The 45313-nt window shown below is 35.5% G+C and carries 38 protein-coding genes and 1 tRNA gene (1 of these 39 cut by a window edge); 17 read left to right on the top strand and 22 right to left on the bottom strand.

From position 1 onward, the window contains the following. Nucleotides 1–3108: the 3' portion of a hypothetical protein gene (locus tag B0I10_RS04415; protein WP_112085280.1), read on the top strand. It extends 300 nt beyond the left edge of the window; only the last 3108 of its 3408 coding nucleotides appear in the window; the start codon falls outside the window, past its left edge; the stop codon is at nucleotides 3106–3108. 70 nt (nucleotides 3109–3178) lie between these two features. After that, nucleotides 3179–3763, top strand: a complete 585-nt coding sequence (locus tag B0I10_RS04420) for a hypothetical protein (RefSeq protein WP_112085281.1) — start codon at nucleotides 3179–3181, stop codon at nucleotides 3761–3763. 139 nt (nucleotides 3764–3902) lie between these two features. On the opposite strand, the gene B0I10_RS04425 is transcribed toward B0I10_RS04420, so the two are convergent. Together B0I10_RS04425 and B0I10_RS04430 are read right to left on the bottom strand one after the other, a co-directional pair. Further along, the gene (locus B0I10_RS04425) at nucleotides 3903–4364 is read right to left on the bottom strand and encodes a hypothetical protein (protein ID WP_112085282.1); all 462 of its coding nucleotides are present in this window, start codon (nucleotides 4362–4364) and stop codon (nucleotides 3903–3905) included. A gap of 214 nt (nucleotides 4365–4578) precedes the next feature. After that, nucleotides 4579–4652 (bottom strand) — tRNA-Ala (locus B0I10_RS04430). A 117-nt stretch (nucleotides 4653–4769) separates the two neighbouring features. On the opposite strand from B0I10_RS04430, the gene B0I10_RS15620 reads away from it, so the two are divergent. Further along, entirely contained in the window at nucleotides 4770–4946 is a 177-nt protein-coding gene (locus B0I10_RS15620) for a hypothetical protein (RefSeq protein ID WP_181456888.1), read from the top strand. A 33-nt stretch (nucleotides 4947–4979) separates the two neighbouring features. Further along, nucleotides 4980–5432, top strand: coding sequence for a 6-pyruvoyl trahydropterin synthase family protein (locus B0I10_RS04435; RefSeq protein ID WP_112085283.1), 453 nt, complete (start codon nucleotides 4980–4982; stop codon nucleotides 5430–5432). A gap of 72 nt (nucleotides 5433–5504) precedes the next feature. On the opposite strand, the gene dinB is transcribed toward B0I10_RS04435, so the two are convergent. Further along, nucleotides 5505–6584 carry a DNA polymerase IV gene (dinB, locus tag B0I10_RS04440; RefSeq protein ID WP_112085284.1) on the bottom strand — a complete coding sequence of 360 codons (1080 nt, stop codon included), beginning with the start codon at nucleotides 6582–6584 and terminating at the stop codon, nucleotides 5505–5507. Then, nucleotides 6547–8628 carry a recombinase gene (locus B0I10_RS04445; protein ID WP_112085285.1) on the bottom strand — a complete coding sequence of 694 codons (2082 nt, stop codon included), beginning with the start codon at nucleotides 8626–8628 and terminating at the stop codon, nucleotides 6547–6549. Before B0I10_RS04445 ends, dinB begins: the two co-directional genes overlap by 38 nt. Before the next feature lie 70 nt (nucleotides 8629–8698). Between B0I10_RS04445 and B0I10_RS04450 the strand changes: the two genes are divergently transcribed. Both B0I10_RS04450 and B0I10_RS04455 read left to right on the top strand, forming a co-directional pair. Further along, nucleotides 8699–9172 carry a CYTH domain-containing protein gene (locus tag B0I10_RS04450; RefSeq protein ID WP_112085286.1) on the top strand — a complete coding sequence of 158 codons (474 nt, stop codon included), beginning with the start codon at nucleotides 8699–8701 and terminating at the stop codon, nucleotides 9170–9172. Next, nucleotides 9169–9624 (top strand): YciI family protein, encoded by a 456-nt coding sequence (locus B0I10_RS04455; RefSeq protein WP_112085287.1) that lies wholly within the window; start codon nucleotides 9169–9171, stop codon nucleotides 9622–9624. The genes B0I10_RS04450 and B0I10_RS04455 overlap by 4 nt, the downstream gene beginning before the upstream one ends. A 3-nt stretch (nucleotides 9625–9627) precedes the next feature. On the opposite strand, the gene B0I10_RS04460 is transcribed toward B0I10_RS04455, so the two are convergent. The 10 genes from B0I10_RS04460 to uvrC all read right to left on the bottom strand — a co-directional run bounded on the left by B0I10_RS04460 (nucleotide 9628) and on the right by uvrC (nucleotide 23005). Continuing rightward, entirely contained in the window at nucleotides 9628–10134 is a 507-nt protein-coding gene (locus B0I10_RS04460; protein WP_112085332.1) for a septal ring lytic transglycosylase RlpA family protein, read from the bottom strand. Between the two features lie 83 nt (nucleotides 10135–10217). Beyond that, nucleotides 10218–10649 carry a hypothetical protein gene (locus B0I10_RS04465; protein ID WP_112085288.1) on the bottom strand — a complete coding sequence of 144 codons (432 nt, stop codon included), beginning with the start codon at nucleotides 10647–10649 and terminating at the stop codon, nucleotides 10218–10220. Nucleotides 10650–10751: 102 nt separating this feature from the next. Continuing rightward, complete coding sequence (gene pgi / locus B0I10_RS04470; RefSeq protein WP_112085289.1) at nucleotides 10752–12395, bottom strand: glucose-6-phosphate isomerase; 1644 nt, start codon at nucleotides 12393–12395, stop codon at nucleotides 10752–10754. Between the two features lies 1 nt (nucleotide 12396). Then, nucleotides 12397–13635, bottom strand: a complete 1239-nt coding sequence (locus tag B0I10_RS04475; protein ID WP_112085290.1) for a M23 family metallopeptidase — start codon at nucleotides 13633–13635, stop codon at nucleotides 12397–12399. Between the two features lie 19 nt (nucleotides 13636–13654). Next, nucleotides 13655–14590, bottom strand: coding sequence for a tryptophan 2,3-dioxygenase family protein (locus B0I10_RS04480; protein WP_112085291.1), 936 nt, complete (start codon nucleotides 14588–14590; stop codon nucleotides 13655–13657). Next, nucleotides 14590–15381, bottom strand: a complete 792-nt coding sequence (locus B0I10_RS04485; protein WP_112085292.1) for a DUF3108 domain-containing protein — start codon at nucleotides 15379–15381, stop codon at nucleotides 14590–14592. The genes B0I10_RS04480 and B0I10_RS04485 overlap by 1 nt, the downstream gene beginning before the upstream one ends. Before the next feature lie 759 nt (nucleotides 15382–16140). Continuing rightward, nucleotides 16141–17301 (bottom strand): 4-hydroxyphenylpyruvate dioxygenase, encoded by a 1161-nt coding sequence (gene hppD, locus B0I10_RS04495; RefSeq protein WP_112085294.1) that lies wholly within the window; start codon nucleotides 17299–17301, stop codon nucleotides 16141–16143. Nucleotides 17302–17436: 135 nt separating this feature from the next. Next, entirely contained in the window at nucleotides 17437–18591 is a 1155-nt protein-coding gene (locus B0I10_RS04500) for a homogentisate 1,2-dioxygenase (RefSeq protein WP_112085295.1), read from the bottom strand. Between the two features lie 292 nt (nucleotides 18592–18883). Beyond that, nucleotides 18884–21058, bottom strand: coding sequence for a patatin-like phospholipase family protein (locus B0I10_RS04505; protein ID WP_245942949.1), 2175 nt, complete (start codon nucleotides 21056–21058; stop codon nucleotides 18884–18886). Between the two features lie 147 nt (nucleotides 21059–21205). Next, on the bottom strand, nucleotides 21206–23005 hold the full coding sequence (uvrC, locus tag B0I10_RS04510) for an excinuclease ABC subunit UvrC (RefSeq protein WP_112085296.1): 1800 nt from the start codon (nucleotides 23003–23005) through the stop codon (nucleotides 21206–21208). Between the two features lie 105 nt (nucleotides 23006–23110). Between uvrC and B0I10_RS04515 the strand changes: the two genes are divergently transcribed. Together B0I10_RS04515 and B0I10_RS04520 are read left to right on the top strand one after the other, a co-directional pair. Beyond that, nucleotides 23111–24349: a pyridoxal phosphate-dependent decarboxylase family protein gene (locus tag B0I10_RS04515; RefSeq protein ID WP_112085297.1), complete on the top strand. Its 1239-nt coding sequence runs from the start codon at nucleotides 23111–23113 to the stop codon at nucleotides 24347–24349. Next, nucleotides 24342–24908: a 5-formyltetrahydrofolate cyclo-ligase gene (locus B0I10_RS04520; protein WP_112085298.1), complete on the top strand. Its 567-nt coding sequence runs from the start codon at nucleotides 24342–24344 to the stop codon at nucleotides 24906–24908. Before B0I10_RS04515 ends, B0I10_RS04520 begins: the two co-directional genes overlap by 8 nt. On the opposite strand, the gene B0I10_RS04525 is transcribed toward B0I10_RS04520, so the two are convergent. Continuing rightward, a complete protein-coding gene (locus B0I10_RS04525; RefSeq protein ID WP_112085299.1) occupies nucleotides 24905–25540 on the bottom strand; it encodes a lipoprotein signal peptidase in 636 nt (211 codons plus the stop codon). The genes B0I10_RS04520 and B0I10_RS04525 overlap by 4 nt on opposite strands. Nucleotides 25541–25711: 171 nt before the next feature. Between B0I10_RS04525 and B0I10_RS04530 the strand changes: the two genes are divergently transcribed. Next, entirely contained in the window at nucleotides 25712–26959 is a 1248-nt protein-coding gene (locus B0I10_RS04530; RefSeq protein WP_181456889.1) for an LVIVD repeat-containing protein, read from the top strand. A 115-nt stretch (nucleotides 26960–27074) separates the two neighbouring features. Here the strand turns inward: B0I10_RS04530 and B0I10_RS04535 are convergent, their stop codons facing one another. Continuing rightward, the gene (locus B0I10_RS04535) at nucleotides 27075–27455 is read right to left on the bottom strand and encodes a TraR/DksA family transcriptional regulator (protein ID WP_112085301.1); all 381 of its coding nucleotides are present in this window, start codon (nucleotides 27453–27455) and stop codon (nucleotides 27075–27077) included. Nucleotides 27456–27462: 7 nt separating this feature from the next. Beyond that, the gene (gene ileS, locus B0I10_RS04540; RefSeq protein WP_112085334.1) at nucleotides 27463–30864 is read right to left on the bottom strand and encodes an isoleucine--tRNA ligase; all 3402 of its coding nucleotides are present in this window, start codon (nucleotides 30862–30864) and stop codon (nucleotides 27463–27465) included. Nucleotides 30865–31241: 377 nt separating this feature from the next. Here ileS and B0I10_RS04545 point away from each other — a divergent pair, with 377 nt between their 5' ends. The 5 genes from B0I10_RS04545 (at nucleotide 31242) to B0I10_RS04565 (ending at nucleotide 36637) form a co-directional block, all read left to right on the top strand. Beyond that, nucleotides 31242–31601, top strand: a complete 360-nt coding sequence (locus B0I10_RS04545; RefSeq protein ID WP_112085302.1) for a cupin domain-containing protein — start codon at nucleotides 31242–31244, stop codon at nucleotides 31599–31601. A gap of 48 nt (nucleotides 31602–31649) precedes the next feature. Continuing rightward, nucleotides 31650–32210, top strand: a complete 561-nt coding sequence (locus B0I10_RS04550) for a helix-turn-helix domain-containing protein (RefSeq protein ID WP_112085303.1) — start codon at nucleotides 31650–31652, stop codon at nucleotides 32208–32210. A gap of 400 nt (nucleotides 32211–32610) precedes the next feature. After that, nucleotides 32611–33648, top strand: a complete 1038-nt coding sequence (locus B0I10_RS04555) for a glycoside hydrolase family 130 protein (RefSeq protein WP_112085304.1) — start codon at nucleotides 32611–32613, stop codon at nucleotides 33646–33648. Next, nucleotides 33635–36031: a glycosyltransferase family 4 protein gene (locus tag B0I10_RS04560; RefSeq protein WP_112085305.1), complete on the top strand. Its 2397-nt coding sequence runs from the start codon at nucleotides 33635–33637 to the stop codon at nucleotides 36029–36031. The genes B0I10_RS04555 and B0I10_RS04560 overlap by 14 nt, the downstream gene beginning before the upstream one ends. Nucleotides 36032–36208: 177 nt before the next feature. Further along, the gene (locus tag B0I10_RS04565) at nucleotides 36209–36637 is read left to right on the top strand and encodes a hypothetical protein (protein ID WP_112085335.1); all 429 of its coding nucleotides are present in this window, start codon (nucleotides 36209–36211) and stop codon (nucleotides 36635–36637) included. 296 nt (nucleotides 36638–36933) lie between these two features. Here B0I10_RS04565 and recO read toward each other — a convergent pair whose 3' ends face one another. After that, nucleotides 36934–37647, bottom strand: coding sequence for a DNA repair protein RecO (gene recO / locus B0I10_RS04570; RefSeq protein WP_112085306.1), 714 nt, complete (start codon nucleotides 37645–37647; stop codon nucleotides 36934–36936). A gap of 411 nt (nucleotides 37648–38058) precedes the next feature. Beyond that, a complete protein-coding gene (locus B0I10_RS04575; protein WP_112085307.1) occupies nucleotides 38059–39510 on the bottom strand; it encodes a carboxypeptidase-like regulatory domain-containing protein in 1452 nt (483 codons plus the stop codon). Nucleotides 39511–39862: 352 nt separating this feature from the next. On the opposite strand from B0I10_RS04575, the gene B0I10_RS04580 reads away from it, so the two are divergent. Both B0I10_RS04580 and B0I10_RS04585 read left to right on the top strand, forming a co-directional pair. Next, entirely contained in the window at nucleotides 39863–40108 is a 246-nt protein-coding gene (locus B0I10_RS04580) for a hypothetical protein (RefSeq protein ID WP_112085308.1), read from the top strand. Nucleotides 40109–40130: 22 nt separating this feature from the next. After that, a complete protein-coding gene (locus B0I10_RS04585) occupies nucleotides 40131–40367 on the top strand; it encodes a hypothetical protein (RefSeq protein WP_112085309.1) in 237 nt (78 codons plus the stop codon). A gap of 4 nt (nucleotides 40368–40371) precedes the next feature. Here B0I10_RS04585 and B0I10_RS04590 read toward each other — a convergent pair whose 3' ends face one another. Together B0I10_RS04590 and B0I10_RS15785 are read right to left on the bottom strand one after the other, a co-directional pair. Then, nucleotides 40372–43512, bottom strand: a complete 3141-nt coding sequence (locus B0I10_RS04590; protein WP_112085310.1) for a DUF3427 domain-containing protein — start codon at nucleotides 43510–43512, stop codon at nucleotides 40372–40374. After that, a complete protein-coding gene (locus B0I10_RS15785) occupies nucleotides 43509–44105 on the bottom strand; it encodes a (deoxy)nucleoside triphosphate pyrophosphohydrolase (protein ID WP_245942950.1) in 597 nt (198 codons plus the stop codon). The genes B0I10_RS04590 and B0I10_RS15785 overlap by 4 nt, the downstream gene beginning before the upstream one ends. Before the next feature lie 93 nt (nucleotides 44106–44198). Between B0I10_RS15785 and B0I10_RS04600 the strand changes: the two genes are divergently transcribed. Further along, nucleotides 44199–44465, top strand: a complete 267-nt coding sequence (locus B0I10_RS04600; protein ID WP_112085312.1) for a hypothetical protein — start codon at nucleotides 44199–44201, stop codon at nucleotides 44463–44465. Between the two features lie 29 nt (nucleotides 44466–44494). Here the strand turns inward: B0I10_RS04600 and B0I10_RS04605 are convergent, their stop codons facing one another. Then, on the bottom strand, nucleotides 44495–44911 hold the full coding sequence (locus tag B0I10_RS04605; protein ID WP_112085313.1) for a helix-turn-helix domain-containing protein: 417 nt from the start codon (nucleotides 44909–44911) through the stop codon (nucleotides 44495–44497). Nucleotides 44912–45313: the final 402 nt, after the last annotated feature.

The following is a 45313-nucleotide window of genomic DNA, read 5'->3' on the forward strand; positions in this document are numbered from 1 at the left end:
TATAGCATTTATGACGAAAGTAAAGTCGTTCCAAATGCCAGGGGAAACGGGCAATTGTACTCACTTTCCAAAGACCGTGTCAACAATTTTAAACCGTTTGACGGACTCACCACATCGGGAAGTATCACACGAGGTGTAACCATTGGAAACAACCAAAATGCAGTAGTTAATTCAAATCTAGATTTGCAAATTGCTGGAAAATTGTCGGATAAAGTGAGTTTGCGAGCTTCCATTCAAGATAGCAATATTCCCTTGCAGGAAGGTGGATATTCTCAAAAATTAGATGAATTTGATCAGATTTTTATCGAATTATATTCCGACAAATGGAACATTCGAGCCGGTGATTTATTTTTGGAAAACCGACAATCTCGCTTTTTAAATTTCAACAAAAAAGTGCAAGGTTTATCCACCCAATTTCGTTTGGGCGAAGAAGGAAACAAAACCACCCTTTTCGCCTCCGCAGCTCTTGTTCGAGGGCAATATGCCAAAAGCACTTTTGTGGGCCAAGAAGGAAACCAGGGGCCGTATAAACTGCGGGGCAACAACGGCGAATTATATGTACTTGTGATTTCGGGTTCTGAGCGAGTTTTTGTGAATGGTATTTTGCTACAACGCGGTGAAAATAATCACTACACCATCGATTATAATGCTGGAGAAGTTACGTTTACTTCCCTTTTTCCCATCAATTCCGAAATGCGAATTAACATTGAATATCAATATTCCGACCGAAGTTTCACCCGTTTTGTCACTTATGGCGGTGCAACGCATGAACGCGAAAAATGGAGTATCGGCGGATTTATTTATTCTGAAAACGACGTCAAAAATCAACCTTTGCAACAAGATTTATCCGAGGAACAAGTTGAAATTTTAAAAAATGCGGGAGACAATATCAATTTGATGAATGCTCCCTCTGCCTATATTGATACCTATTCTGAAAATAAGATTTTATATCGAAAAATACTGATTTCCGGTGTGGAAGTATTTGAGTTTTCCAACAATCCGGAAGAAGTTTTATACAACGTTCGTTTTTCATTGGTGGGCAATAACCAAGGAAATTACATCTTAGCCAACAACCAAGCTGTTGGTAGAATTTACAACTATGTAGAGCCTATCGGCGGCATTCCGCAAGGAAATTATGAACCTATTATTCGCCTGATTGCACCTACCAAAATCCAGATTGCTACGTTGATGGGAAAATACAATCCGACTGACAAAACAACTATTGATTTTGAAGTTGGAATCAGCAATAATGATTTGAATTTATATTCCAATTTAGATAATGATGATAACCAAGGAATTGCAGGAAGATTGAACGCTAACCAACGACTGTTCACCAAAAACTGGACGTTAGATGCGTTTGCGAATGTGCAATTTGTACAAAAAGATTTTAGAACCATTGAACGTTTATTTACGATTGAGTTTGACCGCGATTGGAACCTAACTTCTCCAACCGGAAATCAAAGTTTGGTTGTTTCCGGACTTCGATGGAATCATCCTGAAAAAGGGTTTGCTAATTATCAACTGGAAAAATTGGATTTTTCAGATAATTTCTCTGGTACTCGTCATGTCTTAAATGGTCGTTTGCGTCACAAAAACTGGACAATTACAAACAACAGCAGTTTGATGAAAAGTGATGGTTCATTCGCCAATTCCACTTTTGCCCGAAGCGAAACACAAGTAAAATATGATTGGAAAAAAAATTGGGTCGGTGGCAGTCTACGCTTGGAAGACAACAGCGAAAAAATTGTAGCCACCAATACTTTTTCCCCACTCAGTCAACGCTTTTTAGAATACGGCGGATTTGTTGGACGAGGCGATTCTACCAAAGTATATATGGAAGTAGGCTATTTACATCGTGTGAACGACAGTTTACAAAACGGTTTTGTGCAACGGGTGAATCGTTCACATTCTTATTATTTAAAATCGAGATTATTACAAACCGAAAAAAGCGATTTAAGTGTTTTTATCAATTACAGAAACCTTCAATTTGAAGATGCTTCCCGACCAAACGAACCATCATTGAATTCCCGAATTTTGTATAACGATCGTTTTTTTAAACAATTATTGTTGCTCACCACAGCCTATGAAACGGCTTCCGGAACCTTACCACAACAAGAATTTACGTATTTGGAAGTGGAGCCTGGTCAAGGTGTTTTTATGTGGAATGATTACAACGGTAATGGCATTCAAGAATTGCAAGAATTTGAAATTGCTCCTTTTCCAGACCAAGCCAAATATGTTCGCGTGTTTTTGCCTAATCAAGTATTTATCAAAACCCATCAAAACAAATTTTCGCTTTCGCTTACGCTGAATCCGTCCGTTTGGCAGAATGATAAGGGATTTAAGAAATTATTATCCTATTTCTATAATCAAACTTCGTTTTTAATTGATCGGAAGATTGAACGTAATTCGGATAATTTCAACCTTAACCCGTTTGAACGCGATGAATCGGAGTTATTGGGATTGAACTCGAGTTTTATGAATAGTTTCTTTTATAACCGAGGGAAACAAAATCATTCGGTTACTTATTCCATTTTAAACAGTAGAACCAAAAATTTGCTTTCCATCGGTTCACAAGAAAATAAAAATTTGGCTCATCAAGTGCAATATGCTCATTTGTTAAAAAAGAGTTGGTTGTTTGCCTTATCGGGAAAAACGTTTACCACCGAAAGTAGTTCTGATAATTTTCCGGCTAGAAATTTTGATATTTTAGGCTATCAAATTGCACCCAAAGTGAGTTATTTATTTTCTAAAAACACCAGTTTGGATGTGTTTTATGAAATTCAAAACAAAGAAAATCAGTTGGGTAATAGCGAAACGTTGAATCAGAGTAGGTTAGGCACTTCATTCACGTATGCGGGTGAAAAAAAAATTACGATGAACGGAGAATTTTCGCTTTATAACAATGAGTTTACAGGCGATGCCTTATCGGCAGTAGGTTTTCAAATGTTGGAAGGACTTCAGCCCGGAAGAAACCAAACGTGGCGATTGTTAGTCCAAAAAAACCTGACACAATATTTAGATGTGAATGTGAATTACCAAGGGAGAAAAAGTGAAACGAGTGATACAATTCACACCGGAAGTGTTCAGTTACGGGCTTATTTTTAAACCAATTTGTTAAAATAAAAGCCAATCCTAATTTAAATTATTATATTTGATATTGAAAAAAATCAATGTTATGCAATCAAAATCACTATTACTTTTCCTTTTGGGGAGTTCACTTTTCTTTACATCATGTAAAAATACAGAGGAAGCATCCGCTCCAACGGAACAAAAAACAGAAACAACTGCTGCCGAAACGCCTGCAACAAATGATGTTTCGAATATTACCACAACTCCGGCCCCGGCAGCTACACAAACAGCAACTCAGGCAGGACAGCCTCCTAAATTAAATCCGCCACACGGACAACCTTTTCACAAATGCGAAATTGCGGTGGGTGCACCTTTGGATGGTTCAGCTCCAGCACAAGGAACAACGCCTGCAACGGTAGAGCAAAATGCACCGAAATCATTTTTCAAAACGGTTCAAAGCGAGCAACAAGCGAATCCGGCTCCGGCTGTCGCATCTACTCCTGCACCTAGCCCCCAAGCAACTCAAATCACCTCTAAAGATAAAGAAGGTGTTGTTCGAGATGCAAACTCAAAAACCACGATTACTACGACAACTAATTCCAATACACCCAAGCCAAAGAATAATCCGGCTCATGGTCAACCGCATCACCGTTGTGATGTAAAAGTAGGAGATCCGTTGCCGGATGCGTAATTAGGTATTGTTTACTTATTAATGATAAACAATGTTTTGCTTTAAAATAGAAATTCAATTTGTTCAAAAAAAAACTCCGCAAGTGCTAACTTAGCGGAGTTTTTCTGTTAATATTTGTGAAGTAGTAGTGAATTCAGAATTAAAAACTTTCTGAAATTTTAAATAAGCCTTTAAGATTCTCCTCTTTTTCTTTATAAACTACTGGAACACTGTGGTTGCCCAAACTAAATTCTTTAATTTCAGTTTGCGACAATCTTAGGTACAATTCCTCACTTAAAATAACGTTTCCATTCAAAAAAAAATTCTTCATGTTTGAAGTAGAGCAATTAACTTCAAGATTATCAAAACGCAATACTTCCCCATCCGAAAGAGTTAAATAAATACCTTTTGTGTCGGGACACTTTTTTGCTTCTGTTTTTAAAATCAAACTAATTTCATTCACCGTAGAAGATTTGTATTTAGAAATTACAATAGAACTGTTTTCATGCATTAATTCAGCTTCATAATCGTTTTGATACAAAGGGTCTCTCTGCTCTTTTGCAGATTGGCTGAAACATGCAAAATTCATAAAAAGAAAAAGAAGGATAAAATTAAATTTCATTTTTTACTATTTTAAATGTTAATTAACAAACAAATCTTGAATAATTTATTGAAAATTAAAACGAATGTAAGGTGTTTTTATTGTAGAAGAATCACGTTGTTTAAAATACTTAATTTTAATGTGGTATATTTTCTTAAATTCATAAGAAATAAAAATCCTTAGAAAGTAAAAAACCGTAACTATCATATTTACTGATACTTACGGTTTTGATAAGTGGAGAAGATGGGGCTCGAACCCACGACCTCTTGGCTGCCAGCCAAACGCTCTAGCCAACTGAGCTACATCCCCTAGGCGGTGGCAAATTTAATTAAATTTATTATAAATCACATGATTTACTTTTTAATTTTTTAAAAGGTTGATTTTACCTATTAATTCTTAATTTTGTGTTGTATAATTAAAATATAAATGAAAAGTTTACTGGTGCTAGTTCAAACTGTTGATTTAAAAGAGAAACTTGAAAATGCTCCCGATGATTCCTACCAAATTGGTTTAATTATTGGGTCTTTTGTCCCTTTTGTGGCATTAGTTGCAATTGCCTATTGGATGTATTATGCCGCTAAAAAAAGAGAAAATAACCAGTAGCATTCCTTATCTTTGTTCCGAAATTTAAGTGCAATGGCAAAAATTAGAATTACCAAACAATTTAGTTTTGAAACCGGGCATGCGTTGTACGGCTATGATGGAAAATGTAAAAACGTGCATGGGCACAGTTATAAACTTTCTGTTACGGTTATCGGAACTCCAATTATGGATAATACAAATGTAAAATTTGGGATGGTCATCGATTTTGGTGATTTGAAAAAAATTGTGAAAGAGGAAATCGTTGATTTGTTTGATCATGCTACCGTTTTTAATCAAAACACGCCACATATTGAATTGGCTCATGAGCTTAAAAATCGTGATCACCACGTCATTTTGGTTGATTACCAACCCACCAGCGAAAACATGGTGATTGATTTTGCAGAGAAAATTAAAAATCGTCTTCCGGATTCAATCAAACTACATTCCTTAAAGCTTCAGGAAACGGAAACTTCTTTCGCAGAATGGTTTGCATCAGACAATGTATAATGGTTTTACATTCCTGTGGTTCATAAAGATTAAATTCAAATACTTACTTGTAGGGAGACACTTCAAAAATTTCTAAAACTCAAATCGCAACTGCACCACTACCGTTTTTTTAATTTCTGTATTCAAATTATTTAAAGAAATGCCCAACAAACGAACGGATTCTTTTAGTTTTTCTTGGTACAATAATTCTTTGGCGGTTTCTAATAATAGCGATTTATCCGAAATAAAATAAGGTAAGGTTTTACTACGGGTCTGTTGTGAAAAATCGGAATATTTTATTTTTAAGGTTACCGTTTTTCCAGCGATTTTGTATTTTTGTAAACGTCGTTCGAGTTCTTTGGCGATGCTTTCCAAACGTTCTTCCATAAAGACTTCGGAGGACAAATTTTCATTAAACGTTCGTTCGGCTCCCACCGATTTAGAAATGCGATTCGGTTTTACCGGACTGTTATGAATGCCGCGAACAATGTAGTAATAGTGCACACCACTCTTACCAAAATACTGTTCTAAGAATGCTAAACTTTTGGTTTTTAAATCTTTTCCGGTATAAATACCCAATTGATACATGCGTTCGGCAGTTACTTTTCCAATACCATAAAATTTTCGAATGTCTAGGGCTTCCAAAAACGGTTCAACATCATTGGGATTTACCGTTTTTTGTCCGTTAGGTTTGTTGTAATCGGAGGCCACTTTTGCCACAAATTTATTAATGGAAATTCCGGCAGAGGCAGTCAAACCTGTTTCTTCAAAAATGCGTTTTCTAATTTCTTGTGCAAGCAACGATGCACTCGGGTTTCCTTTTTTGTTTTGTGTTACGTCCAAATAGGCTTCGTCTAACGAAAGCGGTTCGACCAAATCGGTGTATTCATAAAAAATCTTTCTAATTATTTTTGAAATTTCGGTGTAACGTTCAAATCGAGGTCTAACAAAAACCAATTCCGGACACAGTTTCTTGGCTTGCAGACCACTCATAGCACTCCTAACGCCAAATCTCCGAGCTTCATAACTAGCAGCAGAAATGACACCGCGGATTTCACTTCCGCCCACAGCCAAAGGCTTTCCTTTTAGTTCAGGAAAATCCTTTTGCTCCACAGACGCATAAAAAGCATCCATGTCAATGTGAATTATTTTGCGAAGTTTTATCTCCTCCATCTTGGGTTAAAGCATTGGTTCCTGTTGGGAAAAAGAATGAAAAAGGCCTGCGTTTAAAATGTTGCCAGATCGAAACGGTAATGCTTCGCAACTCGGTAAACGGAATATCTCTGGATCGAAAAGCCAATCCCAACGACAAACTAAAACTCACGATAAAGTTAACTAATCCAATGACACCAATGCCAAAAACGCCCCAAAAAATCATCCAATTATCTAAAGTGTAATTGGAGCCGTAAAGCCCTAACGCTAGGTTTCCACTGGCAAAAGTAATGTGTCGAATGTCTAAGTTTAGTCCGAAAAAAACACCCACCGAAGCGGTTGTTCCCATAAAAATACCAAACCAGAAATTGGAGATAATTCCAGCCCATTTCATTTCATACAATTTCGCCAATTTTTCGGCTTTCACTTTTCCGAAAGTCCGTTTTAAAAACGGATGTTCTTTAATACGTTGATAAATTTCGTAATGTTTATCACGGTTCGCCACACTTCCCGAAATAATTCCGGATAAAAACAAGAAACATCCGGCATTGGCAGCGTGAAAGATTGCCATGGAATGAATCGGACTCAAATCAGTCACCAATGTTTTCCACTTCGTTTCGGCAATATTAGAATCAAAGGCTAAATCGATTAACCAAATTCCCAACAACGAAATCGGAAAAGCCATGATTACATTCCCAACAAAAGCAATAAACTGCGATCGAAATACACGGGCAAAAAACACGGCAAATACTTGGTGTTTTTCTTCAGAATCTTCCTTTTTCATTCCGTCTTGTAACGCTCTAATCAAGGCAGCGGCAGTCATTGCGGGCTGTTTGGTGGCTAACGTAAACCCCAAAAGATAAATCGCAATAAACCCAATCGAATAATTCATACTATACAAAAAAGCATAACCAAAATCGCTGGCATCTAATTTAGAAAGCAACACTTTGATGATACACAAAATCCCAACAATAAATCCGCCACCCAACGCCGTATTGAACATTTTAAAATACTCTTTTGTAGACTGCGTGATGTATTTTTCACCTGTTTTGGCCGTATGTTGCGTGACTTCGTACGACAACAATTGCGTACTTTCTTTGATGAAAGTGCGAAGATTATTTCGGGTACAATTGTATTTGATGAGTTTATACACCAACCGAATACTATTCCTTTTTTTATCAATTTTTTTATCAACCGTGAGTAATGGAAGTAAAATTTTTAAACGATACAATTGTTGCCGAATTCTAAGCAAACTCTGGTTCACATGTATGGTAATTCCGTATTTCGATGAATTGGTAAACGCTTTTTTAACATATTCCTCACACTGCTTATGCAAAACCAACAGTTGTTTATACGACAAACTATCTGAAGTTATGCAATGACTGTTTTTACTCTCACGCAAACTGTTTTCAATTAAATGTAGTTCCTTTTCAAAAGAGGCAAACGGACTTTCATAATGAAAATATTCAGGCACCATTTTCAGCACGTCCGACTCCAAGGCACGACCACTCATCCGTTGAGAAATTAAGGACATCGAAATCATGATTTCTGATAAAACAGAATTTTGTTTAATTGTTTCATAAATCGAAGTAAAACCTAACAAATCATAAAGTTCTTCAATTTGTGCTTGTGGAATTTTACTAATCCAAAGGGGATCTGTATCACTATAAAAAACTTGGCTTAAAACATATTCAAGCGAATCGATAGGGTGTTGATACGGTAAAATTTTAGCAAAAGCTCGTTTTTTAATTTCATGAAAGAAGGCGACATCTTGCAAAATTGCTGCATCAGTTAAAATTTTACTGATTTTTTTTTCTGAAAATAATGTGGTTAGATAGGTTGAAAATTCATTTGCAATAGATTTATTTTCGGCTAGTATAGTGATTAAATCAGTCAAATCAATTTCTACAATAGTTTTTGGTTTTTTGGGCCGGATGGAAGAAACAATTTCAACCAATACATCATGATTGTCGTCGGTTTCTTTCCAACGACGATTTTCATCAAAGTAAAATTTGACGATTTCAGCTAACGTTTTCTTTTCCTTCTTTACAAACCAATTAGGCATATACTGTTTTTTTTTATTTTACGAATGTATTGAATTATCTTTACCTTACAATGTAGTGAAAAATAATTATATGATTGAAATCGAACGTAAATTTTTAGTAGTTTCTGATGCTTTTATGAAGGAAGCTTTTTGTCAAAATAGAATTGTACAAGGCTATATCAGTTCGGTGCCGGAGCGAACAGTTCGTGTTCGTATTAAAGGAGAAAAAGGGTTTTTGACTATTAAAGGAAAAGGAAACGAATCCGGCATGAGTCGTTTGGAATGGGAAAAAGAAATTCCGCTTACTGAAGCCGAAATGCTTTTATCGCTATGCGAAAAAGGGGTAATTGATAAAATTCGTTACGAAATAAAAAAAGGCAATCACATTTTTGAAGTGGATGTATTTTTTGGTGAGAATGAGGAACTAATCATTGCCGAAATTGAATTGCAATCTGAATTAGAATCGTTTGAAAAACCAGATTGGTTAGGAATTGAAGTAACGAATGACGAACGCTACTACAACGCTTATTTAAGCCAAAACCCTTATAAAAACTGGAAAAAATGAATAAATTCATCTTTCTGCTTTCTTCTGTTTTATTCGTTTCTTGTAGCTCAGTAAAAGTTCAAAACACCAAAACAGATATTCCGGCAAATAAAAAAATTGTAAAAACAAACCATGAAACGTTTTCGTATCAAGAAGGTGACACGACCTATGTAATGCAAAAATATTTTTTGGTTTTGTTGAAAAAAGGGGTTAACAGAAATCATTCTAAAGAGGACGCTGCAGAACTTCAAAAGCGACACATGGCTCACATTGCTTGGCTAGATAAAACAGGGAAAATCAGCTTAGCCGGACCTTCTGATAATCATGAAACGGTGGCCGGTTTTTTACTTTTTAATACTGAAACTATCAAAGAAGCCGACAGTTTAGCTAAACTTGATCCGGCTGTAAAAGCAGGTCGATTAGACGTGGAGGTACTGCCGTGGTGGGCAGCAAAAGGAAGTAAATTAAAATAAAAATTAATCTATGTTTAAACTGTCTTTGATTTCTTCTACAATTTCGATGGTTACTTTCATAGAACCATAGCCGTGATGTCGGGCAATATCGCGGAAAGCTCTTTTACTTAAATCAATTTCTCGCCCTTTTGTAAATGGACCACGATCGTTTACAGTAACAATAGTTGATTCGCCATTGGCTTCATTGATTACTCGAACCTTAGTGCCGAATGGTAATTTTTTGTGTGCCGCCGTATATTTTTGATTGTCAAAAATTTGACCGCTTGCTGTTTTTCTTCCGGTAAATTTATCACCATAGTAAGAAGCGTGAGCTCCTTTTTTGTATAATTTAAAACGATAGTTGGCTTCAATTTTAATACTATCATTTTTGATAAGGTCATTTTTGATTGTGTCTTTTAGAATCAATCGCTGTAGGGCAGGTTGTTCAAAACGTTTTGTTTTGAAGGAAAAGCTACTAAAAAAAAGTAAGGCAAATAGGCCAAACACGAGGAGTTCGGTTTTATGTTTCATTATCCAACTTTTGAGTGTTTGTTTCATTTAACAAATAATGTTCCAAAAATGAAAAAACCACGAAAAACGTGGTTTATATTACTTTAGGCTAACCATGATTTCCATGGAAGTCGACTTAAAATTAGCACTAACCCAATTCCGTAAAAGAATAAAATCTTTTTAAACTTTGCATCTAAAGCCGCTTTTTTGTGTGTAGACCAACCAATGGTGATTAAAATAATCGCAATAATATTAATCAGAGGATGCTCTAACATGGTGAGTCGTAATTCCGGATTTTTCATTGCTCCTTCAATTTCAAAAGCTTTAAATCCCTTTTGAGAAACAAAGAAAACAGCTAATCCCAATAATAATTGAACATGAGTGAAAATTAGTGCAAAAAGTGAAATACGTAAATCTTTAGATTCAAATGATTTTTTAGAAGCATAGCCAATCAAGGCATTAACAACAGCAATAAAAAGCACAATAAGAGCTAAATAAGCCCACCAAGAATGAAGTTTTTGTAATAATTCGTACATAGCATTGATTTTTTTGAATAACAAATATAATCAAAAAAAGAAAAAGAGACTGATTCATTATTTTAAATGATTAAGTCTCTTTCGCTTTACGGAATGAAAATACTATTTTCTATCTAAAAAATACTTCAATAAAAAATTCGTAGAGCTATCGTGTTGTTTCGCTTTACCGGAATTAATTTCATCCAAAATAGAATTCGCTAGTTGTTTTCCTAACTCAACTCCCCATTGATCGTAACTGAAAATATTCCAAATTACACCTTGTACAAATATTTTATGTTCGTATAAAGCAACTAATTCACCTAAGCTTTCGGGAGTTAGTTTATTGATTAAAAGTGTATTGGTTGGTCTGTTTCCGGAAAACACTTTAAAAGGCGTTAAAAAGGCGGCTCGTTCTCCAACAATTCCTAGTTTTTCGAATTCTGCCGAAACTTGCTCAGCTGATTTTCCATTTAGCAACGCTTCGGTCTGAGCAAAAAAGTTAGACATCAATTTGTCGTGATGATCCTGATTGCCGTGAAGCGATTTAACATAGCCAATAAAATCAGTTGGAATTAATTTTGTTCCTTGGTGAATTAATTGAAAAAAGGCGTGTTGCGAATTAGTTCCCGGTTCACCCCAAATAATCGTTCCGGTTTGATAATTCACCGGATTTCCATCGCGGTCGATGCTTTTTCCATTGCTTTCCATGATTCCTTGTTGCAAGTAGGAAGACAATTTCTGTAAATATTGCGTATACGGAATCAAGGCTTCACTTTCTGCACCAAAGAAATTGTTATACCAAACACTTAGCAAAGCTAGTACGACCGGAATATTCTTTTCAAACGGTGTCGTTTTAAAATGCTCATCCATGGTGTTGGCTCCTTTTAATAATTTATCAAAATGATCAAAACCAACAGCTAAACTAATGGTTAAGCCAACCGCACTCCAGAGCGAAAATCGTCCGCCAACCCAATCCCACATCGGGAAAACATTGTCTGGGTGAATTCCGAATTCCGTTACTTTTTGAATATTGGTAGAAACCGCTACAAAGTGTTTGGCAACATCTTCTTGTTTGGCGGATGTTAAAAACCAATTCCGAATGGTTTCTGAGTTGGACAAGGTTTCTTGCGTAGTAAACGTTTTGGAAACAATGACAAATAAAGTAGTTTCAGGATTTAATTTCTTAATCACTTCATTCACGTGATCGCCATCCACATTGGAAACAAAATGAACGTTTAAGTGATTTTTATAAAATTGAAGGGCTTCTACAATCATCACCGGGCCTAAATCGGAACCACCAATACCAATGTTTACAATATCGGTGAATGGTTTCCCGGTAAATCCTATTCTTTTACCATTGACAACTTCATCGGTAAAATTCTTGATTTTATTTTTAACCGAATAAATTTCCGGCATCACATTTTGACCATCCACCACAATTTTTGAATCAGACGGAGCTCGCAAAGCCGTATGCAAAACCGCTCTATTTTCGGTTTGATTGATTATATCTCCGGCAAAATATTTTTGAATGGCATCTTCCAAATTCACTTCTTTTGCCAAATCCAAAAGATGGTTCATGGTTTCTTGAGTGATAATATTTTTAGAATAATCGACCAAAAAATCGTTCCATTGCAAATGAAAGCTAGCTGCTCTCTTAGCATCTTTTTCAAAAAGTTCCTGCATCGAGACATATTGCATGTCTTCAAAATGTTTTCGTAAATTTTGCCAAGCTGCTGTTCCGGATGGATTTGTATTTTCTAAGGCCATTTTATTTTAGTTTAAGAGTCGCTATACTATCTAATTCTTTCTTTAAAGGAGCAATGTATGCTAAATACTTTGCTTTGTGTTTTGCATTCATGGGTTCGGTATTCGGTAATTTTTGTGAAAGCGGATCAACCTGCACGCCGTTTTTCCAAAAGCGATAACACACGTGTGGACCGGTTGCTAATCCTGTGCTTCCCACTTTTCCGATTACTTCGCCTTGTGCCACATGTTGCCCTTGTCTAACTAAAATTTTCGACATGTGAAGGTATTGGGTGGCATAGGTTCCGTTGTGTTTTACTTTGACAAAATTTCCGTTTCCTGCCGTGTACCCTGTGCGTTCAACAACACCGGAAGCTGTGGTTTTAATTGGTGTTCCGTGTGGAGCAGCATAATCGGTTCCTTTGTGAGCTTTCCAGGTCATTTGAACGGGATGAAATCGTTTGGGCGAAAATCGGGAAGAGATTCGAAAGAAATCCAACGGAGCTTTTAAGAACATGGTTTTCAATCCTTTTCCTTCTTCATCATAATAATCCACTTTTTTTGACAAACTGTCTAATTTGTATGGAAAAGCATAGATTTTTTTTCCTTTATGCTCAAAAAATGAGCTTTCTAATCGGTCAACACCCGCATAAATCGTGTCATTAATATATTTTTCGTAGAAAGTTACAGCAAATTTATCCTCTTTCTGAATCTTAAAAAAGTCGATGGAATATTCATAAATCTTAGCCAAATTATTAGCCACACCAGCCTCTACACCATTTTTGTTTAACGTTTCAGACAGCGAACCATAAATAGCCGTTGCAATAGTTCTTCGTTTGATGGTGATGGGTTTTTGTTTATTGAATGCTTTTACAATCGTATCCCGAAAATCAACTACGCTATAGTTAATATTATCTTTTTGATAAATAAAAACCTGAAGTTGGTTGGGGTTTTCTTTCGATTTAAGTAAGGTAATCGGTCTGCCAATGCGAATATCACGCATGTTAAAACTATCTTTCACTTGTTCGGTTACTTCGTGTACTTTAAAGTTTCCGATATTATGATTTTCTAATAATTTTCCAAAGGTATCACCACTTTTAATCGTATCCTGAACAACCAAATAATCGTTTAAAGTGAATCCGAATTCAACGATTATCGGAACTTTTGGTTTAACATCTTCTTCTATTGTGACTTTGTCAACCTTTTTTTCGCACGAAAGCAAACTCAATGCAAATAGTATAGGTAGTAATTTATTAAATTTCAATGTATTGCTTTTAATCTAATTAAACACTTTCTTTTTCTCCCCAACTGGCTAATTCATCTTCCGACCATAATTCCGGGAAGAAGATTCTTCGTTGGTATTTAGGTAGCATGTATTTTTTCCAATCGCTTCCGCCGGTTGCTTCGCCACTTCCATGACCACTTTCAATATATTTTTTTGCTGCATTAAAGTGTCCCATCACCCACGTAATGTTTACGGTATAGTCATAATGACGCATGGCTTTTATAAGCTCTTCATTCTTTTGATCTTCTTCGGGCAATTGTTTGAACTTTTGCCAAAGATTAATCGTGTTGTATTCTTCCATGAAGGACAAAAAGTCTTTTTTATATTTTCTTTCAAATTCTACAATCAGGTATGATTTTTCGCCGGTTTTATAATCTTTTCCGGCTGCTTGCCAATACAAATGTTCAAGGGCATGCTCATAAGGCGTTTCACGGTCAATCGAACTCCTAAAACGGTAATCAATTAAATTAATCAAGTCGGTTGAGGCAAATTCAATCAAGCGATACTGAGCACTCTGAAATCCGCTGGCAGGCGTTAATGTGTTGCGAAATTTCATGTATTGTTCCACTTCCATGCCGTCTTTCATAATGGTGAAAGAAGTGGTGAGCATATCGAAATACCGACTAATTCGCATTAATTTTTCGGTAAAAAAAGAGGTTTCAGGTTTGTCGTTTTTACATACCTGCTCGATTTCCCACAGAATCATTTTAAACAACAATTCGTTCACTTGATGATACATGACAAAAACCATTTCATCCGGTAGGGTAGTGCGTTGGGTTTGTAAGTTCAGTAAAGCATCGGTTTGAATATAATCCCAATAAGTAATGGGTTTTGCCCACAAAAGTCCTTCTAGATGTGTTTCAGTTTTTTGGTTAATTGCCTGAAACTTTTCTTCTAATTTTTCAAGTATTTCTTCGTGCGCGGTTGTATTCATTACGGTTTTGCTTTAACGGTAAAGGTATGTTTTAGTCCTTTGAAATTTTCCAAATCGGCTTTAAGCGAGCCAATGGCTAATTCGGCTTTAATTCGCAAAGGCAATTTATTGTCATCATCTGAAATCCAAACAGTTAAGCTTTCTTGTTCTTTAAAAACACGACCCGCTTGAACGTAAGGTCTGAAAATCATGGTGGGAACGAGTCCAAATTTAGTTTTTAAATCTTGACGACCAATAAATTTTAGTTTAAATTTTGTAATTTCTTCATCAAAAAACATATCAATGTCTATTGATTCACCTACTTTTAATTTATCTACGTTGGGATGGTTTCTCAAATAATAAAACGTTGATAAAATATCTTGGGTTTTATCGGGTATTTCAAAAGTTTTTTCAGTCTTACGTTTATAATCTTTTACCAAAACGGTGTTGTTGGCCTGGTTAAAAAACCCTTCTTGGTTTTTGGTGTAGCCTCCTTCATCAATTTTTCGAATAAATTGATACGGTTTTCCGGTTTGTTTATCAATAAAACTTTGGTAATCATCTTCCACTTTAAAGAAAAATTTGGTCATTCCGGTGGTGTAACCTCGACCTTTGGCGTGAAATACTTTTTTGTTATTTCGAGTGGCTTCACTCACGCTTAACTCAGCCATTCCGGCATTAATCAAACCGTAGTGAATTCGAAATTGAAACCATTCACCCACATCAAAAGCATCTTCTCTCGCAGGAGAATTAGTTTGTGAATCGAAACTGACTGTCGATAAAAACAAGCATAGAAGCAGTAAATTTTTCATAAATTTTTGTCTTTTTTTATTAGACGTTGCAATTTCTGTTCCAAATGTACTAAATCTAAAAAAGACCTCAAAAAAAGAGGGTGTTTTAATGTTTTTTTAGGATTGTTTTGGGAAAGTAAGGGATTAATAATTAGAATTAAAATCAAAAATCTAGCATCCCCACTATTAACTGTGCGCATTGCTCTGAGTTTTTCAAGAATGCGGAACAACATTAATTAAAACCAAGACCGCTATTATACTCAAAAGCTCAATAGATATAACTTATGCTTTTTTATTAAATCGGAATCTCCATTCCAAATATAAAAAAATCCGCGAAAACCCGAGGATCTTTGCGGAATAGTACTGCTGTATTTTTATCAAACGTAAATCGTTTTCCATCTACTTGTCACATTGACTAATCAAAACCTTATAAAAACACAAAACCCAACCGATCACGATTGAGTTGTATGCTATTAACTAACCAAAAAAACTATAAATTATGAAAATTTACATTACTTAAAAGAAGGTAACCACTCCTCCTTTTTTGCGAGTGCAAAGGTAATTAGTTGGTTATTAAATTGTTAGTTATTTTTTGACTTTAACACATATTCAACAAAAAACGCATTGAAAGAAGGTGTAAAATTTCACTATTCGTATTTTTAATACTATTTTGTTAATTTTTATTTACAAAAAACTTCTTGTTGTCGTAATAAAATAGAAATCCGCTAAGTTTCACAATGATTTTATGAAACGTAACGGATTTTTCGGTTAAAAAAACGATTATAACGTTCCTCGTAACGCTTGTTCTCGCTCAATACTTTCGAACAACGCTTTAAAATTGCCTGCACCAAAACCTCTTGCTCCCATGCGTTGCATGACTTCAAAGAAAAGCGTTGGTCTATCTTCAATTGGTTTAGTGAAAATTTGCAACAAATAGCCTTCTTCATCTGCATCAATCATGATTCCCAATTTTTGAAGTTCGTTGATGTCTTCCTTAAATTTAGACATGTGGTCTTTTAACCGTTCCGGGATGGCATCGTAATACGCTTGTGGTGGTGTGCTTAAAAATTCTATTCCGCGTGAACGCATTTGTCCAACTGTGGAAAGAATATCATCGGTGGCTACCGCAATGTGCTGCACACCCGGACCTTCATAAAAATCTAAGTATTCTTCAATTTGTGATTTTTTCTTTCCTTCGGCCGGTTCATTAATTGGAAATTTGATTCTTCCGTTTCCGTTGCTCATTACTTTACTCATCAAAGCCGAATAGTCGGTCGTAATTTGTTTGTCGTCAAACGAAAGGAAATTAACAAATCCCATCACATCCTCATACCATTTTACCCAGGTATTCATTTCATTCCAACCCACATTACCCACCATGTGGTCTACATATTTTAAACCTACCGAAGTTGGATTATAATCCGACTTCCATTCTTTATAACCTGGTAAAAAAGTTCCATTGTAATTTTTGCGTTCAACAAACATATGAACGGTTTCGCCATAAGTGTAAATTCCGGCACGTACCACTTCACCAAATTCATCGGTCTCAACCGTTGGTTCCATAAAAATTTTCGCTCCGCGTTTGGTAGTTTCTTCAAAGGCACTTCGGGCATCTTCTACCCAAAGAGCAACCACTTTCACTCCGTCTCCGTGTTTTTTAACGTGTTCGCCAATGGGTGAATCGCTTTTTAAGGCGGTGGTTAACACCAAACGGATTTTGTCTTGCTTCAAAACATAGGAAGCTCTGTCTCGAACTCCTGTTTCCAATCCGGCATAAGCCAAGGATTGAAATCCGAAGGCGGTTTTATAAAAATGAGCTGCTTGTTTAGCATTTCCCACATAAAATTCTATATAATCGGTTCCCATCAATGGCAGGAAATCTTGTGCTCCTTCAAATATTTTTTCTAATCCGTATTCTACTGATTTTATTTCTTGTGACATAATTTTTTAATTTGTCAATTGGTTTATGTGTCGATTTGTCAATTTTGAAAACTGCTAAAATTTCCATTTCATCAACCAATTGGGTTAAACTTTATTTTTTAATTTTTAGCATTTCCTCCTTTGGGGGTTAAGAGGCTAAAGCCATGATTGAAAGTACTTCTCATCCGCAACTTTCATTGCTTCGTCCGTTACCATCAAAGGTTTAAAGGTGTCAACCATTACGGCCAACTCTTTTGTTTCTGTTTTTCCGATGCTTCGTTCATAAGCTCCCGGGTGTGGTCCGTGTGGAATTCCAGCTGGGTGTAATGATATGTTTCCGGGTTTTACATCGTTTCTGCTCATAAAATCACCATCAACATAATACAACACTTCATCGCTATCGATGTTGCTGTGGTTATATGGTGCCGGAATGGAAAGCGGATGATAGTCATACAATCTCGGGACAAACGAGCAAACTACAAACGCATCGGTTTCAAAAGTCTGATGAACCGGTGGAGGTTGATGTATTCTTCCGGTAATTGGTTCAAAATCATGAATAGAGAATGCATACGGATAGTTAAACCCATCGTAACCCACCACATCAAATGGATGTGAAGCATAAATCATTTCAATAATTTCGTCTTTTTTCTTGACTTTAATCATGAAGTCGCCCACTTCATCATGCGTTTCCAATTCGGTGGGACGACGTAAATCGCGTTCGCAAAAGGGCGAATGTTCGAGTAGTTGTCCGAACCAATTTCGGTAGCGTTTAGGGGTATAAATAGGTCTTCTTGATTCTACGATAAACAAACGATTATCTTCCGTATCAAAATCGATTTTATAAATGATTCCGCGAGGAATTAATAAGTAATCACCATATTTAAAATCGATGTTTCCTAAGAATGTCCGCAATTTCCCGCTTCCTTTATGGATGAAAATCATTTCATCCGAATCGGTATTTTTATAAAAATAATCCTGCGTTTTGTTTTGTGGAGAGGCTAAAGTGATGTGACAATCGGAATTAGTCAACACAATTTTGCGACTTTCTAAATAATCTTTTTCAGGAGCAACATCAAAACCGTGCAATTTATACGATTGCATGTTGTTGGCTTTGGCGATGGATGGGGCTACCGAATATTGTTTGCGAATTTCTTTCACCTGCGTGGGTCTGTGCACGTGATACATGTTGGAGTACATGCCATCAAAACCCACTGTACCGAATAATTGCTCATAATAAAGTTCGCCGTTTGGTTTTCGGAATTGTGTATGACGTTTGGGAGGAATTTCTCCTAATTGATGATAAAATGGCATTTTTTTGAATTTTTAATTAAACAAAAATTAAGTAATTGTAACATTGACGAATTGGCGAATCGACACATTAAATCATTCCGGATTGCGTTTCATCAAGAAGTGGAGGTAGGCTAACAAACCGGGCCAAAAAGGTTTCATAACAATGAGAGATTAATTAATACTGGTTTTTTTTGATGTTTACACCAACAATAATACCTAAACCAAACGCTACTAAAAAACCAAGAATTACAAACATTTTTACGGTTTTACTAAATTATAACACAAATATCGTAAAAATTTGAATACAACACAATTAAAACCAAAAACCAACACTAAACCAAGTGTGGTGATCTTTGGTTTCCGGTGACCAGCTGTGTTTTATTTCTACAGGGCCAAAAATGGTTTCCAGACCGTATCCAAAGCCATACCCGGTATAGGCAGGACGGTTTAACCAATCACTAGAGTCAAAAAGTTTATCACCCACATTAGCAAAATTGGCAGAAAAATTCAAATGGTTTTTTCTGAAAATTTCATAGTCTAGTTGAAATTGACCTTTCACATAACTGTTTCCGGCGAAGCTTAAAAAATCATACCCATAAAAAGGTTTGAAGTTGTTTAAAGGATAAAAACCGTAGCCGCCAAAAACAAAGTTAAAAAACGGAACAGTTTGTTCACCAATTGATAAACCTCCCTCGGTTTGAATTGTCAATGTGGTTCGATTAAATAGTTTTTGTGCAAAACCGGCATCTGCTTTCAAGATCGTAAACTTACTGAAGGTGTTTGTGTAATCTGATGAAAAAAGAAAAGCTTGAATATCGCCATTAAAATACCATCCCTTTTTAGGAAAGTATTTATTGTCAAAAGAATCATATTTTAAATATCCGAATGCACTTAAATAATCGCTGTTTTCAATTATTGTACCTTCATTATTTAATGTTTCTGATTTTAACTTTAGGTGTTTATACTCCAAACCTCCTGCAACCATAAATTTTTGAACAAAAACCGTTTGCATGTATATTTGATTAGTAAAATCAGAAAAATCAATGTTAATGGAATTAACATCCGGGGTTGTAAATAAAACACCTTGACTAAAATCGGTCGTCACATTTCTATTAAATCCTGTAAATCGTGATTTAACCCCAAAACTCCAATGAAAACCATTGTCAATATAGTAATCCAGATTGTATCGAAAGTTATCGCCTAATACAACATCTGTTGAAAAAATGTCGTTTTTAAACACTATTTTCTTTTGGGTGAAATTTACTAAAATACCACTTTTGAATAATCCATCATAATGCAGTCCTAATTTCAAAAAAGCTTTGTGTGGATTTTCGGTTAGATTTAAGTTGATTCGATCACCGCTTCCTTCTTTTTCAAGGGTATAATTAATAGAGCCAAAGTTCTGGGTTGCGTTGAGGTTTTCAATTCCTTGTTTTAGTTCAGCAAAGCTAATTTTTCTCCCCGGCTTAAAGCGAAGTTTCCCAACAATGTATGCTCTTGTATAGTTTTCTAATTGGGTATGAGAAATAGAAGAAATAAACAAACTATCTGTCTCTGTGAATGGAACAATAGTTTTTTGCTTTTGATAGGAAGTACTTAGCGTATAAAGTTGTTCAATCACATTATTAGCTGCTGATTCTCCACGCTCAATGATTTTTGCTCCTTTGTCAAAAGAAATAACGGAATACTCCTCAACGTCCGGTCGTATATAAACATCCGTCAGTTTCTTTTTCTCTTGCATCTTTTGAATCATTTGCAAGTTTGAAATCTGAACTAAAATTCGAGTTGCATCTTCCAATGATTCCCGACTTTTTAAGTCGTCTTGAACATCAACTCCAATTATAATATCGGCTCCCATTTTTTTTACTTCATCAAGGGGATAATTATTAATAACGCCGCCATCGATAAGATACTTTCCATCGATAATTAAAGGAGAATAAAGCGATGGAAAAGCTCCACTCGCCAAAACCGATTGAGCTAAAAATCCTTGGTCCAATAGAACTTCTTGCCCGGTCTCAATGTCGGTAGCGATACACAAAAACGGAATGGGTAATTTTTTAAAGTCCCGTTCATGTCGAACGGTTGCGGTTAAACGGGTGATCATATTATAATTATACAAACCTTTTGACAATGCGGTTGGAATACCTATTTTGAATTTATTAAAAGGCAATGCAAAGGCATAGCGTTCATCGTTTGCTTTTTCATAAAAGTTTTTGGAAGACCGTGGAACAAAATCTTGAATCACAGCATTATAATCAGTATTGTTAAAAATACTATCAAGTTGAGTTGCAGTATAGCCTGATGCATATAATCCGCCAATGATAGCTCCCATGCTAGTTCCTCCAATGTAATCGATTTTAATACCGGCTTTTTCAATGACTTTTAAAACGCCAATGTGAGCCAATCCTTTTGCTCCTCCACCACTTAAAACTAATCCGATTTTAGGTTGTTTTGGAATGGAATCTTGAGCGAAAAAGGGAATAGGCACAAGGTAAAGGGTGATGGGTAACAGATACAAAAGACAAATTCTTCCTAGCCCCGATAGAGCCAATATTCTCGTAACAAAGTGGTGAGATATAGGCGAAAGCGGGAAATTGAAAACCAAAAAGGCAGGAACGATTCGCTTCAAAATGTATTAGTTAGGTATATTTCTGTAAAATTCGTGAATTTTTTTTGCTTTTGATGTACCAACGACAACAGAAATTTCATTTTCGGAGGCTAATGCTAATCTTTTAACACTTTTGAAATGTTTTAGTAACGTAATCATTGTTTTTTCGCCGATGCCAGGAATGGTTTCGAGCGAGGTTTGTAAAGCCGATTTACTTCGTTTATCGCGATGATGCGATATTCCGAAACGGTGAGCCTCGTTACGCAATTGCTGAATAATTTTAAGTGTTTCCGATTTTTTATCGAGGTACAATGGCACGGAATCGCCCGGATAAAAAAGTTCTTCGAGCCGCTTGGCAATACCGATGATAGCAATTTTGCCCCGTAAATGTAGTGCGTCTAAACTTTTAAGTGCCGAAGACAATTGACCTTTTCCTCCATCGATAATAATAAGTTGCGGCAACGGCTCTTGTTCATCAAGCAGTCGTTTATAACGACGGTAAACCACTTCTTCCATCGAGGCAAAATCATCGGGACCTTCGACGGTTTTGATGTTGAAATGGCGGTAATCTTTTTTGCTGGGCTTGCCATCTTTAAAAACCACACAAGCCGCCACTGGATTGGTTCCCTGAATGTTGGAGTTATCAAAACATTCAATATGACGCGGCTCAATCGAAAGGCGTAAATCTTTCTGCATTTGTGCCATAATACGGTTCGTGTGCCGTTCCGGATCTACAATTTGTATTTGTTTTAACTGCTCCAAACGGTGGTATTTGGCATTGCGTTGAGAGAGTTCGAGTATTTGTTTTTTGTCGCCTACTTGCGGAACGGTGATTCTGATATTGTTACCAAAATCAAGTTCAAAGGGTAAAATTATTTCTTTGGAAGTCAAATTAAATCGTTCTCGCAACTCAACAACGGCAAGTTCTAGGAGTTCTTCGTCGGTTTCATCGAGTTTCTTTTTGAGTTCAAGTGTGTGCGAACGAATAATTGCTCCGTGAGCTATTTGAAGAAAATTGACGTAGGCCATTGTTTCATCAGAAATAATGGAAAACACATCAATATTGGATAGTTTTGGATTGATAATAGTGGATTTGGCTTGGTAATTTACCAAAACATCCATTTTTTCTTTTATTTTTTGAGCTTCTTCAAATTGCATAGCAGTGGCAAAAACATTCATTTTTTGTTTGAATTCTTTTAGGCTTTCTTTGAAGTTACCTTTTAAAATTTCACGGATGGCATCAACTTGCTTTTGATAATTTTCCAATGTTTCCAATCCTTCGCACGGGCCTTTGCAGTTGCCGATGTGGTATTCTAAACAGACTTTGTATTTGTGGTTTTGGATGTTTTGTTCGTTTAAATCGTAGTTACACGTTCGCAAAGGATATAATTCTTTGATTAAATCCAAAAGTGTATTGACAATTTTGAAATTGGTATAAGGGCCAAAATATTCTGAACCGTCTTTAATCATTTTTCGGGTGGGAAAGATGCGTGAAAAGGGTTCTTTTTTAATGCAAATCCACGGATACGTTTTGTCATCTTTAAGGTTGATGTTATAACGCGGTTGTAATTTTTTAATCAAGTTATTTTCCAACAAAAGTGCATCTTGCTCAGACAAAACGACAATGTGCTTGATTTCAACAATTTTTTTGACTAAAACGGCTGTTTTGTGATTGTCATGCGATTTTGTAAAATAGGACGATACCCTCTTTTTGAGATTTTTTGCTTTTCCAACATATAAAATCTTTCCTTCTTTGTCATAGTATTGATACACACCCGGCCCGTCCGGGAGGGTTTGAAGTTGGAGTTCTAATGAATTAGTCTGCATTGTACAAATATATTAGTAAAAAAAGGAGCGTGCAATAGTTCGCCACCTAACATTTATCATATTTCCTTTCTGATAAACAACTTAGTTTTGCCCAAAATAGTGATTATGGCGTATTGGAAAAAATACACACATGAGGAACGGTTGAACCGAGTTCATTTAGCTTTGGAAGAAAACGTAAACTTTTCAAAAGACATTTCGTTGGGTTTTCCTGCTTCAAAATTAGACGGAAAAGTGTTTTACGACAATGCTCCTTTTCTCAAGGAAGCTCCAACCTTGCAGACGTTTGTGGCCAATCCCAACCACATTGGCTGTCATACCTTAGGCGAGTCGGAAAGTGTTTTCAAAGGGACACAACAACTCGAGCGGGAAGTGTTGGAAGCGTTGGCTATTGATGTTTTTAAATCAAAGCCCAATGCATTTGATGGTTATATTTCACCCGGTGGAACCGAAGCAAATATTCAGGCGTTATGGATGTATCGCAATTTTTTTCAACAGGAATGCAACGCCAAGTTGAACGAAATTGCCATCGTTGCCTCAGAAGACACGCATTATTCTATCCCGAAAGGGGCAAATTTATTACAATTGGATTGGTTAAAAATTCCGGTTGATTTTAATTCCCGACAAATTAACAAAAAGACTTTACAATCTATTGTAGCGAAAGCTCATGTAAGTGGCAAAAAATATTTTATTGTAGTATCCAATATGGGCACAACGATGTTTGGCTCGGTGGATAATCCGAATGACTATATTGCCATTTTAAACGAGTTAAAACTATCATTTAAATTGCATATTGACGGCGCCTATGGCGGATTTGTTTATCCGTTTAGCAATCCGGATTCGCAAATAAATTTTAACAATCCAAATATCAGTTCTATTACAATTGACGCGCATAAGATGCTTCAAGCTCCCTATGGTACAGGCATTTTTATTTGCCGGAAAAACCTTATTGGGCATGTGCTCACTCGCGAAGCCGAGTATGTGGAAGGATTGGATGTAACGCTTTGCGGAAGCCGTTCGGGAGCCAATGCTATTGCCGTGTGGATGATTCTTTCTACGTATGGTCCGCATGGTTGGTTTGAAAAAGTGATCACCTTGCAAGGAAGAACCGATTTTTTGTGCCGAGAATTAGACAAAATAGAGGTAAATTATTTTAGGGAACCGTTTATGAATAGTGTGACCATTCATGCCGAATTCATTACTGAAGAAATAGCCAATCGTTTTAAACTCGTACCGCAATCACATTTAAATGACAACAAATGGTATAAAATTGTGGTGATGAATCATGTGGAGCCGGAACATTTAATTACATTTATAACCGAATTGAAAGCTTCGGTTTATGCATAAAAAAGAACTTCGGTTACAGTACAAAGTCCTTCGCTCAAAATTTTCTCAACAAGAAATTGAAGAAAAAAGCATGGCCATTGCCAACCAATTGCTTCGTTTGAATTGTTGGGATAAAACCTATTATCATTTGTTTTTAACCATTGAAGAACTGAAAGAAATTGACACCGAATTTATTCTGCAAATTTTAGCCGGTAAAGACAAAGAAATTGTGATTGGCAAAACTGATTTTCAAACCCGAAAAATGACACATTTTTTGTTGACGGATAATACCAAAATTAAAAAAAACGAATACAATATTCCGGAACCGATGAATGGTTTGGAAGTTCCTGTTTCAATGATTGAAGTGATTTTTGTACCGCTTTTAGCCTTTGACAAAAAGGGTCATCGCATTGGGTATGGAAAAGGATTTTATGATCAATTTTTAGCGGAATGCAATCCGGAAACCATCAAAATTGGCTTATCTTTTTTTGAAGCAGAAGATGAAATTGAAGATATTTTTAAATTGGATATTCCGCTGAATTATTGCGTTACACCATCCGAAATTTATCAATTTGATTAAGCTGAAACTTCATTGTTTGATGCAACTTCTTCTTTATCTGTTATGCCAAAAGCTCTTTTGTTGAAAACAATCAAAATTCCAACTCCGGTAGAAATGGCCATGTCGGCAATGTTAAAAATGGCATTGAAAAAAGTAAAATAATTTCCGCCAACAAAAGGCAACCACTCCGGTAATGTTCCTTTCCAGATGGGGAAATAAAGCATATCGACTACTTTTCCATGAAACCATGTTCCATAAGGATTATCTGAAAATAAAGTAGAAGCGGCATAATGGCTGTCGTTAAAAATCACCCCATAAAAAACGCTGTCGATGATGTTTCCAAATGCTCCTGCAAGTATGAGTGCAACGGCTACAATCAAGTAATGGGAACTGCGTTTTTTAACGCTGTCCCACAACCAATAACCAATGCCAAAAACGGCCACGATACGGAATAAAGTCAAGAATAACTTTCCGTGATCACCCGGGATTTTGGTTCCCCAAGCCATGCCTTCATTTTCTATAAAATGAATGCGGAACCAATCGAACACTTTGATTTCTTCTCCTAAAACAAAATTGGTTTTGATGTATAATTTAGATATCTGATCAACTAATAAGATGATAATGACGATCAAATAGGCTTTCTTTAAAGACATTCGTTAGGTTTTATGGTGCAAAAATAGCAATATTCTTAAACAAAAATGGAAATATACAGTTTAGGGTTAAAACTTTAAATTTTTTTTAGCATTTCACGCAACCTTTGACAATTTTTTCATCTTTCATTTATCAAAATGTATTTACATTTGTTTAACCTAACCAAATTGATAATGAAAACATTAAAATTACTTTGCTTGTCCTTCTTCGTAAGTTTTTTTGCAAGTTGCAACCAAGACGATGACCGTTCAATGGAGACAGCAAAATTTGCTGTTCCGGTGATAAAATCATTGGAAGCTTTACGAAGTAACATTTCTGTAACGTCTGCTCAACAAACCAATGCAGATGGAAAAATTTATGTCGCTGAAAACCTGCTTTTTTATGTGGCACAAGAATCCGGCATCCACATTTTTGATAACTCAAATCCCTCAAATCCGCAAAATACGGCTTTTATAAATTTAGAAGGGGTGCATGATATTGCGGTAAAAGGCAATTACTTGTATGCGGATAATTTTGTGGATTTGGTTGTTTTTGATATTTCTGATGTAAACAACATTGAAGTGGTGCGAGTGGCAGAAAATGTAATTTCGTTCTACCCAATCTATCCGGCTGATGCAGAGTTTTATGCGTACGATGTTTATCCTTCTGAAGGTGAAATCATGGTTGGTTTTAGAATTGAAAACCGAGAAAGACCAACCGGTGATGCAATCCTCTGGGCGGATGATGCACTGGCAAACTTTGAAAGTGCTAATGGCGGAAATGTGGGAACCGGCGGTTCGTATGCTAAATTTCAAATCAACAACAATGCGTTGTACATGGTCGAATCATATAATTTAAAAGTATTTAACATTGCTAATCCAACGGAAACGTTTTACGACAAAACCCTTTATTTGACCGAATGGATGGGTGGCGGTGTTTTTGAAACCTTATTCAAACAAAAAGAATTTCTTTTTATCGGCTCTACCAACGGAATGTATATTGTAAACGCCTTGGATGAATTTAATCCTTATTTTGTATCGAGTTTTGCTCATGCTACCGCTTGTGATCCGGTTGTGGTTTTTGGCAATACGGCTTACATTACTGTTCGTGGTGGTTCTAATTGCGGTTCCATTGAAGACCAAGTGAATGTAATTGACATTACAAACATTGAAAACCCAACCTTGATTTCCACCTATTTACTACATCAACCGTATGGGTTGGGAATTAAAAATAACGTTTTGTACGTGTGTGCCGATGGAAATTTAAATGTGTTTAATGCTACCAATTCGGCTGCCTTAACCTTACAAAATACGTATGAAGACCAAGTGAAAGATGTGATTGCGTTAGACACGCATTTAATTGCCGTTGGCATCAACAAAATCATCCAATACAATTATAGTGAAAATCACACGTTGGAAGTGATGAGTATGGTGAATTTTTAATTCTAATTTTAGAATAATAAAAAAGAGATAGCCCCCTAAAAGTTATCTCTTTTTTTATTGATTATTTTTTAATTTTATATCTCAGCTACTAAGCAACTTAGTTACTCAGCAACTCTTAACGCTGCATGTTCTTCGCCTCAATACTCATGGTTGCATGCGGAACCAATTTCAAACGTTCTTTTGAAATTAATTTTCCGGTTACTTTGCAAACACCGTATGTTTTGTTTTCTACTCTAAAAAGAGCGTTTTTTAAATCGCGGATAAACTTTTCCTGGCGAATGGCTAATTGAGAGTTCGCTTCTTTACTCATCGTTTCAGAACCTTCTTCAAACGCTTTGAAAGTAGGCGATGTATCATCGGTGCCATTATTCAAATCATTCATATAGGCACTTTTGATAAGTTCCAAATCATTTTGAGCTTTATCAATTTTTTTTAAGATAATTTCTTTGAACTCGGCCAAATCGGCTTCTGAGAACTTCATTACTTCATCTGTCATATTTAATCTATTTTGAAATTATTATTTGTGTTTTTATGTCATCAAACTCAATTTCCGTACCATTTTCTAATTGGTCTTCAAAAACGAGTATTTCGGTTAATGTTTCAGACTTTATATAGATTTCATTGGCGGTGATGGCTTCCTCTAATGCACCATTTCGCGTCAATTGAACTTTTATTTTATCTGTTACTTCAAAGCCACTGTCCTTTCTGAGGTTTTGAATACGATTGACTAACTCTCTGGCAATCCCTTCTTTTCGCAATTCATCGGAAATTGTAATGTCTAAAGCCACCGTAATTCCGTTTGCATTGGCCACTAACCATCCTGGGATATCTTGCGAGGAAATCTCCACATCATCTAGTGATAAAGTTATTGAATTTCCCGAAATAACAAGCGTATAGCTTCCGTTTTGGTCTAATTCGTTTATTTGCACTTGCGAAAAAGCTTGTATCTCTTTGGCAATCAACCCCATATCTTTCCCAAAACGTGGGCCTAATGCTTTGAAATTAGGCTTGATTTGCTTCACTAAAACTCCGGAAGCATCGTCTAATAATACGATTTCTTTCACGTTTACTTCGGCTTTTATCAGGTCGGAAACGGCTTCAATTTCAACACGCTGATTTTCGTCAAGTATCGGAATCATTACCTTTTGCAACGGTTGACGCACCTTTATCATCTCCTTCTTGCGAAGCGATAAAACCAGTGACGAAACCGTTTGTGCTTTCATCATTTTACTCTCCAACGATTTATCAACATATTTTTCAACATATTTTGGGAAATCGGCCAAATGTACGCTGTCAAAATTTTCTGAATGTGTTGCTTGTGTTAAATCTCTGTAAAGCCTATCCATAAAGAAAGGAGCAATAGGAGCTGATAATTTAGCCACCGTGATTAAACACGTATATAATGTTTGATACGCTGCAATTTTATCGGTGCCATAGTCGCCTTTCCAAAATCTTCGTCTACATAAACGAACGTACCAGTTACTCAAATGCTCTTGCACAAAGTCGGAAATCGCTCTTGCTGCTCTCGTCGGTTCATAATCCGCATAACTTTCATCTACCAATTGAACTAAGGTTTGTAATTCCGATAAAATCCAACGGTCAATTTCCGGTCGCTCGGTTAACGGAATTTCTTCCTCTTGATAGGTAAATCCATCGATATTCGCATACAACGAAAAGAACGAATACGTATTATATAAAGTACCAAAGAATTTTCGTCTTACTTCGGCAACACCTTCAATATCAAATTTTAAATTATCCCACGGGTTCGCATTCGCAATCATATACCAACGCGTAGCATCGGGCCCATATTGGTCTAACGTGGTAAATGGATCAACAGCGTTTCCGAGACGTTTGGACATTTTTTGTCCGTTTTTGTCTAATACTAAGCCGTTGGAAACGACATTTTTATACGCAATTTTATCAAACACCAACGTTCCGATGGCATGCAACGTGTAAAACCAACCACGGGTTTGATCGACTCCTTCGGCAATAAAATCAGCCGGAAAAGCTTCGTTATTATCGATTAAATGCTTGTTTTCAAAAGGATAATGCCATTGAGCATAAGGCATGGCACCACTATCAAACCAAACGTCTATCAAATCGGATTCACGTTTCATCGGTTTGCCGGAAGGTGAAACCAATACAATTTCATCCACTACATTTTTATGCAAATCCACTAAATCATAATTTGATTCGCTCATGTTTCCAATCTCAAACCCTTTGAACGGATTTTCTTTTTGGAAACCTGCAGTTATCGATTTTTCAATTGCATCGTATAATTCTTCTACCGAACCGATTAAAATTTCTTCGGTTTTGTCTTCGGTTCGCCAAATCGGTAACGGAATTCCCCAATACCGTGAACGGGATAAGTTCCAATCGTTCGCGTTTTTTAACCAATTTCCAAAACGACCTTCGCCGGTGGCTTTTGGCTTCCAATTAATGGTATTGTTTAAATCGAACATTCGGTTTTTAATTTCAGTTACTTTGATGAACCAAGAATCCAACGGATAATATAAAATCGGTTTATCGGTTCGCCAACAATGCGGATAACTGTGCACGTATTTTTCAACTTTGAACGCTTTATTTTCTTCTTTTAACAAAATGGCAATTTCCACATCTGCGGAACGCTCGGGAGCTTCGCCTTCGTTATAATATTCATTTTTTACATATTTACCGGAGAATTCGCCTAAACCGTGGATAAATTTCCCTTGTAAATCAACTAAAGGAACAGCGTTTCCTGTGGCATCCAACACCAACATCGGCGGAACTTCAGGTGTTGCTTCTTTGGCCACTTTCGCATCATCTGCACCAAATGTCGGAGCGGTGTGTACAATTCCGGTACCATCTTCGGTTGTGACAAAATCACCTGAAATCACTCGGAAAGCATTTTCCGGATTTTGATAAGGTAAAACCAATGGCATTAACTGCTCGTAGCGGACTCCTACTAAATCAGCACCCTTACATTCCGCTAAAATTTGGTACGGTATTTTTTTATCGTCTGATTTGTAATTGACAAAATCATCGTCGTTTTCTGCTACAGAAAATTTGCCGCCAAATTGCTTCCCAACTAAATTTTTAGCCAAAATAACATTTGTCGGTTCAAACGTATATTGATTGAAGGTTTTCACCAACACATAATCAATTTTTGGTCCAACCGTCAAGGCGGTATTACTTGGTAACGTCCAAGGTGTAGTTGTCCAAGCTAAAATATGAATATCGCCAAACCCTTGTAAAAAAGCAGGTAAGGTTTCCTGTTTAGTTTTAAATTGAGCTACGACAGACGTATCGGTTACATCTCGGTAACTTCCGGGCTGGTTCACTTCATGCGAAGATAATCCTGTTCCGGCTTTCGGTGAATAAGGCTGAATCGTGTAGCCTTTGTACAACAAATTCTTATCATAAATCTGTTTTAATAACCACCAAACCGACTCCATGTATTTGGATTTATAGGTCACGTAAGGGTCTTCCATATCCACCCAATAACCCATTTTTTCGGTTAGGTCGTTCCACACGTCGGTGTAACGCATAACGGTTTTTTTACACGCTTCGTTGTATTCTTCAATCGAAATGGTTTTTCCGATGTCTTCTTTGGTAATGCCTAATTCTTTTTCGGTACCTAATTCTACAGGCAAACCGTGTGTGTCCCAACCGGCTTTTCGCTTGACTTGAAATCCTTTTTGGGTTTTATAACGGCAAAAAATATCTTTAATCGCACGAGCCATCACGTGGTGAATTCCGGGTAAACCGTTGGCTGAAGGAGGGCCTTCAAAAAACACATACGGTTGTTGCCCTTCACGGGTGGTGATGCTTTGTTCAAAAATGTGGTTTTCCTTCCAATACTTCAGTACTTCCGATGCCACGGTTGGCAGGTCAAGTCCTTTGTATTCAGCGAATTTCGTACTCATGTTTTCTCGTTCTAAAAAATCAATTTGCGAAAGTAAGGATTTTTGAGATAATATGGTAGGAATTAATGTGTCAATGGGGAAATGTGGCGATGTGTCCATAAGAAAAAACGAAAATTTGATGTTTTCTTTGAGAAAATAATAGCGAAACGTCTTGGCGTTCCTTGCGACCTTTTTTGTATCCTTTGCGATTAAAAATTATTTAAAGAGGTTAAAATGCACGGTAATTCGAAAAGAAAAGACGTATTCTTAAGGCAATTATACCTTCACATGGTAATTATACAATTAATAATCAATTAATTGTAAGCACATAGAACAAATATAGTCGACCTTTGTTAAGGATAATACTATAAGTCAACTAAAAAATTATTCAAAATAAGATGAAAAAACCGAATGACAATTTAGAATTAGAAAAAGCCAAAATTCATATTGTAGTTGAGATTATAGAATATATGAAAAATGCCGTCGTGAGCAGAACAATTATAAAAAAAACAACAGGAAATGTAACCGTCTCCTCGTTTGACGCAGGCGAAGAATTAGACGAAAAAACATCACCTTTTGATATGTATATTCAAATCATTGACGGTGTAGCCGAATTAACATTAGAAGGTAAAAAACTTATGCTAAAGCTGGGCAACGGGATTGTGATACCAGCCCATTCAAAGCATCATTTCAACGCCAATGAACAATTTAAAATGATATCAACCGTAATTAAAAGTGGTTATGAAGATCAAATATAAATAATAGTATTCAACAACGCTGCTGTTGTTGATAAAAATTAAACAAGTATGATTCTGTATATCAAATACATGGTTAGTCTTCGTTGCAAAATGATGGTTAGAGAAGAATTGAAAAAATTGAACTTAGACTATCTTAACATTGATTTAGGAATGGTTGAAGTATTGGGTGAAATTACGCCCGAAAAATGGGATTTGTTGGGAGTGAATTTAGCCAAATCTGGGCTAGAATTATTAGATGACAAAAGAGCCATTTTAATTGAACGAATTAAAAATGTAATCGTGGAGATGATTCACTACACAGACGAAGTTCCCAAAGTAAATTATTCGGACTACATCAGTGAAAAGCTCAATCATGATTACACCTATTTGTCTAATATTTTTTCTGAAGTAAAAGGGATTACTATTCAACATTATATTATTATGCACAAAATTGAACGTGTTAAAGAGTTGTTGTTGTATGATGAATTGAATTTAACCGAAATCGCTTTTATGTTAAATTACAGTAGTGTTGCCCATTTGTCCAATCAATTTAAAAAAATTACCGGGTTATCTCCTTCCTTTTTCAAACAGATGAAGTATAAGCGAAATAAAAATTTAGAAAATATCTAATCAGTTATTTTTTAGAAAAGTGAAACACCCATTATTTGGGTGTTTTTTTGTTTAGATAAATACCTAGCAAGTGATATGTATAATTTTTACTATTAAATGTGTAACATCTTAAAGCACTATTCATTCCACCTTTGTTATAATCTTCGCGTTAATCAAAAATGATGACTATTTTTTGATTAAAAGAAGATGGCATTTAAGTTAAGAATTAAACGTTCGCAAAAGTAGATTTAAAACCAAAAAAAGAAACGTAAGGTAATTTCTATTAGAAGAAAAATAATCTGGCATATCATAAACCGACTTGATTAAATGGGCAACGTAGATTCTTAAACATACTACGAATACATTAAAAAGTCATTCAAAGTGTAGCATCAAAACTGCACTTTTTTTATCTACATCTATCATGATTAAAGTAAAAAAACACGGAATTATTTTAAAAAAAACACACCTTTCGTTTGAGGACGATAGTGTATTAAATCCCGCTATTTTTCAGGAAGACAACACATTACATATGTTGTACAGGGCTGTTCGAAATGGAAATTATTCTACGGTAGGTTACTGCAAATTGAACGGTCCATTGGAAGTGGTAGAACGAAATGACACTCCTCTACTAATTCCTTTCTCAGAAGAAGAATCAAATGGGGTTGAAGATCCCAGAATCGTTAAAATAGAAGGCACTTTTTTTATTACGTATACCGCTTATAATGGCATAAATGCACTTGGTGCTTTGGTCACGTCAACTGATTTAAAAACATTTGAGCGACATGGTATTATTGTGCCAATATTCACTTTTGATGAATTCAAAAAATTGGCAGAATGCAACAACTTAATCAACGCAAAATATTTCAGACATGTAAGGCATTTTGACCACAAGAAGGAAATTTATTTATGGGATAAGGACGTCGTTTTTTTTCCCAGAAAAATAGATGGGAAATTTGCCTTTTTACACCGAATCCGCCCGGGAATTCAACTGGTAATGGTGGAGGATTTAAAAGAGCTAACCAAAGAATTTTGGAATCACTACTTTTTACATTTTAAAAAACACATCGTCATGGATCCGGTGGGAATAAATCACGAATCCGGTTATCTTGGTGCAGGTGCTCCTCCTATTGAAACAGAATTAGGTTGGTTGCTGATTTACCACGGTGTTTATGATACATCAGCGGGATATATCTATTCGGCGGCGGCGGCTTTATTGGATATTGACAATCCGTTAAAAGTAATCGCCCGATTAGTTGATCCCTTATTTATTCCTAAGGAAGAGTATGAATTAAAAGGAGTAGTTAATAATGTAGTGTTTCCAACCGGAACTGCACTTTTTGATGACACCTTATACATCTATTACGGTGCTGCCGACAAGTGCATTGCGGCAGCCTCAGTAAGTTTAAAAGAATTATTAAATGAGTTAATGCTAAACAAAGTAACTAATGAAAGCAATTAATTATCCCGATTACACTTTCAAACTGATGGTTCATCAAGAGATAGCAGAATCAATGGTGAAGGGGCGAGAAAATAAAACGGCTACAATGAATCAAACGAATCTGATTCCATTTCCCAAAAAAGAATTGCCGGAAATTTTATTTATCACCACTTATCCGCCAAGAGAATGTGGCATTGCAACGTACACCCAAGATTTAAAAAATGCTATCCAAGAAAAATTCGGAAAAACCTTTTCATTAAAAATTGGTGCCGTAAACACCGTTGATTCGGATTTTCAGTATCCGGATGAAGTAAAATATTGTATCCAAACCGATGAAATAAATCACTTTGTTCAACTGGCAAACATCATTAATACAGACAAAAATATTGCTGTTATTTTTCTTCAACACGAATTTGGCTTGTTTGGAGGAGAAAACGGAAATAACATCTTGAAATTAATGGCTCATTTAAAAAAACCAATCATCACTACATTGCACACGGTTTTGCCAAATCCGAATTCAAAACTCAAAAAAGTAGTTCGCCAAATTGCAGATTATTCCAACACGGTTATTGTGATGACAAATACGTCGGCAGCATTATTACAATTTGACTATGGAATTGCCAAACAAAAAATTGAAGTGATTCCGCACGGAACTCATTTAGTTTGCTCGGACACTACAACAAAAAATAAAATTCATTTAGCCGATCGAATTATTCTCTCCACCTTTGGTTTATTAAGCGATGGAAAAAGTATCGAAACAGCTATTGAAGCACTTCCGAGAATTGTAAAAGAATTTCCAAACGTTATTTATTTAATTATTGGCAAAACGCATCCCGAAGTACTTAAAAGAGAGGGTGAAAGATATAGAAATTCACTATATGAAAGAGTAGTTGAATTGGGTTTGCAAAACAATGTTCGATTCATCAACCGGTATTTAACTTTAAATGAATTAATGGATTATTTGCAACGAACAAAAATCTATTTATTTACTTCAAAAGACCCCAATCAGGCGGTGAGTGGTACACTTGCGTATGCAATGGCAAATGGGTGCCCTGTGATTTCAACACCAATTCCACACGCCAAAGAATTAGTAGATGGAGCAGGAGTCAACTTTGATTTTCAAAATGCCGAACAATTGGCAGATGCCACGATTAAGCTACTCCATAATCCAAAATTGCTGAAAGAAATGCGTTTAAATGCATTGCACAAAATAAGTCCCACTTCATGGCAAAATGCAGCCATTGCTCACATTGATTTGACAAAAAGTTTGTTAACTAAAAGAAAAGTAGACATAAAATATCAATTACCTCCAATTTCATTAGACCATATCAAAAGACTGACAACCAAAAACGGAATGATTCAGTTTTCGCGAATCTCAACCCCCGATTTCAATTCCGGATATACGTTAGATGACAATGCTCGTGCATTAATTGCTATCGCAAAACACTATGAATTGTTGCGTGACAGTGCCGATTTGGAATTAATTACAACTTATTTAGACTTCATTATTTTTTGCCAACAAGAAGATGGCCGGTTTTTAAATTATGTAGATTTTAAAGGTGATTTTTTCTCAAAAAACAGTTCAGAAAACCTTGAAGATTCCAATGGAAGAGCAGTTTGGGCATTGGGAGAATTTAGTGCGTATCAAGATTTGTTTAGTCCTGATTTAATTGAAAAGGCCAATTTAGCATTGGAAAGAGCATTGGTCTCGATTGGATCTTTCCATTCCCCAAGAGCCATCGGATTTGCAATCAAAGGACTCTATTTTTATAATTTGAATAAAGAAAGTCTTGCCGTTAAAAACTTAATCATCGATTTAGCCGACAATTTAGTTTCAAAATTCAGAGGAGTTTCAGACAAAAAGTGGAAGTGGTTTGAAAATTATCTAACCTATGCCAACAGTGTTCTTCCGGAAGCAATGCTATATGCGGCTAAAAGTTCTGGAAATGAAATTTATCAAAAAATCGCAAAATCATCATTTGATTTTCTACTATCAATCATTTTTAAAAACCAACAAATTAAAGTAGTTTCTAATCAGGGATGGCATCACAAGGGCGGAACAGTCAATAGTTTTGGCGAGCAATCGATTGACGTGGCCTACACTATTTTGGCTCTAAAGACCTTTTATAAAACATTTAAAGAAAAGGAATACCAAGAAAAAATGGAAACGGCATTTGACTGGTTTTTAGGAAAAAATCATTTGCATCAAATTGTATATAACCCCATAACGGGAGGTTGTCACGATGGTCTGGAAAAATATAATGTGAATCTAAATCAAGGGGCTGAATCTACAGTGAGTTATCTGATGGCTCGATTAGTTTTTCTAGAAAAGGGCAAATTAAAAGCTAGTGTTCGATCCTATGCAAAAGCTCCTCGAAAAAGTGTGAAACTAACAACGAAATAGATTTTAGATGTAAACTTAACGGCTGAAAAAAGAAGACCTTTGAATAGTAAAATTAAACTCATGGAATACACCTTTTACACAGTAACGTTACTCCTCGTCACACAATCGTACTTGTTGCGATAGGCCAGAATCAATAGTTTGGAAACAAAAAAAATAAAAATTAGTAAAACAACAATCATGAAAACAACAAACTTTTTAAAAAGTTTAAAAAAAGGAGTGGTAGCGTTTATCATCCTGTCCTTTACAATTACCCCTTTCTCGTGCTCTAAAAAAACAGTTTTCGAAAACTCAAACATAACTCCCGCAGCCAGAGGTGATGCGAAAGTTAAAAAAGACAATAACGACAACTACAATATAGAAATAAATATTTCCTATTTAGCGGAACCGGAACGTTTAAATCCACCCAAAAAAACCTACGTGGTGTGGATGGTTGCAAACAATAATTACCCTCAAAACATCGGACAAATTGTGGCCACCACCAAGCTTCATGTGAAATTTGAAACGGTTTCATCCTCCAAACCTGAACGGATTTTTATCACTGCCGAAGACGATCCTAGCATACAATATCCGGGTAACATGAAAGTATTAGAAACAAGTATTTTATAGAGTTTTAGTTAGGTTAATTATAGTTTGTAACTAGTGAAAACTGCTTTCGGGCAGTTTTTTTTATGGACATTTCCGCTACAAAACAACCCATAAACCAAGTCCTTATAACTTTATTTCAAACCACAACCGTGTAAAAACGAATAAACCCGCAGTGATCCATCGCTTCAAGCCATTATGGCGAAGCTATTATATCCGTGAGATTCTTTTAAATCCGTTTAATCCGTGTGCCCCTAAAAAAGCGAAGCTTCCTTGTGTTCGTTGCAATTATAATCTCAGCAACTCAGTTTCTCAGCAACTCATCCAAACACCTCCCCCAACACCTCCAACGACTTCGGCCGTTTAAACCCATCCAAATGAAACGCATAATAATCCAACAAAATTTTAAGTAAAAGCTGTCGTTCGGCAGCCACAAAAAACTTGGCTTCGCTGTTAAACTTTAATTCAATCAGTTTTTTAAATAAAATCGTTTCGTGTTCCGAAAGGCAACTGATACCGTGATAATTGGTAAAAACGCCTTCCGTTAATTCAAAAAAAGTAGCATTTGTTTGTGATACATCGGGATAGAAGCCTAAAAAGCGAGTCATTCCCAATAATAAGATTAAGTGAAAATTTACTACTTCGTCATGGCTGTCTAACCAAACCAAAGCGGCTTCTAAATAATCGAAAAAGGCTTCGTTTTTTTCTTCCTCTTTGATGCAATGGTGTAACACTTCCGATAGAAAAAGAGCCATTGAACTTTTGACAATAGTGTTGTGTAAGGAAACATACGATTGTCCGATTCGGATTTCCTTGAAATACTCCAGTTTACCATTATTTTTGTGCGTGGCTTCAATTTCTAAGATCGTCAACGGTTGGAAATAACCAATCTTTTGTTGGTTCTTCCGTGATGAAAAAGCATTGGGGACAAAATAACTTTTTAAACCATCAGACAGCGTAAAACACTTCACAATCAGGGATTTTTCCTGGTATTTTAACGCTGAGATTACGATGGCTTTGGTTTTGACTTGCATGATGTAAAAGTAATCTTTCTGGTGCGGTAATGCAATACGGCTCTAGGCATTATCCATGCATTATCCATGCTTTATCTAGACATAGGTTGTAGGTTGTAGGTTGTAGGTTGTGGGTTGTGGGTTGTAGGTTGACTCGTTCTAAATTGACTATAGAGATTAATAAATAAATCCTATTATAGTTCTACAACTATAATTTTAATCGAAAAATAGCTTGACACCTTACTTCACCAAAGGGCAGGGGAGCCGTGACGTTGAAAATATTGCTAGCATAGTGGATTTTAATCTGCGTCAATCCATTATAGCGAAGCTATTAAAATTCGTGAAAATCTGTTTAATCTGTTTAATCTGTGTTCCATTAAAATAAGCGAAGCGTTCCCAAAACTTTGCATCTTTACGTGAAAAAAAAAGAAGCTATTCCCCTTTAAAATTCCGTACCGCCTCTGTCGCTTCAAGAATGGTGTAGGCACTCCAATAGTTTGGGTCATATTGCCGTTTTACATCAACAAAAATATACCCCGGTTCAAATGGTTTTACTTCTCCCTGCTGCGGTTCCATTTCTACGGCAATAATTTCATCGGCTTCAGCGGTGTTCATTTCGATTAAAAAGTTGAATTTCATTTTCTTGCGTTCACTTCTTTTGGGATGGTTTTCGGTGAAGGACAAACTGCGGTCGATGTAGACATAATTGGCACTAAACTTTTTAATGAACTGCGGGTAGTAGGTTCCGGTGGGCGATTTTTTCATCAGCACTTCCATGGTGTTCCCAAACGAATTAAATTTTACACCCAGCATCCATTTGAGGTTGAGTTTAAAATCACTTTTTTCCGGGGCCAGTTCATATTTATAATACACCAAACCAAAATCATCGGTGTTGATAAAAAGTTCGCCCACGTATTTGGCTCTGTTTCGATCGGGACGAAACGTCAGGTGATAACACAACATGCCATTTACCGTTTTAGTTCCTTCGAGCGTATAATCATAAAGGTCTTGCTTGCGAATGAACTCCCGATGACCAATCACACCGTAACCCACGGCATAAAAACCATTGCTGTTTTTAAGCGTATCGGCGGCATTGGCATCGGTGCTGATTTCCTTCATCGAGGCCTTTTTTTCCAATGGAATAATGCCCGAATTAATGCGATAGGTATAGGGTGACTCCAATTGCTTGAACGTATGTTCAAAAAATTTATCCTGAAAATTATCCATGTTCAAGCCGTTGCCATCCAGTAACTTGAGTGCTTTGAGGTGATTGGTCACCATGCCTTTTGGCGTGAGGTACACATCGGTCATGGTTTCTCTAAAGCCAATGATTTCTCTGTTATTGAATTTTTTTTCAAATGCCTCAATCTTTTGTTGCAGTTCTTTTTTGTTGGCAAAGCTGATTTTTTTGAGGTCTACTTCAAATCGTTTGGGCACATAGGTTTCTTTGCTTCGGCTAAAATACCGCACCCGAACGCCCGACAATACGTGGTTTTTGCTGCTGTTCTCCACATACTTTTGCAGGATTTGCGAAGCGGTTAACGTTGGACCCAACACCACTTCTTTTAGCAATAACGCAGACGGCTCCAACGCAATCACCGCCGTGCGAGCCAAGTCTTTGATGGCGATATGGATTTCCTGGTAGCCAATGTGCGAAATATGCACTAACGCCTCCGCCGGAAAATCCTTTTGCAAAAGCGAAAAATCGCCTTCCTGATTGCTAATGACCCCATAATTGGGCGAAAGTTGTACGGAGGCATACCCAATGGGTTCCTGCGTTTGGGCATCGACAATTTTGCCTTTGAGCACTTGGGCAGCAAGTTGTGAACACCCCAAAAAGCCACTCACCGCTAGGAACAACACTATAAAGTTGAATTTCATCATCCGTTTTGTACGATTTATACAGTAAACTTACACAAAAGGGGAAAAGGTTGGTGCGGCTTTAGATTTTTTTTAAGGTTTTGGTAGTGTGGAAAAAATGAACAACCGAGCAAATGAGATACTGTATTATCGATCAAAACTAACCAATAAAACTCCGCAATCTTGTCATACCACAATCTTGTCATACTACAATCTTGTCATTCCGACGAAGGAGGAATCTCATCATTAAAACACAATTATACCAAAATGGAATATCAAATTCTATTTACGAATATTGTAAAAAAATTAGGAGAGCATACAATTGTACGCTGTTCATTAAATTAAAGATTGATAATTTTGATAAAAACCAAAAAACATGAAACCAAAATTAAAATACTCCTCCACAGAATACTGGGATTTTATCGAAAAATATTATCCTCTTTATTACAGTTGTGATGATGTTTCATTGTGCGATCTTTTAAGTCGAAAACTTCATGGATATCCAATGTCAATAGAGGATGAAGCCTACATTGGTGGTTGGAATTACAAAGAAGAACTCATCAAAATTGAAACGGAATTGTTTCAAATTGCTTTGGAGAATTATTTTGAGATGGTTTATTAGATTAATTTTATAAGTAAAAAACATGACAATTAAAGAAATAACAATTGAATTAGAAAAAACACCAAATCAAGGATTAGAATTAACTAAGAGGAAAGGTATTCTAACTAGCACGTGGTGTATTTTCAAAAGAGAAAATCACTTCTACTTTTTTGATATTAGTGAAGATTTTATTTTTGATGAAAATCATAAGTACACATTGGAGGAATTGATTGAAGAATTTGAAAATGGATATTTTGAAATTGATTGTGTTATTGAATAAATTACTAACCGATAGATAATTTGGCAGAATCTTTCCAAAGGTAATTTGGCATTGGCTCATTTAACTCCCATTTAATATTCATTGGTTTTGCTCCTTCGCTTTCTATAAACTGTGCTTCACCAATAAAGACATAGCCCATTGTATTTCCATTTTCATCACTTGCTTTCTCTCTCACAAATAATAAAACTTTCTTATTGTTCTCTTTGTGCTTTATATACGACAATCCTTTACCTAAATCAGGTCTGGATGAATTTTGACTTTGCCAATGAAATAAAGTGTCACTAATGGCATAGTCATCGTACATTGTTGTTGGAGAAAAATCTTCTTCTGATTTAATCAAATTGATAAAAAGTAGTTCTGTATTTATATTTTCTATTTCTAAAACTCCTTCTCTACTAGGCCACTTTTTTTCAAAAGTAGTTTTTCCAAACGCTGCAGTAATTTGGTCTCTAGTATATCTTGCATGTAATTTTAAAGGTTGATTATAAGGCAATTCAATGTCAATTTCTTTAAAATCAACTTTGTCAATCAGTATTTCTAAAACTTCAATAATTTCTTTCACTAAAATTTTATTCTTACCAATCTCTTTAATACTTTCCTCTAAAGTTGTGAAAAGTCCATGATTTTGCCAAACATCATAATACAACATAAGTAACATTGCTTTTCCATTTTCATCAAAATCATTAATTCTAATATTGAATTTTTGTTTGGCAATTTTTAGAATAAAATTAAAGTAACTTGTTGAATTTGTAGAAAGCCACTTATTGCTTATTGCTGAATATATTTGTTTTTCATTTGAAATCTCAAAATCTTCAATTACTCCAGCTCTTTGACATAATCTTGACCAACTATCTTTCTTGTAAATTGTTTCTATTGAAATATGATTTAATTCTAGGAAATTATTTAATGTTAAAGGCAAATTAGTTTGGTGTTGAAAATTTCTGATTTTTGTTATAAGTTGATTAACATTCAATAATGTTGCTCTTCTAATATTCTCTAAGATATTTTCTTTTGCTTTTTTCTCTAAAACGATAGAACATCCTAAAGGTAAATGAGGAAAATCGTCTTCAATTTCTTTTAGAACAGACGTTGTAGTTTTTCCAATAAGTGCTCTAAATTTACTTTCAAAGTCATATTCAGGTCTTGAGTTTCCAACAAAATCTAGCACTGTTAAACAATCTTTCCCTTCGGCTAATCGTAAACCACGACCTAATTGCTGAAGAAAAACTGTTAAACTTTCTGTCGGACGCAAAAACAAAACAGTATCAATTTCAGGAATATCTATACCTTCATTGAAAATATCTACTACAAACAAGTAATTGAATTCTTTTTTCTTGAATTGTTCTCTAATTCTATCTCTTTCATTTGTGTTTTTACTTGTCAAACATTCGGCTTTTAATCCTGACAAATTAAATTTTTCTGTCATGAAAATAGCATGTTCAACTGTCACACAAAAACCTATTGCACGAACATCATTTATATCATTTGTATATTTATCAAGATTAGATATTATTTGACCAACCCGTACATCGTTTTTTGTGTACAAACTTGTTAATTCGCTTGCTGCATATTTTCCTTTCTCCCATTTTACATTGGTTAAATCAATACTATCTGTAATTCCAAAATATTGAAATGGACTTAATAATTTTTTATTTAGTGCTTCTGGAAGTCTAATTTCAGCGGCAATTCTATTACAAAAATCTTCAAGTATATTTTCACCATCCATTCTTTCAGGCGTGGCTGTTAAACCTAAAAGGACTTTCGGTTTAAAATAATTTATTATAGGTCTGTAAGTTGACGCAGTTATATGATGTACTTCATCAACGATTATAAAGTCGTAATAATCTTCAGAAAGCTTAATATCTTTTAATCTATTATTCAATGTTTGAACTGAGGCAAAAACATATTCGTTTGAAATTGGTTCTAAACCATCAACCCATAAACCTCCAAAATTATTATCTTTCAAAACCCCTTGAAATGTTACTTTTGCTTGTTGCAGAATTTCCTTTCGATGAGCCACAAATAATAGTTTCGATGATTTATTATTGTTTCTAAAATTTTTATAATCAAATGCAGAAATCACAGTTTTTCCAGTTCCAGTAGCAGCAACTAAAAGATTTCTACATCTGTTGTGAACTGTTCTTTCAACTTCCAATTTTTCAAGAATTTCATTTTGATAAGGAAAAGGTTTGAGATCAAAATAGGATGTTGTAAAAGTATATTCTTTAGAAAATTTCCCTTGTTTAAGTGCATCAATTAATTTTTCAGAATGAACATTTTGGTCATATAATTCAAAGTCTGGATTTTGCCAATATGTTTCAAAGGTTTTTTTAAATTTATCAATAATATGACCCACTTCTTTTGTAGTGACTTTTAAATTCCATTCTAAACCGTCAGTTAGAGCTGAACGAGAAAAATTAGAAGAGCCAATATATGCCGTGTGAAAACCTGTATTTCTTTGAAACAAATAGGCTTTTGCATGTAAACGTTCATTACTAGTATTGTATGAAACTTTTACTTCAGTATTTTCTAATGATGCTAAAAACTCAACAGCTTTAGAATCGGTAGCACCAATGTATGTAGTGGTTATTACTCTCAATTTGCCGCCTCTGTTTGTAAATTCTCTAAGTTCTTTTTCAAGAATTCTAATTCCTTTCCATTTGATAAAAGAAACTAACAAATCTATTCTGTTTGAGGACAGAATTTCTTTTCTCAATTCACTTTCAAGCGTAGTCCCTGAATTTCCTCCTGTAAAAAGTTCACTATGAATCAATCGTGTGTAAGGAGTAATTTCTTTTAAATGTAAATCTAAATCAGTAAAATGAGCATCTACTTTTGTAAAAACAGCTTTTAAAATTTTCCCTTCTGTTTCGATTAAATCATCTTCAAATTCTTCTTTTTTTAATTCTTCCTTTAGGAATAAAATTATTTTATTAGCAATTTCAATTTGTGTTTCGATAATATCTTCCCCTTTAATTAAAGTAAAAGCATGTTTTATGGTTTTACCAATATGTTGAGAAAGTAATTGTGCTGCTTCTGCTTTATCAATTGAAGTTTTTTTAACTTGAAATATTTCTTTGTCTAATTCATTAATTTTTATGTTTATTAGTTTGGTAACTAACTCTTCATACAGTCCTTGGTTCATAGTTCAAGTTTTAAAAATTCCTCAACAATTGGTAAATCAGCTTCTGCCCAATCGAGTGATAACAGCTCTTTTTTGTCCAATAATTGATAGGCTTTATGTTCTGTCAAGTGTATTTCGCCAGAAATATGTTTTGCTACAAAAGGTATCAAATTGATTTGAAAACTTCCATAATCATGAATACAATTTGAAAGTTTCTTTAAAGGCAAAATATTTAAATTTATTTCTTCTTTAATTTCTCTTATTATACAAGCTTCCTCACTTTCCCCCATTTCTAACTTTCCTCCAGGAAATTCCCATTTTAAAGGCAACTTCATACTTTCACTACGTTGAGTGACAAGAATTTTAGTTTGAAAAAGTATAATTGCACATGTAACATTTAACATGATGGTTTTTGAATTAAAAAGTTTTCTTGTAAATTTAATCGAAAAATATTTTTTTAATACAAAAAGAGAAAAAAAATTGATTATTAATTTTAGTGGTTTTAAAGTGTAATGATTCCGCACAAAAAATGCAACTGCCCTGAATACTATTGGGAAGAAATTATGGCGAAAGATGATTTTTATTTCCCGAGCAAAACGGTGATTTATTTCCATTGTGACTGCTGTGGTGAAGATTTTAGGATTGAAGATTTCGAAACAGGAAAGGAACTGTTTATAGAAAATATTTAACTCAACAATAGTAGTAATATGACCCACCTCCAAAAAATCCAACACCTCGAAAATTACCTTAACCAATCCAACGAATCCTATTCCGATACGTTCAAAGAAGATATCCTTTTGTACTTCAACCAAGATTTCACCGAAGAAAACTCTCAATTTGAATTTTTAAAAGAGCTAGGCAGTCCGGAGGCCATTGAACAAAAAATAGAATTTTTATTATCGCAATTTGTCCTCAAATTCGATGCCGAGCAAGAATCAGAAAATGATTTTATATATTACTATTTAGGCCAATAAAAAAGGATAGCTCTCACTATCCTTTCCTTTTATTTTTTCAATTGCTCTAACAAAGCTACTTTCTCTTTTTCCGCTTCTAACAAGCGTTCATAAAGCTTTTTGTTTTCTTCGTAGGCTTCAATTAGTTTTTCTATTGGATTAAAGTTATATGTATTACTACTTCCAAAAGCACCATTACTATGGCTAAAGTCAGATTCGTTAAATGTATTAAAGTAATTAAAGACAGCTTCCTCAGTAAAATGTTTAATCCCTTCCACACTCACTTCCAACACAGTGGCAATGCGTTGCAACATCGCTTGCTCTACTTCTTCGCTGTTTTCGATTACACTCACGGATTGTTGGCTAATGCCTAAGGCTTGGGCTAATGCTTCTTGTTTCATGCCGCGTAATTCGCGAATCTTACTGATTTTTCGACCGATATGTCCTGTTTTTTCTGTTGTGCTCATGGTTTAAAAGTACTAAAATAAAAATCAACTTGGTTCCGGTAAAGTACCACAATGCTTTGGTAAAGTACGGTTTGCGGTGGTTGGCTACGGCTCATTGTTTGGCGAACTTGCGGTAGCGTTCTTACAAAAATACAAATTTTAGTTGTTGTTTTGCTTTAAAGGGGAAAAAAGGTTGTAGGTTGTAGGTTGTGGGTTGTCGGTTGTCTGTTGTCGGTTGTTGGTAAAGCGGAATACTGAGAACCTTGATTGACAATTTGCCACGGATTGAACGGATAGGCAATTGATAATTGATGATTGACAATTGATGATTGACAATTGATAATTTATAACCGATAGCAGGTGAATGACAAAAAAGCTACTCCGGAGAGTAGCCTTTTCTAACTAACAAGTGTTTGTATGGCG

Origin of the sequence: Flavobacterium lacus, assembly GCF_003268815.1 — a bacterium.
Classification (GTDB): Bacteria; Bacteroidota; Bacteroidia; order Flavobacteriales; family Flavobacteriaceae; genus Flavobacterium; species Flavobacterium lacus.

Coding starts and splice junctions, on each gene's coding strand:
- B0I10_RS04575 (WP_112085307.1), bottom strand. CDS start 39,510: ATGATGAAATTCAACTTTATAGTGTTGTTCCTAGCGGTGAGTGGCTTT.
- pgi (WP_112085289.1), bottom strand. CDS start 12,395: ATGGCCTTAGAAAATACAAATCCATCCGGAACAGCAGCTTGGCAAAAT.
- B0I10_RS04600 (WP_112085312.1), top strand. CDS start 44,199: ATGACCCACCTCCAAAAAATCCAACACCTCGAAAATTACCTTAACCAA.
- B0I10_RS04520 (WP_112085298.1), top strand. CDS start 24,342: ATGCATAAAAAAGAACTTCGGTTACAGTACAAAGTCCTTCGCTCAAAA.
- ileS (WP_112085334.1), bottom strand. CDS start 30,864: ATGAGTACGAAATTCGCTGAATACAAAGGACTTGACCTGCCAACCGTG.
- B0I10_RS04535 (WP_112085301.1), bottom strand. CDS start 27,455: ATGACAGATGAAGTAATGAAGTTCTCAGAAGCCGATTTGGCCGAGTTC.
- B0I10_RS04565 (WP_112085335.1), top strand. CDS start 36,209: ATGAAAACAACAAACTTTTTAAAAAGTTTAAAAAAAGGAGTGGTAGCG.
- B0I10_RS04420 (WP_112085281.1), top strand. CDS start 3,179: ATGCAATCAAAATCACTATTACTTTTCCTTTTGGGGAGTTCACTTTTC.
- B0I10_RS04550 (WP_112085303.1), top strand. CDS start 31,650: ATGATTCTGTATATCAAATACATGGTTAGTCTTCGTTGCAAAATGATG.
- B0I10_RS04460 (WP_112085332.1), bottom strand. CDS start 10,134: ATGAAACATAAAACCGAACTCCTCGTGTTTGGCCTATTTGCCTTACTT.
- B0I10_RS04455 (WP_112085287.1), top strand. CDS start 9,169: ATGAATAAATTCATCTTTCTGCTTTCTTCTGTTTTATTCGTTTCTTGT.
- B0I10_RS04450 (WP_112085286.1), top strand. CDS start 8,699: ATGATTGAAATCGAACGTAAATTTTTAGTAGTTTCTGATGCTTTTATG.
- B0I10_RS04435 (WP_112085283.1), top strand. CDS start 4,980: ATGGCAAAAATTAGAATTACCAAACAATTTAGTTTTGAAACCGGGCAT.
- B0I10_RS04580 (WP_112085308.1), top strand. CDS start 39,863: ATGAAACCAAAATTAAAATACTCCTCCACAGAATACTGGGATTTTATC.
- B0I10_RS15785 (WP_245942950.1), bottom strand. CDS start 44,105: ATGGAAATAAATCACCGTTTTGCTCGGGAAATAAAAATCATCTTTCGC.
- B0I10_RS04480 (WP_112085291.1), bottom strand. CDS start 14,590: ATGAATACAACCGCGCACGAAGAAATACTTGAAAAATTAGAAGAAAAG.
- uvrC (WP_112085296.1), bottom strand. CDS start 23,005: ATGCAGACTAATTCATTAGAACTCCAACTTCAAACCCTCCCGGACGGG.
- B0I10_RS04590 (WP_112085310.1), bottom strand. CDS start 43,512: ATGAACCAAGGACTGTATGAAGAGTTAGTTACCAAACTAATAAACATA.
- B0I10_RS04500 (WP_112085295.1), bottom strand. CDS start 18,591: ATGCCATTTTATCATCAATTAGGAGAAATTCCTCCCAAACGTCATACA.
- recO (WP_112085306.1), bottom strand. CDS start 37,647: ATGCAAGTCAAAACCAAAGCCATCGTAATCTCAGCGTTAAAATACCAG.
- B0I10_RS04525 (WP_112085299.1), bottom strand. CDS start 25,540: ATGTCTTTAAAGAAAGCCTATTTGATCGTCATTATCATCTTATTAGTT.
- B0I10_RS04545 (WP_112085302.1), top strand. CDS start 31,242: ATGAAAAAACCGAATGACAATTTAGAATTAGAAAAAGCCAAAATTCAT.
- B0I10_RS04445 (WP_112085285.1), bottom strand. CDS start 8,628: ATGCCTAATTGGTTTGTAAAGAAGGAAAAGAAAACGTTAGCTGAAATC.
- B0I10_RS04555 (WP_112085304.1), top strand. CDS start 32,611: ATGATTAAAGTAAAAAAACACGGAATTATTTTAAAAAAAACACACCTT.
- B0I10_RS04485 (WP_112085292.1), bottom strand. CDS start 15,381: ATGAAAAATTTACTGCTTCTATGCTTGTTTTTATCGACAGTCAGTTTC.
- B0I10_RS04465 (WP_112085288.1), bottom strand. CDS start 10,649: ATGTACGAATTATTACAAAAACTTCATTCTTGGTGGGCTTATTTAGCT.
- B0I10_RS04530 (WP_181456889.1), top strand. CDS start 25,712: ATGAAAACATTAAAATTACTTTGCTTGTCCTTCTTCGTAAGTTTTTTT.
- B0I10_RS04515 (WP_112085297.1), top strand. CDS start 23,111: ATGGCGTATTGGAAAAAATACACACATGAGGAACGGTTGAACCGAGTT.
- B0I10_RS15620 (WP_181456888.1), top strand. CDS start 4,770: ATGAAAAGTTTACTGGTGCTAGTTCAAACTGTTGATTTAAAAGAGAAA.
- B0I10_RS04560 (WP_112085305.1), top strand. CDS start 33,635: ATGAAAGCAATTAATTATCCCGATTACACTTTCAAACTGATGGTTCAT.
- B0I10_RS04425 (WP_112085282.1), bottom strand. CDS start 4,364: ATGAAATTTAATTTTATCCTTCTTTTTCTTTTTATGAATTTTGCATGT.
- hppD (WP_112085294.1), bottom strand. CDS start 17,301: ATGTCACAAGAAATAAAATCAGTAGAATACGGATTAGAAAAAATATTT.
- dinB (WP_112085284.1), bottom strand. CDS start 6,584: ATGGAGGAGATAAAACTTCGCAAAATAATTCACATTGACATGGATGCT.
- B0I10_RS04605 (WP_112085313.1), bottom strand. CDS start 44,911: ATGAGCACAACAGAAAAAACAGGACATATCGGTCGAAAAATCAGTAAG.
- B0I10_RS04585 (WP_112085309.1), top strand. CDS start 40,131: ATGACAATTAAAGAAATAACAATTGAATTAGAAAAAACACCAAATCAA.